This window comes from Candidatus Zixiibacteriota bacterium (assembly GCA_035380245.1).
Lineage (GTDB): Bacteria > Zixibacteria > MSB-5A5 > GN15 > FEB-12 > DAOSXA01.
In genome coordinates this window covers 57,672-100,541 of record DAOSXA010000004.1, presented here as the reverse complement: position 1 = coordinate 100,541, position 42,870 = coordinate 57,672, and the positions used below count along the sequence as shown (strand labels likewise).

The following is a 42,870-nucleotide window of genomic DNA, read 5'->3' as shown; positions in this document are numbered from 1 at the left end:
ACAGCAGGCAAAAAAAAGGCAAAACCGCCTGGTGACGAAATTCGGAGTGGTAAAACCGTCTGTTGTAGATAGTGCTGTGAAAGGCCAATAGGGAAGACCTGAATCACTCCCCCGATGGATATATATAGATTGGATATCAAGTCCGTAATCAGGAAGCTATATCGTGAATTATGTCACAAGAAGAGGACGCTAGAATTATCTCTAATTATGATGAAGTAAGTGAAATATATCACAAGTAATACCTATTGCAGGCCACTAAACATTGATAGAAGAAGCCGGTGAAAAGCTGTCTGGAACCACTGAATGAGCTCCCAGAACTCTCATCGGAGAACACCTCAGGAGGATTCAACGAGTGACTTGTATGATCATGTAACAGAGATTGGCAATGTCCACGATATGGCTGTTTTCCCATACTTGTAACAGGGACGGACCGGGAGCTGTTTGAAGTTGCCCGGAACAGCTTAGAATGTGAATGAAATCACAAACAGTGCTAGCCTGAAATCCGTTGGGCAGAGCACCGGTGAGAGATCGTTTTTTTAGTAGTGAGGTTGCCGTGCTGTTTTCAATAATGATCGAAGACTCGTTGTTCTTTATGTCAAATACAAGATATAATAGGTCGTGTAGGCGGTGGCGAAAATGCTGTTAGTGAATTATATCACAATGTATGCATGTCGTCAGATTGTGAATGGCAGCTTGATCGTGGATAGCGCCATCTAATATGGGGGTTGTCGGTAAAGCGGTTAATATGGGTAGCGTTATCGTTTATTAGGCTAAGCTCGGAGAGCTTTGGAGGTGTTGTAGTACAGGTTGTCAGATCACCTCTCGACCCATCAATAAAGAGGAGTAGTATTGTAGCTTATGAGAGTTTATTGAAGATGCTTGAAAGGGCTAGAATTGATAAGTGAAACCGGTTGAGAGCAGGAAAAGGCGACTGTTTTCCTCTTCTTGGTCGTGCCATTCCCATTCGCCCGAGAACAGGATATTGAAATTCCAATGCCGGGCAAAATTGACATCTCCCAAAAGACTCAGCCTCTGGTATGTAAAATCTGTCTGGATCGACAGGTCGTTTTCCAGTTCATACGTCTGGTTGTTGTTGCGCAGCCCCCAGAAGGCATCGGCTGAAATCAAAGTCTCGCGGCTCAATAAGTCGATTTCCACCCCTCCGCCGTATTCCCAATAATCTTCACCGCTTACCATGTCAGTTTTTTCTTCAGCGAGACGCTCCAATTCCGGCCCCAGGGAAACGGTCAGGCCGCGATGTTCAAGGCCCAGTCCCAGGCGGGTTTCAAGCCGGGTGTAGTCGTAGTTGACCGGGTCATCAGGATTGTACATCACCAGTTCCAGATTGACCTGTTGAGAGGTAAACCACCCCTGACCAAGTCCGGTTTTATTACGACCGTCCAATCCGATCCGATAATGGTCGTCCTTATGATCCGGTTGGTTGTAGTTTTTGTGCTCCAGCCGGGCCAGCAGATACAAATCACCACCGTTGTAGAAGCCGTAGTAAGCTCCCTCAAGACCGAGATTGAGGTAGGCCAGATCGGTGCTGTCAGGTACGAGACGGGACTGTATAAAGAGGTTCACATCGGCAAAGGAAAACGACTCGAACGACTTCTCCAGTCCGATAGAACCACCGACTCGCCAGTAGTTGTAAATGTAGGTAGCAGGCTGATCGAATTTAACGCCGTCGGCTTTCAAGTCCATTCGTAAGGTCAAATTTCCGTTAATCGGTTGATACAGGCGCGCCCGTCCGAAACCTTGCAGATACTCATCACCGACCTCGACATCACCTCGATAGCGGGCTTTACCTTCCAGTTCGCCTTCAAGGGTGAGACGTTGGCCATAAGCGGCGGTTTTGAAATCGGCGTTGATTCGGCTTCTGATGAAATCGGCAGACTGCTCATAAGTGGCTGTAAACTGACTCAGGCGTTCCTCGTCGGGAATGTAAGCGAGCATCAGTTTTACCTTAAAATCATCAAGATAGGTGTTGGTGAGAGACCAATTGGTCAACAGTGAATCCTCACCGGCTAAAGCGGCCGAGTCGAGAAAAAACTCCTGGGACAGGAATTCATAGCCGGTTCCCACCCGAATGTCCAACTGCCCGGCCGTTGTACGACCGGGCAGAGTCGAGATGTATAATGAAGACAGGACAACCGTCAGCAGTCCTGTGCGTTTTGCCGAGGATCCAAGAGAATCAAATCTCACCGGAATTCAGATACCTTTCCAATTGCCGGAGCGACAGTTGGGCTGCTCTCAGGGCGGCTGTGGCGGCGGTTTCATTATCCTGGTTGATCATTTCACGGGCCAGTTGCAATTGCTCGGAAACTGTCTGGATGAACTGATTGGCAGGAGCATCGTCGGTTGAAATCTGCTCACGCAATCTACTCAGTTGGGACGTGAGTCTTTCCAGGCGGGTGTTAAGATCAACTCCACCCTGGCAGTTACGAATCGCTTGTTCGGTCATGCTGCGTGCCTGCTGCATGGCCTTGAGGGCTGCGCCATAACGCGAAGCCTGTCCCAGTTCCTCAGCCTGATGTACAGCGTCTTTCGCCTGCTGCATTAACTGCTGAGCGTTTTCAGATTCACAGTTCGCGACAATGGCTTCAGCTCGTTCCATGATCTGCTTTGTCGTTTCCAGTCGGTGTTCGTAGCGGCTTTGTACGTTGCCTTGAGTCTCAGCCGCACGGAATATCTTGCGCAGGGTGCTCTCAACCTGATTGGCCATCTTCCAGGCGGCGCGAAGCTGGTTCGAGCGATAAAACTCCCAGGCTCGATCTAAATTGGTGCGAGCCGATTCAACCAGAGTTGTCAATCCCGGACCGGAATCATCATCAACGGCATCGTTTACTCGCTCCATGAGCTGCTCCACCTGCTCCAGCTTGTTGAGCACCGAGTTGCTGTTTTCTTCGGTCTGCCGAGCGGCGGCGATAGCCTGCTGTGCTCGTTCCATGGCTTTTTGAGAAAGCTGATGAGCCAGTACATAATTGCGATTCTGGTAAGATTGATGAGCCTGATCCATCAGATTCATTGCCTGCTGCAGGGCAACTTCAGCCAACGGAGAATGTGAAGATTGCACCGCCTCCTGGGCCCGCTCAATTACCTGTTGCGCCTGGTCCATCTGACTTCGGGCTCGGTCAGCCATCTGTTGATTGTTTCCCGTCTGGGCTGTAGCCACACTTGCTGATAGTATCAGGGTAATGGTCGTCAGGAATATCGTTAATTTCTTAATCATCTTCTATGCTCCTTGTCTATCTCTGGAGCGATATACATCAAGTCGTGTGCCGAAGTATTGCATGTCAGCTATAATCTCTTCTTACATAATATCTTACATGTCTTCCTTGGGCGTTTATCCTGGTCTGTTCCTCGATAGAGTGTACCGACTGGTACATAAACGTGCCCCTATCGGCTCGCTACGGCTGAATTCCGTGTATTTTCATACGGCTGTAGAGCCTTCGCCGGCTGATACGCAACAATCTGGCTGCTTCGGTTTTATTGCCGTCAGCTTGCTTGAGGGCATCCAGAATCATCTGTTTTTCGGCGTCCTCGAGTCCGGCCGATGAATCCACACTCACACCAGGATCCGAGATAAGGGGAGCTTCATCGATTTCCAGCGAGAAATCATCGGTTGCCAACGGTTCTCCTCCGGCCAAAATGGTGGCGCGCTCGATAACGTTGCGCAACTCCCGGATATTACCCGGCCAGTCGTAGGCTAACAATAGCTGTTCAACCGGTCCGTCGAGTTGATATTGACGGTAGCCAAACCGGCTTAGGAAATGCTCCGCTATCGGAATAATATCCTCCCGGCGTTCGGAGAGATCAGGCATTCGAATAGGGAAGACGTTCAGGCGATAAAACAAATCCTCACGGAAGCCGCCTTTGGTGATTTCTTCTTTGAGGTTGCGGTTGGTGGCAGCAACGACGCGGACATCGATTTTTACCGGGTCGACACCGCCGACACGGAATAACTGTCGTTCTTCGAGAACGCGCAGAAGTTTGGACTGCATGCCGGGTGAGGTTTCGCCGATTTCATCGAGGAAAATCGTACCCCCTTCAGCCAATTCGAAACGACCTCGTTTGCGAGCATCCGCTCCGGTGAAAGAGCCTTTTTCATGTCCGAACAATTCCGACTCGAGCAGGGTCTCGGTTAAGGCGGCGCAGTTTACGGCGATGAACGGTTTGTCCTTACGCGGCGACAATGAATGCAGCATCCGAGCCGCCAGTTCTTTGCCGGTGCCGCTACGTCCGGTCAAGAGGACGGTGGCATCCGATGAAGCCACCCTGGCCAGAAGAGATTTGACTTGCCGGGAAGCCTCGGAATTACCGATAAAATCACTGTAAATGTCCGCATCGGCTTCCTGAAAATGTTTAGCCAGGGCCTGGCTGTGCTGTTTTTTGACCAGATCGGTGACCGTCAGTTCCAGTTCATCGAGCGAAAACGGTTTCAACAGATAGTCGGCAGCACCCTTTTTCATGGCGGCAACGGCGGTTTCAGCGGTACCGTAGGCGGTCATCATGATCACTTCCGCTCCTGAACCTAAAGCCGCCGTAAGGATTTCCATACCGGAGATCCTGGGCATGGATAAGTCGGTAATCACGATATCAAAGCTATGTTTCTCGATCAACTCCAATGCCTTGGGTGATTCCGTACAGGTCGTGACAGTGTGCCCGGCATCTTCGAGCTGCCCGCAAATCAGCGAGGTCATTTTAGGTTCATCATCGACAACGAGAATGTTGGCCATACTTATCCGTTTCCGCGTTTCGGTAGATTCAGGGTCACTGTGGTGCCGTGATCCGGTTGGCTGTCAATATCAATACTTCCGCCCATCTGTTCAACGATTTTTCGACTCAAAAAGAGCCCGAGACCGGATCCGTGCTGCTTGGTGGTGTAAAACGGATCACCGATCAGTTTCAAGTCTTTTTTACTCAATCCCGGGCCGCGATCCGAGATTTCGAGTTTTATCCGGTCACCGTCAGTAGCTCCCGTTAGTCCGAGCCGGATCGGTTTACCGGCTTCAAGGCAGGCCTCGGCGCCGTTAATCAGCAGATTCAACAACACCTGGCGAAGCGCTCCGGGGTGACCTTGGAAGCTGATCGATTTCTCCGTTGAGGGCTCTATCCATTCAATTGTTCCGGGACCGAACTTGTCTTCGAGATGCTTCTTTACGTTGGCGATGAACGGAATCAGATCCATGGGCTCGGGCGAGCCGTCAAGAAAATCGCGATCGTCGCCACGGGCGAAATCCAAATAACCGTTGACCAGGCCGTTAAGGCGATCGACTTCCTCGACCACGAAACCGGCCTCTTCGGAATCAGTCTTTTTTCGGAGCCGTTCGGCTGAAGCGCGAATGATCATGAGCGGATTTCGTATTTCATGAGCAACCACCGCCACCATACGTCCGAGGTAGGCGTGGGTTTCGTTCATAACCAGGCGCTGCTGCATGGAATTGAGCCGTTTCTGGGTAAGGATGAAAAGCAATCCGAACAGGAGCCCGGCCACAACCGAGATTATCGTTGAATACCAGAGGTTGCGTCGCAGGTCGGAGAGGGCATCGAAATAGTCGACATTGGCCTCGACTCCCAATACCGCCGCGACCGTGCCGTCCGGATCGAACAAGGGCGCGAAGGCAGTTTTAAGGTAGAGCTTACCGGTACGATAGGAGGGAGTGGTGAGAGCTCGGGGATGGTCGGCAAAAAAGACGCTGTCGATATAAGGTCCGTTAAGCGGCGCGAGAAAATAGACACTGTCGGCATCAAAGGCCGTCGAGACAAGCACTCGATAACCAGGATCCAGGACGAACAACTCCGAGAGGGAATCAGCCTGTCGGGCCGATTCGAGCAGGTCGAGTGTCCGAGTGTATGCCGTAAAATCATCGTCGATCAGCGTCCCGATCTGTTCCGGGGACAACTGGGCCGCCGCCGTACCGGCCACCGCCTGCAGGCGGCGCGACAACTGTTGGTCAAGAAGCTGTTCGGTGCGGTCATAGAACAGCCACCAGGCCAGGTTGACGGCGATAATCAGCAGGATGGTGAATCCGGCTGCGACGAGCATGGTGCGGGAGTTTCGCATACATCGCTATTATCGGAGCCCGGACCGTTTCAGTCAAATTTTTATCGCCGGGAGAACGGGGCTTAATAATAGGGCTGCTACAGTAGGCAAAAAAGAAATGATCCCTATGCCCGGAGTGTTTGTAACTCTCTAAGAAAGGACTTAACCCGGTTTCCAAAGCCTCTGGAAATATCTGTTTTTATGTCAGCCGGATTGATCAGCTTTTGCGTTTTGACATCAATCGAAGTCGATTTTGATGTCCTGTTTGTCCGTTTCGGCTACCTGGAACAACTCCTTTGACGTATACCCGAGCATGCGAGCGATGAACATATCCGGAATCTGTTCGATGCGGATGTTAAAGGTATTGACGCTGTCGTTGTAGAATTCACGGCGATCGGCGATTTGATTCTCCAACTCGCTGATTCGACTTTGAAACTGAATGAAATTCTGATTAGCCTTCAATTCGGGATAATTTTCCGCAACGGCAAACAGCGACTTCAGCGCTCCGGTCATCATATTCGAGGCCTGGGCTTTGTCGGCCACCGACCCGGCGTTGAGGAAGGCGGTGCGGGCCTCCGTCACTTCCTTAAGCACCCGTTCCTCGTATTTCATGTATCCCTTGACCGTATCGAGCAGCTTTGACAACTCGTCATGCCGCTGCTTGAGGAGAACGTCGATATTACTCCAGGCCTTCTTGATATTGTTCTTCAGCCGAACGAGACTGTTGTAAATGCCGATAAACCAACCGATGAAAATCGCCGCGACGGCAATCAGACCTACTATTAAAACCGTGCCCATATTTCCGCCTTCCTCACAATGAGTTCGTTGCTTTCAGGATCATATAGACTCCGACCAAAAAGAAAATCATGCCGGCAATGACGGCAATCCAGAATTTCTTCAGAAGCTCCTTCACGATCCGCTTTTCCTCGTGATCCGAAAGAATGAATATCTTTTCGTTCTTCCCTTTTTTGATGATGATGTTGTTCGGAGCCTCGCTTTCGTTGGCGGCAGTTCCGATCAGGAACAGGTTATCGCCCGGATCGATGTAGTATTCGATATAGCGTCGATCTCCCGGATGAGCGGACCAGGCGTGCGACTGGCTCGACACCTGGGTCAACTGCGAACGGTCAAGGTCAGCCAGAGCGTCGAATTTGTCGGCGTCGAAATCTTTTAACGCTTTGATCAGGTTTATCAGTGATTTAAGTGAACCGCTGAACATCTTACCGCTTTGGTAGTACCGTCTCGATTTGGAAAGCTCTGCCTCGACTCCCGTTGGATCGACCAGTACCTCACCGGTCTCATCGACAGCCAGAAAACGTGCTCCCTTCTGGCCGCTTCCAACCGATTTCCAGGTGTATGTCGATTTGTTTTTGCCCGATTCCTTGCGGTATTCTTCAATCTCGTATTTGTAAAAAAGACAATCCACGCCGGAGAAGGGAGCTTTGATGAACTGTTCCAGATAAGCGGCCACCTTGCCGTGGATTTCCACCAGGCCCATGGCGATAGCCCGCACCTTGGAACGTGGTGTGTCTTTGATGATGCGGTATTGGCGCAGTGTCGTGAACCCGAGTAAAATAATACCGGCTCCGACAGCCGCAAAAATAATGGCCACCCAAAGATCTTTATTCTCTGCACCCATAATTTTGATCTCCCTCTATGCTTAGTGTCGTCTCTTAATACGACGGGATAATAAATCAATTCGAAGAAAATGACTCGGTCGGTATCGAACAACTAATAACTGCCCGATCCGGATCGGTCCGGCCCTGGTTGTTTGATTGACAAAAAAGGACTTCTGAGCTATTTTATCATAGACAATCGAGCGCGATTATTGGCCAACGCTCAGGCGTTGATCGCGCTGTATACTTCAACGGTTCCTGCTGACTGGTAATGTCGTTAAGAATGGAGAGAAAACGTCGACAAAACAACCGGGAGTAAGCAGGGCTGATATCCGTACGTTTCGCAATGCTTCAATCACCGTTCGACACAGAGGATGACCAACCATGAAGAGAGTGCTACTGCTGTTCGTTGCCCTGATATCCCTGACACCGCTGGTACAGGCGGATGATCTTTATTTTATCGAAGTCGGCAGCGCCGAAGATGCCGCCGCGCTGAATGCTACCGGAGCCACCCCGCTGGCTCGTCTCAGTAGCGGTTATCTCGTTCTGACCGACGATAAGTCCTCGGTTCTTCTCGACCGTTCCGGTCTTAAGAGCGACCATGTCGCTTCCGGGGTGACGGTCGATCAACTGGCCCTTGACAACCGTCTCGATCGCGCCAATGTCGATCGTTATCCGCTCCTGTTCGAGGCCGGCAACTTTCGACTCTACCGCGTCGATCTCGATAATCCCTCGATTCAGGCCGAGCAACCGCAACTTAGCAGAATTCACCCCGGCAGTATCAAAATCGAATACCGTCCGGAAGCGATGCCTTATCTCGACAAATTGGCGATGGATTCTCGCGATATCAGTCTGGATTCATTGATCAGTTTGATCAGTCAGGATTCACTTTATTCCTATTTGCATCGTTTACAGGCTTTCTATCGCCGTTATGCCGGAACCGACTCCAATAAAGTAAGCCGCGACTGGATAGCCGGTAAACTGACCGATTTCGGTTATGACTCGATCGTGATAGATACTTTCATGACGTCGATCTCCGGTGCTCAGACCGAGTGTTACAACGTGGTGGCGATCAAGACGGGGAGCCGTTTCCCGGATCACGAGGTGATTATCGGTGCTCATCGCGATGCCGTGATCTCCTCTCCGGGAGCCGACGACAACGGTTCCGGTACGGTTGGTGTCATGGAGATGGCTCGCGTGCTCTATGATCTCGAAACCGACATGACGATCAAGTTCATCCTTTTCGATGCCGAAGAAGAGGGACTTCTCGGTTCATATCACTATGCCGAGGAAGCGGCGGCTCGGGAAGATAATATCGTGTACATGTTCAACATGGATATGATCGCCAACATCGACAATGATTCCGATGTGACCGTTTACCACGGCGATGAAACAGGACTTTCGGTTCTTTTCAATCAACTGTCCGATTCGTTGGTAGGCATCACCGGTCATCTTGCCGGCAACATTGCCGCTTCCGATCATTATCCGTTCAGCCAGGAGGGGTGGACGGTTACTTTCCCTATCGAGTATATCTTCTCGGATTATTACCATACCTCGCATGACAGTACGGTTTATTGCAATTTCGACTATTTGAAGCGGATTGTTCAAGCCGGTCTGGCAACCTGCTACACCGTATCGCAGACTCTCGGTCCGCTCCCGGCGGTGCAATTCGAATATCCCGAGGGCCTTCCAGAGATCGTTCCTCCCGAGCAAAGTTACAGCTTTGCCGTCAACGTGGGATCACTCTACGACGGCATCCCTGTCAGCGGCAGTGGGCAGATTTATTATTCCGTCGACGGTTCTTCCTACACCAGCGCTTACATGACCGAGACGGCGCCGAATGAGTATCTTGCCGAACTGCCGGCAGCATCGTGCTACAGCTCGATCCGTTATTATTTCAGCGCCGAAGAATTGAACGAGGGGATTTATTACGACGGTAGTTCTTCGGACCCCTACGTGACTTTCGTTGCCACGGCTCAGGTCACGGCGTTTTCTGACGGATTCGAAACGGATCTGGGCTGGACTACCACCGGCCTCTGGGAGCGCGGTGCTCCGACCGGCGGCGGAGGGCAATACGGTAATCCCGACCCATCGTCAGCCTACGAGGGCTTAAGCGTTATGGGGTACAACCTCGACGGCGACTACGAAAACAGCCTGTCGGAACGACATCTTACTTCACCGACCATAGACTGCTCCGGACTGGTCGGCACCAAGCTCCGTTTTTATCGCTGGCTCGGAGTCGAGCAGTCCTCGTACGATCATGCTTATCTTCGTATAAGCACCAACGGAACCAGTTGGACGCAGTTATGGACCAACGAGGAAACCATATCGGACGACGAATGGGTGCTTCAGGAATTCGATATTTCTGCTTATGCCGACGAGCAGGCGAACGTCTACATCCGCTTCACTATGGGAACGACTGACGCTTCCTGGCAATACTGCGGTTGGAATATCGACAATCTCGAAGTATTCGCTTATGAGTGTGAGGATGTAATCCCGCACATCACTACCGAAACGCTGCCCGATTGGACCGTGGGACAGGCATACTCATTCCTGCTCGAATCCAGCGGGGGAACCGGCGCTGTCAGTTTCAGCGACAAGTACGGTGATCTCTCCGGCTCCGGGCTGACGCTTGATCCCTCCGGTTTACTTACGGGTACACCGAGCACTGCCGGTGCGGTGTCGTTTACGGCCATGGTTACTGATGAAGCCAGCCAGACCGATGAGAAGCTGCTCGGGTGCACGATCAACTCGGCTGTTCTTATCACCAGTACTTCTCTGCCGGAATGGACCGAGGGCGTGGCTTATTCTCAGACGTTGACCGCCGCCGGCGGTACCGGGTCGCTGACCTGGACCGACCGCAATAATAATCTGCCGGTTTACGGGCTGACGCTTTCTGCCGGCGGCAGTATCACCGGTTCACCTTCATCATCAGGCACGGTCAACTTCGTTGCCACCGTTTCCGATTCCACCGGTTCCGCCGACGATCAGCAACTTTCCATTACGATCAACTCGGTTCCCGGTGTGACGACGACAACCCTTCCCGGCGGAAGAGAAGGGGAGGCTTACGGTGAGACCTTGCTTGCCGACGGCGGTACCGGGGAACTGGTTTTCTCGGATAAAAACGGTGACCTCAGCGGCACCGGTTTGTCTCTTGATGCGTCCGGTCTGTTGTCCGGTACGCCGATCGTTGCCGGTGATATCACCTTTACCGCGCTGGTGACCGATGCGGTCGGTGCGACCGGGGAAAGCGGTTTGACGGTTTCGATTGCCGCCGCTTATCTTTGCGGCGATGCCAACAACGACGGGACCGGCCCCGATATCTCCGATCTCGTATTTTATGTCAGTTGGATGTTCGCCGGAGGTCCGGCTCCGGAGAATCTCAATTCATTCGATGTCAACAACGACGGCACTGCCGGAGATATTGCCGATTTGGTTTATCTGGTGACATTCATGTTCCAGGGTGGTCCCGATCTCCAATGCCCATAGGGGCCCTTGGTCATTTGTAACTACTTCAACGAGAAGCGGAGCGACTTCGGTCGCTCCGCTCTTGCTTGTCCGTGTCCTGAATTTTCCCTCACCCGGCCTCGAATCATTCACAAAAGCAAGACAAATTCAGGTTGCCTTGTGTACTTTCGCGCCCTAGTTTATTGGAAACAAAACGATAATAAGGACACCCCAAGATGCGTTCAACAGGACTTATATTTGTCGTTGCGGCAATTGTGCTGCTTGGCTCGGTCGCGTTCAGCGACAGTCTCGAGGAAGCTCTCGAAAAGGCTGGTGATAATCGCGCCGAACTGGAACAGGTGCTGGATCATTACCGTTCACTCGGTGACTCACTCAAACTCGAAGCAGCTGAGTTTCTCATTTCCAATATGGATGGCCATTGCTATGTCACTTACTACCTCCATGATACCTCCGGAACCGAGGTCGATCTCGATCCGCTGACTTTTCCGACCTACGACAGTCTCGAAGCCTATTGCAATACGATCGAATCCAAACGCGGCGAACTGGACTATGCCCGCAAAGAAAAATTCGACGACCTGGAGCAAATCAAGGCGGATTTTCTGATCGAGCATATCGACCTGGCCTTCAAAGCCTGGCGCAACCGACCCTGGGCAAGCACTTATTCCTGGGAGATATTTCGTGATTTCGTGCTGCCTTATCGCGGCAGTAACGAACCGCTCGAATCATGGCGGCCGCCGTTCATGAAAATGTTCGATACTCTTGCCTCGGCCATGCAGGATTCAACCGATCCGGTCGAGGCGGCCGCGCTCATTAACAACGATATTCGTTCCTGGTTCAAGTTCGACCCGCGTTACTATTTTCACCCGACCGATCAGGGTTTGTCGGAGATGATGGAGAGCAAGTTAGGCCGCTGTGAGGATATGACCAATTTGACTATTTTCGCTCTACGTGCCAACGGCATCCCGGTCACCTCCGATTACACCCCGCATTGGGCCACCACCGGCAACAACCATGCCTGGAATGCCATTGTGCTGCCGAGCGGTGAGGTGGTTCCGTTCATGGGAGCCGAGGCCAACCCCGGCGAGTATAACCTTGCCCATAAACTGGCCAAGGCATACCGAAAAATGTACGCCGCGCAGCCGGAGGATCTGGTATTCGTTGACCAGCCACAAGAAGAACTCCCGCGTTGGCTGGCCGGCAAAAACTATAAAGATGTCACGGCGGATTACGTTGAGGCACGCCAGGTAATCGTATCGTTTCCCGAGCCGGTTCCGGACTCGGTCGGTATTGCCTACCTTTGTGTTTTTAACTCAGGTTCCTGGCGGCCGATCGACTGGGCCCGGATTGAACGTCTGACTGACGCCACGGTTGCCGTATTCAAGGATGTCGGCCCCGATGTTATCCTGCTCCCGGTGCTCTATCTCAACGAGGAAGTTGTACCCGCCGGTCCGCCGCTGGTGCCGCATTCGGCCGGTATCGATATGTTCATTGCCGATACCGATTCGCTGACGACCGTGACGCTCAAAAATATCACCGAACGGAGCTGGGTGGCCTCAACGCGCGGCGCCGAAGAGAAACCGCTCGAGGACTCGGTCGAATACGAGTTGTTCTATTGGCAGGATGACTGGCAGCCGTTGGGAACTCAGACCGCTTATGAGGGCCGGGTGCAGTTCGACAATGTTCCGGAGGGGGCATTGCTCTGGCTCAGAAAAAAGGAATCCGACAAGTCGGAACGGATATTCACTATTGACCGTACTACCGGCCGCCAGGTGTGGTGGTAGTAGGACGGGGAGAGGCAGTCGCAGAATCATGACCGGAAAAAATTATGACTCGGCCGAGTTTCAAAACGACAACCGCCTGAAGCTCGATCTGACCTATATCGTCAACGCCCTGGAGAACGAGCCGTTCATCTCGTGCGATGAACTCGACCGTCTCGCACCGCGAGTTATCGAGCAACATCGCAAACTCAACGATGCCGAGGGGGATTGTCTGGATAAAGACACCCCGATGCTCGGCTGGCTGTCTCTTCCCGAAGAACTCACCGACGGTCATCTTGACGCCGTGCAAGAGGCGGCCGATGAACTGGCCGGTAAGGTCGATGTTTTCCTGTCGCTCGGTATCGGTGGCTCTTACCTGGGGATCGAGGCCACGATCAAAGCTCTCGGTCATACTTATGCCAACCAACTGCCTCGCTCGAAACGAAACAACCGACCGGAGATATATTTCCTCGGGCAGAATGTCGATCCCGACATGTTCGTTGACACTCTCAACTTAATCGAGGGCAAACGGATCGGCGTAAACGTCATCTCCAAATCGGGCACCACCACCGAGACCGCTATCGCTTTTAGGATTGTTCGTAAGCTGTTGGAAGAATCACTCGGCGATCGCGCCTCCGAATTCATTATCGCCACCACCGATCGCGTCAAAGGTGCGCTGCGGAAGCTGAGCGAACAAAAAGGCTATCGGACTTTCGTTGTCCCGGACAATGTCGGCGGCCGTTTTTCGGTGCTGACCGATGTCGGTCTGCTCGGCCTGGCGGTTGCCGGAGTCGATATCCGGGAGTTCGTGGCCGGTTTCCGGGCTATGAAACAACGCACCGACACCGATGAATTCTGGGCTAATCCGGCCATGCTCCATGCCGCCGTGCGGCATCTGTCTTTCGAGAAGGGAAAGCGGATCGAGGTAGTGGCCACGAACTCGACCGCTCTTTATCAGCTCACACGCTGGATGGAACAACTTTTCCCTGAAAGCGAGGGGCATCGGGGGTACGGTCTGTGGGTTTCGCCGTCGATGTACTCCGAGAAACTTCACGCCAACGGCCAGATGGTTCAACAGGGACCGCGCCTCATGATCGAAACGTTCCTCCGTCTTCGCGATCCCGAACAACAAGAAGCTATTCCATCCGATCCCGAGGATGCCGACGGCCTCGAATATCTCTGCCGGGCCGGTCTCGATATGAATGCCGTCAACCAACTTGTGATCGACGGCCCCGCTTACGCTCATTTCCTCGGTGGGGTGCCGAACATGACCATCGAGATCCCGCGCCGCAACGCTTTCAATTTCGGGCAGTTCTATTTCCTGATGGAACGGTCGGTGGCTTTGTCCGGATATCTGGCCGGGCATAATCCGTTCATCCAGCCGGGAGTCGAGGATTATAAACGCGCCATGTTCGCCCTGGCCGGAAAACCGGGGTTCGAACAACAGGGAGAGAAGGTCCGCGAGGCGATTGCCAACATGGATCATGTTATCGTCGATTGATCGGAGCCGTCACGAAACTGCTTGACGTGTGTATCAGAACAGGTATATTGCTTTCACTAGGAGGTTTCCGATCGATCCTACTTCTATTGAAGCCGAATTACTATTTTATAGACCTGTCATATTGAGTCATTTCTAAAGGATTAATCGTACCTTGTGCTATTTTAACAGGAGGTAAGTTATGTCCTTTAAGCACTTTCTTCGATCATCGCTGTGTGTAACGGCTGTCGCGGCTGTTCTTTGGTTGTTCCTGTCTGTTCCGGTTGCGGCACAATTCACTGAGTTGATTATTGATGTCGGCGATACTAACGCTGTCTCAGGTCAGTTGGGTGTTCGCATTCCGGTTTATATGTCCAATTTTACCGACACTGTTGTGGGATTCGATCTCTGGATTCAGATGGATCGCCCCGATATTGCCCAGTTTGCCTTGACTGATGTGGCTGTCGTTGACACGAACTACTGGCAATGCTCCGTATGGTATGGAGATTCCTGTGGCGACTCGATTCTCGTTGACGACACGACCTACTGGCAATGTCTGGATTGGCAGGAGGAACTCTGTGTCGACTCGGTTATGGTTCCTGAGGATTCAAATTGGGATTTTATACATACCGGTGAATGGGATTGGTACACTATTGACACCAATGTCGTTATGGGAGGAGCGATCGATACCGCCGGAACCCTTATTAGCGGTTGGGAATTAGTTTCGACTCAATCTCTGGGTGCTTATGGGTTTGATCTGAAAATAGTTGGCTTGGCTGATCTGTTCCCTCCGCCGGTAACACCCGGCATATATGTGCAAGAAGGCGGAGTGCTCTTTTATTTGGTCCTGAATGTTTTTGATATCCCCGATACCCTGACCGAGCGCACGGTCACTCTCAGAATACTAGATACTCCCAGCAATATCTGTTTCACCGACAACCTTGGTAATTGTATTGGGATAATGCCGGAGCAGGTGGTCGACAGCAACTGCTTCGTTTGTAACGCCTGGTCGGGTGATGATTGTCTTGACTGGATGCAGACGATATGGTATCCGGGTGGTATCGGATGTGATTCTATCGCGGTTGATACTTCCTATGTGCCTGTTGTCGATACGATGGCTTTAATCATCCGTAATGGTTCTCTTTCAATTGATGTAGAGGGCATATACGGTGATTTCAATGATGACGGCTCAGTTCTGGACATCTCCGATCTGGTCTATCTGGTATCTTATATGTTCGCAGGTGGTCCGCCTCCGTTCTATATCTGGACCGCCGATTGTGATTATAACGGGGACATTGACATAGCCGATCTGGTTTGCTGGGTTACAACCATGTTTCCGACGGAATAAAAGACTTCAGTTTCAGTAGCTCGTTGCGATTTGACCGGTGGCGGCGGCAGGCGCGTGATCAAAGGAGTCGCCGCTGTCGTGACTGAAGCCGTTAAATAACGGCGCGAAAAAAAGGGCTGTCACAGGATGTGGCAGCCCTTTCGCTTTTAACGGAATGATCGTCTAACCTAGGAACGGATAGCGATAGTCCCGAGGCGGGACGAACGTTTCTTTGATCGACCTCGGTGAGGCCCAGCGCAGCATGTTCTGAATGCCGCCGGCTTTATCGTTGGTGCCGGAGGCGCGACCGCCGCCGAACGGCTGTTGGCCGACTACCGCGCCGGTCGGTTTGTCGTTGATGTAGAAATTACCCGCGGCATGGCGAAGAGTCCGCTCCGCCAGCTCGACCGCTTTGCGATCTATCGCGAACACCGCCCCGGTCAAAGCATAAGGCGAGGTTTGATCGCACAGATGCAGCGTCTTGGCGAATTCATCATCCTCATAAACGTAAATCGTTACCACCGGGCCGAATATCTCCTCCTCCATGGTCTTGGAGTGGGGATCGGTCGTGAGGATCACGGTCGGCTCGATGAAATAACCCTTTGACTTGTCGTAATTACCGCCGGCGATTATCTCATCGCTGTCGGCCTGTTTGGCATGGTCAATGTAAGCGGAGATAGAATCGAAAGCCGCCTCGTCGATCACGGCGTTGACGAAGTTGCTATTATCCTCGGGGTCACCCATTTTCAACTCACCGACCTGCTTCAACAGCGTAGTCTTGACCTGAGGCCAGATCGACTTGGGAATATAACAACGTGAGGCCGCCGAGCATTTCTGTCCCTGGAACTCGAACGAACCGCGTGTGATCGCCGTGGCTACCTCGTCCGGCACGGCCGAGCTGTGCGCGAAAATGAAATCCTTGCCGCCGGTCTCACCGACGATACGCGGATAGGCCCGATAGTTGGCGATATTCTCACCGACCACTTTCCACATGTTCTGGAACACCGCCGTCGAGCCGGTGAAATGAATTCCGGCCAGATGCTTGTTCTTGAGCACGGTGTCGCCGATAGCCGAACCACGCGCGAATATCATGTTGATCACGCCGGCCGGAAGACCCGCTTCGCAGAGAATCTTCATCACGAAATGTGAGGTGTAACAGGCAGTCGAGGCCGGTTTCCAGACTGCCACGTTGCCGAGCATGGCCGGTGCGGTGGGCAGATTGCCGTTGATCGAGACGAAGTTAAACGGTGTCACGGCAAAGACGAAACCTTCCAGCGGCCGATGGTCCATCCGGTCCCAGATACCTCGGACCGATTCCGGCTGCACCTCGTAAATCTGCTGCATGTAGAAGGCGTTGAAGCGCCAGAAGTCGGCCAGTTCGCAGATCGCGTCGATTTCAGCCTGGAAGGCGTTTTTCGAATGCGCCAGCATAGTCGCGGCGTTAACGATGTACCGGTACGGACCGGTCAGCAGATCGGCTGCTTTGAGAAAGATCGCGGCGCGATGTTGCCAGGGAACCTGTTCCCAAGCTTTCTGGGCTTCGACGGCCGAGTCCACGGCCTGCTTCACTTCATCCGCGGAGCCCTGGTAGTATGAACCGAGCTTCAGGGAATGATTGTGCGGGGCGGTGATATCGATCCTGGTTCCGGTCGTGACTTCTTTGCCCCCGATAACCATCGGGATATCGATCGGGTTTTCTTTCAGCGTTTTGAGCGCCTGCTGCAGAGCAGTATGCTCCGGTGAGCCGGGGATATAGCTTAATACCGGCTCATTTTGGGGAATCGGTACGCGGAAATTACTCATCTTGAACCTCTGCATCGTTGGACGATGCGTCTTTATTGGGATTGATCCCGTTATATATTCCAGAATTATCTATTCATGGAGCGACCGTACCACTCCAATTCGTCGGGCATAATAACAGTTATACCGGCCCGAGGCAAGTAACCCCCTCCCTTTTTCGATCCAACTGCCGTCATTACCGAGAGGCCGATGTCCCTGTCGGACCCATGGCGCTCCCCCATAGGAGATTGTTGAAAAAGCTCGGCATGAATCTAATCGCCCGGGAGACAAGCCCCCGGGCTGCGATAGAGTGCCTTAACCTCGCGTAGCGGGCGACTTTGTATGGCCCGAGGTGCGGCCCATGTTCAGTAAAAAAAACCGAGTTGGAGATTCTTTTTTTTGCCCGGATGATGCAACAACCGCACAAGTTTCACGTCCTTAGTATAGAGAGTTGACTGCCGTACAGAATAATTCCATTTTCATGCTTCTGTTAAGGCGAGCTACTTCAACCGCCAAGACATAACTATCGGTTTTCGGAGATGAATCTGTCTGCGAAACCGGAAATCCCTGAAGAACCATTCGAAGGACGAATGCCTTGCCATGATGTGCATATTCAAAACATTAGTGTTGACGGGATTACTCCTGGTATGGTTTTACCAGGATGCTCACGCTTATCTTGATCCCTCTACCGGCAGCTTCGTTTTTCAGTCGATAGTGGCCGGTCTTCTCGGTGCGGCGTATGTAATCAAGTCGTACTGGAAGGATCTTCGTTCCAGGTTCAATCATGCCCGAACCGCAGCGCACCGTACGGACACCGACCGGACCTGATCCGGCTGAGCCTTCATCGTTCCGTGATCCTGCCGGTCAGGTATTCCGTCGGCAAGGCCGGATTCTTCGTCGTATCAACCGGAGTTATCGCTCGCATTATGACCTGTTGATGGAGTCCGGGCTGTATCAATCCCTGATCTCGGATAACCGGCTTGTTGAGCATAAGTCAGTCGAGATTGATGAAATACTGCCCGAACAGGTCTATCGCGTTATCGAACCCGAGCCGGTTCCGTTCATTTCTTATCCCTACGAGTGGAGTTTCAGTCAGCTCAAAGATGCCGCTTTGCTGACGCTCAACATCCAGCGAACAGCACTCCAATTCGGTATGTCGCTTAAGGATGCCTCCGCCTTCAACGTCCAGTTTATCAACGGTGTTCCGGTGTTGATCGACACCCTGTCTTTCGAATGCTATGAAGAAAAAGAACCCTGGGTAGCTTACAGCCAGTTCTGTCGTCATTTTCTCGCGCCGCTGGCGCTAATGAGCTTTCTTGATCCTCGTCTCATTACCCTGCTGCGGAGTAATATCGACGGCCTCCCGCTCGATTTGGCCGTGTCGATGTTGCCGTTGCGAGCGCGAATGAAGCCCTCACTTTTAACTCACCTCGTGCTGCACAGCCGTTCACAACAGCGCTACACCGGGAGGGACCTTACGGGAAAAAGCGTCAAATTCAGCCGAAATGCCATGCTGGGTTTGATAGACTCCCTCGAATCCGCGGTCACTGGGCTTGTGCCCGGTCAGACGCGCGGTGTATGGACCGATTATTACGCTGTCGATGGTTACGCCGCGGAGGCAACGGCCCATAAAAAGCAACTGGTTCGACAGGTGCTCGATCAGGTTAAGCCGCACTCCGTCTGGGATCTGGGGGCCAACGACGGTCGTTATTCCGCTCTCGCGGCTGAACAGGGGATTCAAACGATAGCTTTCGATCTCGATCCTCAGGCGGTCGACAAAGCGTATCGCCAATGCCACACTAACGGCTGTCGTACCTTGCTGCCGCTGGTGCTCGATTTGACCAATCCCAGTCCCGGTCTCGGCTGGGACAATCGTGAACGTCAGTCGCTTCGTGAACGCGGCCCCGCCGACCTGATTATGGCTCTGGCCCTGGTGCATCATCTGGCTATCGGCAACAACCTGCCGCTGGATTGGATCGCCGAGTCTTTTTCCCGGCTCGGACATTGGCTGCTGATCGAGTTCGTTCCTAAATCGGATCCACAGGTGCAAAGATTGCTGACTTCACGCGTGGACATCTTTACCGATTACAACCGGACCGGATTCGAGAAAGCGTTCGCACACTATTATCTGATTCGTGAATCGAACCGTATTTGCAACACCCAACGCATCATGTACTTGTTGGAACGGAGGTAATGACCGGTGCTGTCGCAGCGGGTGATTCATCCCTTTCTCTTCGGTCTCTGGCCGATTCTCTTTTTGACCGCGCAGAATATGGGGGAGATGGCTCTCTCGCGCACCCTGTCGCCGCTTTTGGGAGTTACGGGTGTGATACTGATAATGACAGTCGTCTTTCGTGCGCTCCGAATCGAACCGCACCGGCTCGGTATGGGGTTGTCGGCGCTGGTCCTGGCGTTTTTCAGCTTCGGATATCTGGTCTGCCTGTTGCCCGAGCGCTTTTGGTTTCTGTCGGCTCCCGTTTTGGCCGGAGGGCTGTTATCCGCAGGGCTGGGCTTGTTATGGCTCTATCTGTGGCGTTCTCGCCGTTCGTTCGTACCGGTCACCGGAGCGCTCAATTTAGCCGCGGTGGTTCTGGTCGTCTGGCAGGTGGCAGCTATTGGTTGGTCAATGTTGTCGCGCTCTGAAGTAACTCTACTGACATCCCCCATAGCCGCGACCTCACAGAACCATGAGCGTCCCGATATCTACTACATCATTCCCGATGGCTACGGCCGGTCCGATATCCTGTCCGATATTTATGATTACGACAACACGGATTTTATCGCATTTTTGCGGAGTCAGGGCTTTTATGTGGCCGATTCCGCCTGCTCCAACTACTGCCAGACGCTGCTTTCCATGACTTCGTCGTTGAACCTGGACTATTTGCAAAGCCTTTTTAACCTGTGGCGGCTTGAGCGTGATCGCACCGAGTTGCTCGAGCGTTTTCCTAAAAACCGTCTGTTCGAATTCCTGCGGGAGCAGGGGTACGAAATTTGGTCGTTCCAGACCGGCACGGAGTACACCGATCTGCCTTCGGCCGACCGCTTTCTGCATCCGAACCAATCGGTTAACGAGTTCGAGAATTTGCTCTTGTCTACGACGCCGCTGCCGTATCTTTTCCCGAACCGCTACTCGCAGTACGACCTGCATCGCCGACGGATAGAATTCACCCTGAAGAGCCTCGCCGACTGTCGTCCCGGCCCGCGTCCCAAATTGGTGTTTGCTCACTTCATTGCCCCGCATCCCCCGTTCGTTTACGACCGGACGGGGAAGAAGATTGAGCCGGAGCGTCCCTTCAACCTGGCCGACTGCTCCGCGTTCGAACTTTTTGGCGGGGCGGGCGAGGAATACGTGGTTGGCTATCGCGACCAGATCGAATACATCACCGGGTGCTTGCAGACGACCATCGCCTCGCTCCTGGCGAATTACGGCGAACGGCCGCCGGTGGTGCTGGTGCAGGGGGACCACGGACCCGGCAGCCGCACCCAGTTTAATCTGTCGAAGCTGACCGATTTGAACGAGCGGCTGTCGATTCTGAACGCGTTGTTGATCCCCGGCGTCGACTCGGCGGTTTTGCGTCCCTCTTTGTCGCCGGTCAACTCGTTCCGCCTGGTCTGTAATTGCTACTTTGGGACCGACTATCCGCTGTTGCCGGATTCGGTCTTCTGGTCCCCGTTCAGTTATCCGTATGATTTCGAAAACGTGACGGACAAGGTGAGATAGAGATACCCTGTCCACGGGTGGGGTATCTGAAAGCTTCGGACAAAGGTGCCCCACCCCTCGGGTGGGAAATTCGAATTATAATGCCGTAGCTCAGGTCCGTCTTTGAACCTGCGCATTCAAGTAGACAGGTATTGTCGAAACTTCGCTTCGCGAATCCCACCCGAGGGGTGGAGCACAGGATTTCGACACCTGATACCCGCCGCGTCTACGTAGCGCAGGATCCCCGCGATCCTGCGCTATAATCACTGCTTCGAAACCAACGACCCGTTTCACGCCTTTCCCGCGAAAGGGACTGCTGAAAAAGCCATACGCCCAAACAATCGTCAGAACACGTCTGTAATGCGGGCGACACAAGGCCGCCCGCTACGCGAGGTTAGGGGCTCTTTAACGCGTAGCGGCGGGGCTTGTCTCCGCCGCGATAGAGGTTTTTCAACACTCCTTTCGGATGAACTCCCATCACTCTCCCGATACCTCAATACGCGTACACGGTTACTCGAATAAAAGACTCCTCGTTGCACTCGTAGTCGGTCATCTCCACCCAGTAATACCCCGGATCGTTGTAGGTCCGATAGCTAAACCCGTTCAGGAAGAGGCAAGTATTCTCGCCCGTTATCTCGAATGTCATGTCTAAGTCGGTCCATTTGATGGTCGGAATGGCAGCAACCTGAAGGCTGTACTCCCGCTTGGTCGCATCGCCCGAGGCCGGATCGATCCAATCCGTCTGGACGCCGACCAGACTCTGGGACTGTACGTTGATTTCAATCTCTGCCCGGCCGCTGTCGTTCACCGGATTGGCGTAGATCGCGGTATCCCAGACTGCCGTAAACACGTTACCGGTGAAACTTCCTTTAATATAGGAACCGGCGTTAAAATACAGATCGGTCCAGTACTCGGTGTCATCATGACCTTCCTGGTGCTGAAGCAACTTGGCATTTACACAGCCGCCGATATGGAAATAGACGAATTGACTCAAGTCGAACGTACTGACTTCCAACTCGCCCAGATCGAGCGCTACGTGAGTGGGTCCGTCGGGATCGATGTATATCTGGATATCATGCGATGCGCCGTTGTATTCCACCCGCAGATAGGAACTGTCGGGGAATACCTCGATATAGGACGTCTGCCCCTGGTTGTCGGTATAGCCGTTCTCGGTGCGCGTGAAGTATTCGGTCGAGCCGACCTTGCAGACGCATTTGACATCGGCGTTGACCACCGGGTCGCCGTTCTCGTTAACGATCTTCGCCTTGGCCAGATAATGCCAGCCCACTCGTTCCAGCACCACCGGATACTTGGCCGCCTGCCCAGTGCTCGCCAGATATTCCTTCACGTGGTCGCGTAGTTGGTCGACATTGACGGCGCCGCGATCAATAATCCCGAACAGGTCGGGGAAGCCGGCTCCCACGACCGGAAAATCACGCTGAACCGAAGTGTTCTCCACGTCCCTGATGGTCGTGGCGGTCGAATTCAGCCGCGCCAGGAGACAGGCGGCGAATCCTTCGAGGCTTGGATAATCGGTCAGTTCCGGGTCTTTGCCGCGCAGGAACAGGCCGGGCTCGGTAACATCGGCCGAATTGACGTTCCCGATCAGGAAATACTGCGCAAAGTAGGCCATATCTTCGGCGATGGTCGTTCTCAAGTAATGCGAATCACCCACACCGTGATTGTCAGGAGCGGAATTCTCGATCTGAAGATAGACGGCGTCGCCCACCAGCACATGGTTCATGTAATGACCCACCTCGTGAGCGATGGTATTAGCGCTGGCGCCGGGAATGAGACCGATCATCGGGGTGGTCGAGTTCCCCACGACAATGCGCCGGGTGAAGCCAATGTAGTAATTATCGTCGGCATAAAAAGTCGGCGTCAGTCGGCTGTTGACCTCACTGATTGCGGCGGTCTTAATCGATGCCGGCAGGGAATCGAGATAATGCCAGATAAACTCGTTGGCCTGTGTCTTAATCGCTTCCAGCTTTACGGCATCACTGCTGCCGGAGGGTATTTTTGATATCCAATGATAAGTGAAACCGTCATGGTCGGCGGCTGAAGTTGACTGCCGCCCGGTAAGAGAAATGACCGGCAGGAGCAATTCGAATACGGCCTCATCGTCGGTTGAGCCCGTCTCGGCCAGCGCGCGCCAGTCGTCCTCGTCGCGATCATCACGGCTGCCGTACGATGTCCCGTAGCCCATCAGCAGCACGCAATAGGCATCTTCTTTCGGAATATGAACCATGACACGATTGGCGCCGCTGTAGCTGATGCTAAAACCCTCACCGGCATAAGGAGCTGTCGGGCCGGAGGTGATCGGGGCCACGGTCAGGCTGCCGTATCCGCCTTCGGGAAATTCGAAGTCAAAGCCGCTGATGCTGTCCCGGACCGTTATCGGTGAGCTACTCTCCACATCGTACTCGGACGGATCACCGGTTTTGAAATCCTTAGTTATGACGGGATTGCTTGATTTGTCGCTGTCGCCACAGGCGGACATAATAAGAATAGTCGCTGTTATCAGGGTCAGCGCAATGGTCATTAGTCTCATGTCAAGGTATCCTCTTCAGCAGGTAAGTACATACAATTGTTTTCCATGATATATTGATCTAGCCTTTAAGGCAAGCCTGTAAGGCATCACAACTTGGAATCCCCTAAAAAAGCAGGATGTTGCAAAAATAAAATGACCCCAACGGGAGTCGAACCCGTGTTTGCGCCGTGAAAGGGCGCCGTCCTAGGCCACTGGACGATGGGGTCATTGTTATGTGCGTTCGAATGGTTCGAACGCCGCCTATTATACGGATTATCGAGATTTAGTCAAGAAAATAAAGAGGTCGGAGTAATTACTCCCCACCCATCGAACCTATTGCGACAAATCCCAGCACCAGTAAAACCACGAAAGCCAGCGCCAAGAGGTTGAAATACTTGTCGATAAAATCCTGAATCCGGTCGCCGTAGCGTTTGTAAAGCAACCCGATAATCCCCCCCACCACGAAGAATCTGAGCGAGCGACTAATGGCCGAGGCGACCAGGAACGGGATAAAAGCCATTTCGAAGAAACCGGCTGCGATCGTAAATACTTTGTAGGGGATCGGTGTAAAGCCCGCAATCCCAACCGCCCAGGCGCCTACGTGCATGCCCATCACCTGTTTTTCGTTAAACCAGTAACGAGCGGTGTCGAGCAACTGCTGCGGATCGGTGCCGGAGATGGAGGCGGTGATATTAAGCATCCATTCACCGATCAAATCGAACGCCAGTAATCCAATCAAATACCCGATCACGCCGCCGATAATCGAGCCGATAGAACAAACCAGCGCGAATCGTTTCCAGCGGGTATGAGACCCCATGCAGAGAGCGATCAGCAGGGCATCGGGCGGAACGGGGAAGAAGGATGCCTCCGCTAACGATAAAAGAAACAGCGCCGGAAGGCCGTAGCGACTCTTACCCCAGCTCAGCACCCAGTCGTAAAGACTGCGTAACCAGCGCATCGGGGCGTTGAAAAAACTTCTCATGAACGGCCGTTGCCTTTCCCGTTGGCGCCGTTGTCGTTGCTTTTGTTGATTCGTTCCAGTTTGAGTCGCGCCACCCGGCGATGCTCCAATACCAGCACGGTGATGTTCATGTCGGCGATAACTATCGAGTCCCCTTTCTCCGGCAGACGTCCCATAGTCTCGATAATCAGTCCCGCTAAAGTATCATGGTCCGCCTCGGGCAGACGGCAGTGCATTAACTCATTGATTGCTCCCGGCCAGACCGAGCCGTCGGCATAGGCAACGTTGTCGGAATGTTTGACCAACTCGGGCGGGTCTTTGTCGTCCTCGTCCTGTATTTCACCCACCAGTTCCTCGATAATATCCTGCAGGCAGACTATTCCGGCCGTGCCTCCGAATTCATCCAGGACGATCGCGACTCGCCCTTTATGTCTTCGGAATTTGGACAGCAGCGCCGAAAGAGGCATCGATTCCGGCACGAAGGTTGGCTTGCGGATCAGATCGGCCATTACGATAGCCGATGTGTTGAGCTCCTGCTCCAGCAGGTCTTTGGCATACAAAATACCGACAACGTTGTCGATCGTGTCCTGATAAACCGGATAGCGGCTATAGCCGTTTTCGACCACTTTCCGCAACATCTGGGCCGGTTCGAGGGCGATGTCGATCCCGACCACATCGGTACGGGGGGTCATGGCGCGGCTGACCGGTGAGTCGGCGAAATCGAACACCGATTTTATCAGTCGTTCCTCGGTCTCATCGAACACACCCTTTTCGCGTCCTTCGAAGATCATCAGGTTGATTTCGTCTTCGGATACCGCAGAGCGTGCCGGATTGTGTTTCACCCCGAGAATCTTGAGAATGAAATTGGATACGGCGCTGAGCAGTCGGGCAAAAATCAGGCTGATCTGGGTAAAAATCGTGATCGGTCGGGCGATCCAGCGGGCATAACGCTCGGGATTGGAAAGTGCGATATATTTCGGCACCAGTTCCCCGAGTGTCACGGTCGAGACCGTTATCAGGATTGTTACGATCACCACCGAAAGCGATTTGGCCGCACCTGCTACGGCCGGGATCGAACTGACGGTGAGTATTTTCCGGAGCCATTCCACGATTGTAGCGCCGCCCGTTACACCGGCCAGCGTTCCGACCAGAGTAATGCCTATTTGAATCGTGGCCAGGAATTCATCCGGTTTGCGGTTGAGTTTCTCGGCCGCTTCGGCCCCGGGACGGCCGTCTTCCGCCTGTTGCCGAAGCCGCGAGCGCCGACTGGCAATGATGGAAAACTCCGACATGGCAAAGAAGCCGTTGGCGCAGATCAACAACAGGATCGCTACGATCTGAATCAAGGGAGCGTTGTCCATCAGGGCCTCACTCCCTTGATTCGTTCAGGAAAGTCTGAGGGGTCGTCCGATAAGTTATCTGACATAGCTCTGGTACGGGGCCTCCTTGGCCAGTTCTTGAAGTCTCTCAATGCGTTTTTCGAGCGGCGGGTGGGTCGAGAACCAGGAAGCAATACCGCGTCCCGAGAGTGGATTGACGATCATAAGATTCGCCGTTGCCCGGTTACCCGCGAAAGCTCGTCGGTTGGGGGAACGATGAAGTTTTTCCAGAGCCGAGGCGAGCGCGAGCGGTTTGCCGGTCATAAGACCGCTGACGCGGTCGGCTTTGTATTCCCGCTGTCGCGAGATAGCCATCTGGATAACCATCGCCATGAGTGGCGCTACGATAGCTGCGGCTAAAAGACCGATCGCGCCGCCGTTGCGTTCATCGCTCCGGCCGTAGCCGCCGAATATCGCTCCCCAGCGGGCGATGCTCGCCAGGATGCCGATAGCGCCGGCGAAAGTTGCTGCGATCGTGCCTATTAGCATATCTTTATTGAGGATATGAGCCACTTCGTGACCAATCACACCCTCAAGCTCTTCTTCATTCAGAATCTCCAGCATACCCTCGGTAACAGCGACCGCGGCATGGTTCATGTTACGTCCGGTGGCAAAGGCATTTGGAGCCTTGCTCGGTACGATACAAACTTTCGGCATCGGTATCATCGCTGTCGTGGTTACTCGTTTCACTACTCGATACAGGCGCGGGTGTTCCTGCTCCTGGATTTCTCGAGCTCGGTAGAGTTTTAGTACAACCTTGTCGGAATACCAATAGCTGAAGAAATTCATCACCATAGCGAAAACCAGGGCGATAACCATACCGCTCCGGCCGCCTACGACATAGCCCACAGCCACGAACAGGGCCATCAGGGCGATCATCATTATGGCGACTTTAAGGCTGTTCATATCCTTCTCCGTTGAGACAAATCTAACCTTCCCGCACGGGCCGGGTCAATTGTTTTTCCTACAGGTAATATCGAGATAACAGCCAATAAGTTCCCTGCAAGAAAGACCCGGTTGCGTATTTTTCGCAACCGGGTCAATATCGACTCGATGGACAGTCTTAACGTGTCCGTTTTTTCCGGGTGCGGCCGAACGACATATTCTCGTTCGAGAAATCATCGAGCGGTTTGGGCTCATCCATCACCGCCACGTTGGTCTCTCCGTTGTCATTGTCGTCGGATGTTTCCTCGCCGTTTCGGATATTACCGCGATTGCGTCGGGGACGTCCGTACTGGATATCCGGTTCGTCGTCATCCTCAGTGTCTACTTCCTCATCGGATGCAGACCGAGGTTCTTCATCGATCTTCGCTTCGGTTACCGGTTCCTGTGCCGACCGATCGGGTTCTTCCGCTTTCTCAGCTTTAATCTCGTTCTCGGATTCTTCCGCCGTCGGTTGCTTCGGCAGTTTCGATTCCGGTTTTTCCCGTTCCGTCTCGGTTGTTTCCGTTACTGATTCGGAAACGAGCTCCGTCGTTGGTTTTTCCGGATTCTCATCCGAGACGTAGTCGATCTGTACCGCTCTGGAAGAAATAGCCTCGATTTCAGCTTTTTCCTCGGCAGCTTCCTGCTCCCGCTGTTCGATTTTCGCCGTCACGCGTTCTGCCGCTTTGAGAGCAGCTCGGCTTAATTCTTCGGCCTGCTTCATTGCCGCTAACTGAGCCGCCACCTTGGCTCGCTCGCGTTGAACCGTCCGGTTGGCGATATCATCCGGCTCCACATCCTTGTCTTCTTTTGACGGTTTGGGGCTCTCAGCCGCTATCGGCTTTGTTTCGGCGCGTCGACCGGGATTACTTCGTCCCGATTTTGATCTCGGCTCCGGGCTGGATTCTTTGGACTTACCCTCATCTTTAGGATTTTCCTGTTGCTCCGGCTTGCCTACCCGACCATGGTGGCTCCGTTTCCGACCGTAATGGATCGGAGCGGCGGGGGAATCCTGTTTTTCGTTCTTTGGTGTGGATTCCTTCTCGGTGTCGACGGTTGTCATCGGCGCTGCGGGCGATTCCAGCTCCGGTTGACGTGCGGCTGATTCCGCTCTTATTGCAAACGGTGACTGGCCAGACCGCTCCTGAGGCCGACGTCCCGGGCGGTCGGTGCGGTCGCGGCTTTCATCCATTTTCTGCGGTCGCCCACTGCGTTCTTCACGTTCACTTTGGCGATCCCGGCTCCGTCGATCGAAATCACCGGATCGTCCGCGGCTGCTCCGGCGATCGTCGCGATTACCATCATCGCGTCGACTCCGAGGATCGCGGTCGGTACGGCTGTCGCGAGCACTGCGTCGATCACGAGAATCGCGACTGTCGCGGTTGTCCCGTGAATAACTGCGACGGTCATCGCGTCCGCGTGACTGTGAATAGTCCTCCCGGCTTCTTCGAGTATCGATACGTTCGCCGAGTTGTTTGGCAATTACCGCGGCGCCGATAGAATCGGACAGAATGCTCATTAAGGCACTGCCGCGAACGGTCAACCATTGCAGCGGTAAAAGCAATCCCAAAACCGCCAGACCACGGTCGGGGAGTCCGATTGCCGTAGCTGTCAACACCGCTCCGACCATGGCCATTATCGGCATCCCGGCCGTTAGGAACGATATCCCCAACGCTGCGACCAGAATGAACAAATAGTTACCGAACGAAAGCGAGAATTCAGCCGCCTGGGCAGCGAAAATCACCGCCATTACCGAGAACATCGCTGCACCGTCGAAATTCAGACAACTGCCCATTGGCAGGGCCATTGAAGCCGCTCGATGGCTGATCGCGTTACGATCGACAACACAACTATAAGTGATCGGCAGGGTAGCCGCTGAAGAACCGCTCGAAAGGGCGCCGCTGATCGCCGGTAAAAGATTGTGGTAATACTCGAAAACGTTCTTGCCGCCAAAGAAATGCAGGATGAGCGGCAGGATAACAAAAATATGCAGAGCCAGGCCGACCGTGAAGGCGATCAGAAAATATCCGAGTTCGGCTATATTGGCCAGCGATTCGGTTCCCGAGGACATTGTTGACGCAGTTACGAAAAACAAACCCACCGGGGTGGCCCAGATCACCAGGCGGAAAAGACGCAGCAGGGCTTCGTTGATGCCCCGGAAGGTATCCGCCACGGAACGCTGGCGCGAACCCATCGTAGCCAGGACCATTCCGAATATCATGGACAGGATGATGATCCCGAGATATTGCCCCCGGGCAGCCGTGCCCCAGTCGGTCGGGAACAGTGACTGCAGCGCAACCCCGATCATATTGGCTGAGTTGGCGGTCTGCATCGAATGGATCTGTGAGTCAACGACACCTTGATAACCGGCCAGGGCAAATCCCGGCGACATGATCGAAACGACCAGAATCCCCAGTATCGTTGCCAACAGAGTAGTGCCGATGAAATACCCTAACGTCAGCGCCAGGGCTTTACCGGCTTTTTGTGTGTTCCGTAATGCCGCCAGCCCCGTGACTACCGAAGCTACGACCAACGGAATAACCAGAAGTCTCAATCCCCCTAAGAACAGCTCCCCAACGTAGAGAAATGCGGCCCAGCCGCTGATGTCCGGCCAGAGATACCCGACCAGGCCACCCAAGATAACGCCCAACGGCGCGCTCCAAACGATAGCATTTGGTACTTTGAAGTTCATCTAAGATACAACCAATAATGTGACTCAATCCGGCGGTACCGGTCCCGGCTATTGACGTACAGAATTGAGTCATCCGTTAATCCTTTGTCTGTCAACGTGCAGACACTTATGCTTCGCGGCTGACCGGGACAAAGAGACGCCCTGGCGCTAGTGGCCGCCAAAAGATAAAAAGGCGCATTGATGTCGCACTACGACACCCGCCGCAAAAGCATTCCTATTACAGCACAACCATTAATAATAGTCCAGCTTAGTATCAATTGCAACATCTTTCTCCGCTTTTTATAGTTAAGTTGTTTTAACCCAAAGAAATAGGGCGCCAAATTGGGCGCCCTACAAATCAAGAATATCTCCAATCGGATCATTGGTCGTTCGGACATGGTTCTGGTGCCGTACCGCCGTTGAACATGAACTCAACCAGCATTACCACGTCACTGATGTCAATTTCTCCCGAGCAGTTCAAGTCGGCAGCCATCAGATCCTTCGGTCGCCTGCCTTGCTGGAATGTGAACGCGGCTAGTCCAACCAGGTCGGAAATGTCAACAACGCCATCGGCGGTTACATCACCCGGAACACGACCGAGCAAAACCACCGGGCCGCTGTAGGTAATCTCATCGCCGGTAAGCCAGTTGCCGGTCAGCGAATAGGTAGTGTCGATAACACCGGTGAAATAACCGAACGCATGAATGAAACTCGCCATGTTGAATTGCAGATCCAGCACTTCACCCTCGAAGTCCGGAATGCCGGAGACATATTCCGTTGCTTCGGGCAGGAAGGTTCCGTTCAGGATGAACGAGCCCGCATTAATCTCGGAAACCGGTGCGCCGTCTGAGATATCGCCCAGGTAAACGTGCAGCGTCATCGGTTCTACGGCATTGGCGTAGAAAATTGGAAGAACGCCTGGTTCCATCAATACCTTTACTCCGGCGCAGCCTTCGTCAAGGGCTCCAATCAAGGTGTCACACGCATTGCCGTCCGGCAGACAGAACGAATAGCCGCGCAAACTGAAGTTGCGGTTTTCGGGATCGCAGAATTGCGGGTCGGCCGAGAGGTTACCGGAAGTTGTGATGTCGTCCTCGGTTGCGCCCGGCCACATAACTCCGCTGTTGCCGTAGAAATCGTTGCAACTGAGCCGCTGTCCCGGATCGGTCGAAGTGGTCTGAATCATTACCTCGGCGGTGTTGGCGACCACGATCGACTTGTCCATATAGAAGCTGAGGGGATGGGCGGCATAGATCACCGCACCCAACTCCGCGGTGTTGTTGACGAACGTACAGTTGTGAATATCAACGCTGTAGCCGTGGACCGCGCCGCCTGCATCAGCCTGATTGCCGGCGAATACGGAGTTGGTAATCTGGACGGCCTGTGATACATTGTAGACAGCTCCTCCCCCGGAGGCAGTATTGTCGAAAAACCGGCAACTGTCGACCTGACCCCAGACAATCCTGAGCGCCGCGCCGCTGTCGGCAACATTTTCCGTAAAGGTACAATTGCGGATATTGGCCATCCCGGCGTAAATGCCTCCCCCCACCGGTCCGAGACCGTCGCGCGTAGTTTGTCCGTGAATGATCGTCAAGCCGAGCAGACGCGTCATCAGAGTGGAAACGTCACCCAAAATGAAGCCGCGTCCCAGTCCTTCAGCATCAACCACGACATCCGCGGGATCGCCCGTTTCGCCGATCACCGGCACTGCTTTGTCAACCGTAATGTCGTGTTCGTAGTAAATACCGGGGGCAACCACGACCGTATCGGTGTAGACAGCTTCATCCACGGCCGCCTGGATGGTTGGATATTGGGCGGGAACTTCCCGCCGCAAACCCGAAACGATGGTAATACTATAGTTGAACACCGAAGCGTACAGCTTTGTCCCCGTCGATCCGTTCGGATTCCAGTAGAGCCGTTCAAGCTGGAAGCGATGAATCTCTCCCGGCATCCACGGTTCATGAGAAAACGGTTTGTCCGGCAGGCTCAGGGCATAGGTCAGGCCATTGTCGGAACCCAGGAAGACCGTATCGATGACGGTTGTTCCAGTTGTCGGATCCCACACTTCATCCACGAACACAGTCAGGCCGTCGGCGATGTCGAACTCAGCGAACTCGGAATAACCCGAATCGGTTTGCATTTTGAGTCGGAAGCCCTGAAAATCGTATCCGCTCGGTCCCACCGGGGCTTCACTCCAGGCCAACTCCATGCTGTTTTCGTCATAGTCAAATTCAACCAGGAACGGATCGTCGATAGGCGGTTCGCTTGACTCGAAGTCGTTTTCGTAAACCTGCTGAACTTCGGTCGTGGCGGCTTTCACCAGGTTGATTGAGGTCAACCGGTCCGACCCGCGTGCTACTATCATAGCGGTATAGACTTCAGTGCTGTCACCCGGACTGAACGAGATCGGTCCCGCGCCAAGCATCATCCTTCGATCAGCCGGATCGAAGTCCAGATCGCCGGTTCCGGCTACCGGATCGCCGCTCGCCACGTACCTCAACTCCTGGCCGTTATATATGTAAGGGGAACCGTCGGCAAGCAAACCCTGCATGTAGTTATATGACTCTTCTGCAGAGTTAGGATCAGTTCCATTGATATACTTATTGAACGACGTTATGCCGATGTTGATATAACCCGGCCAGGTTCTTCCCCACATACGCACGGTATCATCCATGTTTCCGGTATATATCATCGGGGATTGCAACATCTGGAAACCAATGCAGGGGGGAGTGCTCCCGTAATGGTTGGCATCATTGTTGTCGGCGTTATAACAAAAACCTAGTTGAAGCAGGGTGTCGCAACCAACCAGATCGTCGGTGTATTCGCCAAGGTCCGGATCGGTCCAGAGCGAAAAATAGAAATCGCTTATATCCTGATCACCTTTATTGACCAGCACCCACCGGTGGAAAATCACCGAGTTCAGGGCATTGTCCGTTTCGAAGGTGAATGTGGTATGCCTGATTTCCACTCCGAGCGGAGCGGTTTCACCGGCATTGTTCAAATGCTCAGACGGATTGGCATCGTTAAACACCGACCAGGTGAGCTGATTGCCGATCATAGCCGGATTGCCAAGACTGTCAACCGGTGCTCCCTGTGCTACCGGCCAGTTGTTGTAGTCATCGTTTGGATTATCAGCCAAAGAGTCGGAGTAGAGCTTATAGGTGTGGAACTCAGGTGAATCGGGCATATAAGTGCCGCCGCTCATCGGCCCCGGGACGTACTCATCGTTGTATTCGGCGATAGCAAGACGGGTATCTCCGGCGATTTTACCGCCAAGCCATATACCTGCGGCATAGAGAACATAGTTACTCAGGCTTCCGTCTTCTATGCTGCCGATGTCCACGTAGGGGTAGAAGGTACCGGCGTCATATCCGAAAACATCATCCAAGTCACGGCCGAAACTGCCGTGGTTGGTAACGAACATCAGTATGTTGTTGCCGTCGATGTACGTAGTATTGTCCAGATCACGGCTGTCGACCGGTGCTTCGGCATACGATCGAGCCAGGATCGCTGACGATAGCAACAGTAATGCTGTAATTAAGAGTAGTCCTTTGGGGATATTTTTCACCGCACACCTCCGATTTGTTCAGGTAAGAACGAAGAGAAGATTTATCATAAAATAGTGGAATCGATTGATCTGTCAAGGTGCAATCAGCAGTTGACGCGGCCTCTGCCCCCCGTTTACTTGGGTGTGAAGCGTACTAAACAATAAGGAATACCTATGGCAGCAACTTCCCCGGCCGCATCATCGCATGAGAACCTTTTAACCCAACTGGGTTCGTTGAGTCGACCGTTCTGGATGGTCAACGTTATGGAAATGCTCGAACGCCTGGCCTACTACGGTGTTCGTGTCGTTATCCCGATCTACATCGCCCAGGCCGATGAGATTGGAGGTTTGCATTTTTCCCAGATTGATAAGGGGATCATCTTTTTCTGGTGGGCAATTTTTCAGTCGATTACGCCCATGTTCTCGGGCGGTTTCGCCGACCGCTACGGTTACAAGAAAACCATCGCGGCTTCGGTGTTTATCAAGGCTCTCGGATACATTCTGATGGCCACGCAGCGTGAATTCTGGCCGTTCTTCATCGGTTGCTGTACCCTGGCACTCGGCACCGCTATTTTCAAACCGGGTGTTCAGGGGACTATGTGTCAAACCCTGACCAAGAAGAACTCCTCAGTCGGTTGGGGAACATTCTATATGCTGGTCAACATCGGCGGCTTTCTCGGCCCGCCTCTGGCCCATTACCTGTACGGGTGGTCGTGGCCGGTGGTATTCTATGGCTGTGCTGTTATCGTGTCGCTCAACCTGTTTATGCTCTTTACCTACAAGGACCCGGAGCCGGGAGGAGAACAAGTAGGGAATCCCTTTCAAGTCTTCTGGGTCACGCTCAAGAACATCTTCGACCTGCGGTTGTTTTGGTTCATCCTGATCATGTCCGGTTTCTGGCTCATGTTCATGCAGTTGTTTGACATGTTGCCGAACTTCATCGTCGACTGGACCAACTCCTCGGGTCTGGTTAAAACTCTGGGTTTGCCGGAATGGATGCTTCATGCCAACTCGCCCCGCGCCCCGCAGATTTCACAGGAATGGCTCATCAATGCCAACGCCGGCCTGATCGTTATTGCCGTTATTTTCGTCTCTTATTTGGTGCGCCGTATGCGAAGAGTAACTTCGATTTTCTGGGGCATTGTTATCTCCTCGGTCGGTCTGGTCATGGCCGGTTTTACTACCGCCGGGCTGTTTTGCCTGCTCGGCATCCTGACCTTCTCGGTCGGTGAGATGATGTCCTCCCCTAAAATGAATGAGTATCTCGGCGTCATCGCTCCGGAGGGGAAGAAGGGGCTGTACATGGGCTACGCCAACATCCCGCAGGGGATAGGCTGGGCGGTCGGATCGCTTTTTGCCGGGCATGTCTACGATAATTACGGCGACAAGGCCAACCTTGCCCTGGACTACCTGTCGAAAAATTACAACATCACCGATGTCGCCCGGCCGGAGGCGATGAACAAGCTGGTTGAGCTGACCGGCACCTCGCACCAGCAGGTGACGGATGTACTCTGGGCCGCCTACAAGCCGTACGAGTTATGGTATCAGTTTGCGGCGATAGGTATTGCATCAGCGATCGGTATGTACCTCTACAGCCGCTGGGTGCGGAAATTCGAGGCCCCGGACGTGTAGCATAGCGCGGACGAACATTGAAGGAAGCGATCTTTAGTAGGTCCGGTTGCTTGCAACCTGACACTGTGGCACGTCTCTCTCCGAGACGTGCCAAAGAATCGTGATACGGGGCAGACGAGTCTGCCGCCCACGGACAAGCAAAGGGCAGGTCCGTCTTCGAACCTGCCCTGAGATAAGGGATTAAACAATTCACCTAGGTCGGGAGTCTGAATATAGGTTCTACCTGCATGAAGGGAGGAGTACCTTTGAGTACCGTCAGATATATCTTCATCCTGTTCTTAATTGCCCTTGCTGCCGTCGCCAACGCCGAACGCGATGAACACTACTACGGTGATTGTTCGCAAGCTAATAATCCTCCACATACCAAAGAAAACGTTCCTCAACTTGGTCCCGGGAACGTACGAAATCGAGCGACACTGCTGCGTGAGTATATGGTACAAGACGAACGTCAAAGTGTCGGACTGGTCTGTGTCCAGGTTCTGGACGAGTGTGACATGTATGAATTGTTCTCCGCTCATGTAACAGTTGATCAGAACAATAAAGAGCAGTTCGATGGCCCAGCGGCTTTTATCTGGAAAGGACGATGGATTCCAGTTGGTGAAATTAGCTTGACCGTAAGCGTTGATGGTATAGAAGAGGCGTGGCAAGGCTCGTTCTCAGTCAGAAAAGATTCTAAGGTGGTTGTAGTCCTTGTATGGAACCGTGAATCTGATACCGCCTTCTGGCAGTCAGAAGTCGAGGAAGGATCAATCCCCTGGCTGCAGGATGGTAAGATACATGGGAAGGTGCTGGACTTGGCGACTGGCCAGGGTATCGAAAACACTGCTGTCTCGATGCGATATCTTACTCTTAGTGAACTGATCCAAAGAGGTCATAAGAAACACTTCAGCCCCTACTCGGTAGACGTCCTGTTGCCCCCGCCGTGTAGTACGCTTACGGATGAAAGAGGGCGATTCTCGTTTATAACACCGATGGATGCGGATTGGTACGAAATCAGAGTGACCCCCCCAGACGGGCCGGTATATGCCTACGACGTGAACAAGTCGCATAAACGGGAGCAAAAGGACTTCCGCTTCTACTACTGGCAAGATACAGCAATTTCGCCGGACGAATCTTTGGAATGTCTTGTCGTTAGGATCTATCGAAACAACCTCGGGAGGAAAGGTATAATAACAGAGGATTATTACACTGTACCGGTTAATCGGGGACAACTCCTCAGCCCGGCCGACCGTTGGAGCTTCCGGCACGGCCCGGGTCCTGTATTGGTCGAAAGCTTCTCCGACCAGCCGGCATGGCGTGACTTCGCGAGATTTATCGGCGCACGTTACGACATTCTCGGCCGCACCGAATTGTTTCACGACATAGCGAGGCTTCCAGACACTGTATGTGCTCCTTTCGGACACGGTCACACTTGGGCGACGTTCGAGGTGCAGTCCCTTCAGGATGGGGTATTCGCATCATCAGCCCAATCCTCCAGATCAGACACGACAAATAAACTTCAGCTTCCCCCATCGGCAAAAGTCATCATGCCTGAAATTACGATTCCGCCCATGTACTACATAGATACCCTACCTAAGGGCATCATCTATGTTAAGATCACTGACCCCTCCACAGTGAATGTGCTGGATTCGACAGATGTGAGTATCGTAGGCGACAACTTCAACAAGTCTGCCCAATGGAACCCGATGGTGAAGCCGATCCCGCAAGGGCGCTACACTGTGACGGTATCGAGACCGCATTACAATACTGTCGTCTGGGAGAACGTCGATCTGGCAAAAGACAGTATACTCGCCTTTGATGTAAAGATGAGCACGGGACATGACACTGCCAGGTGTGATCAATATGACAAGCGGATCAGAAGGCTTCCCTTTCCGGAACCGGGCATTATTGGACAAGTTTACGATGGAGCCAAAGATAAACCAGTTTCGGGAGCAAAAATAATTCTACAGAACACCGGAAACCGAGTCAAAACGGACAAGGAAGGCCGTTTCCGATTGCCCTGCTCGCTGATGGGAGACTCACTCATCCTGCACGTCTGGCGACGGGGATATGATTCGGTGGCGTTTATTGTAAACAAGATACGAGCCAATTCACTCAAACCGGTTGAGATCACTCTGCGCTCCCGCCGTACGGACGAAAATACTTCGCCTGGAACTAGCTCCAAGGCCGCTACGTTTCTCATAAGAAACTACTCATGGGGTGGGTCGTCATTCGTTCCGCCACATGAGACCACAGAGAACATCCGTATCTACCACGTCGTGCCCGGTGAGATGTTCCGGGTGACCGTTTTTTTCGGTGGGCCCACCCATGCCTTCCGTTTCTTGGAATTTATAGATCAGGATCGTGCTCTGGTTCAGGTTGGCGGCGGACTGCAGATACGCGGCCTCGGGAAGACCAACCTCGTTGTAGTCGGCAGGGACCAGACAGCCGTTACCACAACATCATTTGACACCGGCGGGGTTTTTTACATCAGCATACTACACTGATCCGAATCGCCACTGACGTGTCGCACAAGCATACGGCACGTCTCTCTCCGAGACGTGCCAAGGAATCGTGATACGGGGCAGACGAGGACGTCTGCCGCCCACGGACAAGCAAAGGGCAGGTCCGTCTTCGAACCTGCCCTGAGATAATCAAAATTAAACGTTCTCCCTACGGTGCCATGCCGTCCCAACCGGTCAGGCGAGCCATCAGCCACCAGAAAGCCTTCCCCTTGCGATAGCAGTTGAAGCAATGTGAATGTGCACAACTGCAGGTTTCGCAGGAGAACGACTCACACCAGTCGTAGCACCAGTTACAGGCATCGGTTTCATCGGGGTAGTAAGTGCCGTTCGGGTCATAGCTCTCGATGTCGGCGAAGTCGAATAATATCTTGTTGTTCGCCTCGCAATAGGCGCGGATCTGATTGTTGCGGGCATATAGATTGCCGTCCACGCCGGTGCCGTCGAGGTGCCCGGTCATATAGACGAACGTTACATTCGGATAAGCTAGTTCAAGAGCGTTCATCGCGTTCAGATAGACGTTAATTCCGTTCTCGCTGTTCTCCGAGGCTCCGCCGCACCAGGACCACATAACCATGTTGCATTCGCTGTGGCTGTCCAAATAAGACCGCGTCGGCAGCACCCAGGAAGTATCGCTGTCATAGCCGAGATCATCGCTGTACTCCTGTATGTACGGCTGGTGAAAAATAGTATCCTCGGAATATAGCAGGTCAAGACCGGTCATAACCTGCCCGCCGTGAGAGGTGTGGCCGTAAAAGACATGCCAGGTCGAACGAGCCTCGCGGACAACCGTGTCGGGAATCAAAGCGAAGTCATCGGCGCTGAGATGGTTGGACAGATAGGTTGTGTCGTGCCGGGCGGTATCGGCCGGATTGGTGCTGGAGGAGGGATTGTCGTCATCGTCACCACAGCCGACAGGCCAGATTGCCAGCAACGCCAGACCGCAAAAGGCTAAACAGAGAATCTTATTGGTGTTCATGGACATACTCCTCTCAGGGCGTTGGGGACAGTGCTGCTTCTGTTACAATTATCGGCAGGCAGACCGGTCGTACCTTAGATCGATCTCAAGAAATTAGAGTGTTTTGCGATGACTCGAGAAATGTCTACGAAGTCGTCTTAACCGCAGCCTTACCGTACTGACGCCAGGACAGTCGAATTACTCCCACCGAAAGCACCAGCAACACAATATCAGTCGCAATGAGAATAAATTTGCCGTCCGGGATATATTCATAAAACAGCTTATAGATCAGGGCTGCGATGGTCGTTACGAGCATCACCACCGCCGGTATCAATGTAAACCAGCTCTTGCGTCCGGCCCGATGTAACCAGACCGATACCGCGATCAAAGTAATGGCCGCCAGTAATTGGTTGGTTGATCCGAACACCGGCCAGATGGCTTTGTAGCCGCCGCTGTAGGCAATGGAAAACATCAACACAACCGCCAGTCCGGAGTTGAACCAGAACGTCTTCATGAACCAGGGTGTTTCGTCAAACAGGTTGTTCCACAACTCCTCGAACAGGTAGCGATTGAGGCGCACGGCCGAATCGAGCGTCGTTATCAGGAAACCCTCGACGATTAAAATCCCCATCACCGATCCAAACGCCATCGAAATGCCTAATGTGTTGTGCATCAGATGCCCCATCGAGAGCGCAAATGCCAAAATCGGATTGCCGCTTGCTCCCTCAGGCCAGGCAATCGCGATGTATTCGCTAAAATCCAGCGATGACCCAATAACGACCAGTACCAGTACCGCCAGGAGGCTTTCGAGAAGCATCCCGCCGTAGCCGACCGTCAGAGCCTGTGATTCTTTGGCCAGTTGCTTCGATGAAGTCCCGCCGGAAACCAGGGCATGAAATCCCGAAATCGCTCCACAGGCGATGGTGATAAACAGGAACGGCCAGACCGGTCCCATTTTGGCTGAACCGACTGCTATATTCGACACCGGCGCATTGACGGTCAATCCGTTGAATCCGCCGATTACTACCCCCAGGATCATTGCTATCATACCGGCGTAGAGAATCTGGACGTTCACGAAATCGCGTGGTTGTAAAATCAGCCACACGGGAGCTTCACACGAGAAAAAGGTGTAAATCGAGATGACGATCATCCAGACCACCGGGGCCAGCGAAAGCGGCATTCTGAAACCGGCCCAGATCGACACGATACAAATCGCGGCCGCGAACAAAAACGCCACCGGCGTGGGCAGGTTCTTTTTTGTAACCAGAAAACCCAGCAGGGGAGCGAGAGCCGTGATGACGATCACCGACGATGAGGCGATACCGCCGATAATTCCGAACGTCTGGCCGTCCTTGACCATCGTGCGCAGCATCGTTTGCGACTGATCCAGGCCGAGGCTGTCGAGCGGGTAGAGCGAAGTCAAAGAAACTGCCGTCAACGACAGGAACGCTGCTGTAACCAGAACGATCAACATGATCGTGAAGATAATGAAGAGAGTAAAACCCGAAGGTCCCAGTGATTTTCGTGCGATTTCAGCCATGCTCGAACCGCGTTCGCGAATAGACGAAAACAGCGCCGAGAAGTCATGCACCGCGCCGAAAAATATCGCTCCCAGCACTACCCACAACCAGGCCGGACCGACACCGTAGAGAATACCCAGGGTTGGTCCGACAATCGGGCCTGCGCCGGCGATGGTCGAATAATGATGGGCGAACAGCACCGATGGTCGTGTTGGGACAAAATCCTTGCCGTCGTTGATTTCGACCGCCGGTGTCGGACGGTCGTCTTTTTCGCCGAAAGATCTCGCTATGAATTTGCCGTAGAAGCGGAAAGCGAGGGCATAAGCGATTAAAGCCAGAAGAAAATAGACGAGTACATTCATCGAAGACCCCATATCCCGTTGATTGTCCTCGACAATCTATGCCTCGATCATGACCGCCGAAAGGTTTTTTTCAACACGCCCGAAAGCGGGAACACATCTTCATTTTTTTCGGTGCCCACCCCTCGGGTGGGAAGTGGGCGGCAGATGTCCGGTGCCCCACCCCTCGGGTGGGAAGTTTGCAAACGTTAACAGGAGTCGAAACTTCGCTTCGCGATCCGCCTTCGGCGGACAGGAGTTTCGACCTACAATTTGTATCGATTTTTGTGCCCACCCCTCGGGTGGGAAGTGGGCGGCAGATGTCCTCATCTGCCCCATATCATTATTATTCGGCACGTCTCGGGGAGACGTGCCCTACAATGTCAGGTTGCAAGCGACCTGACCTAACCTGATTGCCGGGGCGACATGAGACGCTAAAATATCTGGTAGGAGACCTCCTTATCAACGTTCCTGCCGGTGAGTCTCATATTTTGCGATAAAATGCGTCTTGTATCAGGTCCGGATGGTCGGAAGGCTTGCGGCGCGGATTGGAATTGAGTATTTTAGACCAGCAATTCAGAAACGCTACAACTTGCGGAGAGAGTCATGTCTGCGAATAAAATTCCCCCGGCACCCACTTGGGACCTCGATTCCATATTCCCCGGTGGCAGTACTTCACCCGAATTCAAGAAACACCGCGAGAAAACCGACCGCTCACTCAAGCGAGCTGAGAAGCTATTCTCCGATCTGCCGGACCTTAAAAACCAGGACGCCGTCACGCGTTGGGCCGATATGATCGAGTTGCTTCAGTCACTCGAGGAGAATATCCAACTGATCGAGGCCCTGGCCGGCTGTCTTGTTTGTCAAAACGTCGATGATACCCCGGCTCATGCCATTGCGGCCGAAGGCGATGTGTTCGCTACGCGCTGGAAGAAACTGCTTTCACAACTCGAAGCGGTATCTTTACGTCAGAGCGACACCAACTGGAAAAAACTCATGACCGAGCCGCGTATGAGCGGAATCGTTTTCTATCTCGATGAACTGCGTACTATCGCTCGCTCGAAGCTGCCGCTCGAACAGGAACAATTGGCGCTCGATCTTGCCGTGGACGGTCTCCATGCCTGGAACCGGCTTTACGACAAAACGGCCGGCGACATAAAAGTGGATTTCAAGGTCGGCAAGAAGACCGAGAAAATTTCCATGGGGCAAATCGCCACCAAGATGTCCGATGCCGACCGCGCCGTGCGGCAGCAGGCGTTCGAGAAAATGTACGAAGGCTGGAAGCCCTACATTAACCAGACGGCCATGATGCTGAACGCTATTGCCGGCTTCCGGCTGACGCTGCACACCAAACGCGGCTGGGAGTCACCGCTGGTCGAGGCTCTTCAAATAGGCCGTTTGAAGAAAAAGACACTCGATACCATGTGGCGGGTGGTGGCTGAGGTAACGCCGCAACTCAAGCCATACATAGATGCCAAGAAGCGACTCCTCGGAATCGATAAATTCTCCTGGTACGACCAGTTCGCACCCTGCGGTAAAGCCGACAAGCTCTACAGCTTCGAAGATGCCGGCAACCTGATTGTCGATCACGCCCGAGGCTTCTCGGACGACATGGCGGATTTTTTCCGCATGGCTCTGGACAAGCGCTGGGTCGAGGCTGAGAACCGTCCCGGTAAAGCCGGCGGCGGCTGGTGTGCCGGTATGGGACCGGTCAAGGAGTCGCGTATTTTCATGACCTATTCCGGGACGTTCGAGAATTTACTCACCCTCTCGCACGAACTGGGACACGCTTATCATCATCATGTTCTGAAAGATCACCCGGCTTTCGCGGGCGGCTATCCCATGTGTCTGGCCGAAACCGCCTCGATCTTTTCCGAGACGCTCACTATGGATGCCGCTCTGAAACAGACCACCGAGCCGATGGAAAGAATCCTGTTGATCGAACAGAAGCTCCAGGCCGCCTATACCATGTTCTGTGATTTGCACTGCCGTTATCTCTTCGAGCGGGACCTTTACGAAGCCCGCCGCGAGGGGGTATCCGGTCCCGATAAGCTGAGTGAGATAATGACCTCGGCTCAGGAGCGGGCTTTTGGTTCACTGCTCGACAAGGACGGTTACCATCCGCAGTTCTGGGCCACCAAGCTGCACTTCTATTTGTCCGGTCTGCCTTATTACAATTTCCCGTACACGTTCGGTTTCCTTTTCGCAGGCGGCGTCTACGACCGGGCCCACAAGGAAGGCGCGGCGTTCGCCGATAAATACCGGGCGCTCCTGGCCGACACCGGCAGCATGACCTGCGAACAACTGGCTCGCAAACATCTCGGGGTTGACCTGACTCGCGAGGATTTCTGGCTCGATGCCTGCCGTCGCGCCGTGGCCGATGTCGATGAATTCGTGAAGCTGGTTAAGGAAATCAGCTAAGAGGTATGTCCTCAAGCGACATTAAGAACGACTCCACCGGTCTCTGGAAAGATGAAGTCAACCGGAGACTGGTGGAGCGATTCGCCGATGAGATCGCCGCTGTTTATAGCAAATTCTCTCGAGACAGTTTTATAGATGAGGTATTCGATAAGTCGTTTCAGACACTCGAACTCAAACAGCGTATTGATCGCATTGCCAATTGTCTGGGCTCTCGTCTCCCGCTCGATTTCAAACAAACGGCTGCGATTATTGTCAAACTGGCTCCAAAACTCCGAGGTTTCGGGAATTGGATTCTCACCCGTGTGGTCGAGGAAAGGG

Annotated in this window: 26 protein-coding genes and 1 tRNA gene (1 of these 27 cut by a window edge); 11 read left to right on the top strand and 16 right to left on the bottom strand. The window is 53.3% G+C overall.

The annotated features are described in order from the left end of the window. Nucleotides 1-888 precede the first annotated feature (888 nt). The 6 genes from PLF13_13785 to PLF13_13760 form a co-directional block, all read right to left on the bottom strand. Complete coding sequence (locus tag PLF13_13785; GenBank protein ID HOP08345.1) at nucleotides 889-2,205, bottom strand: hypothetical protein; 1,317 nt, start codon at nucleotides 2,203-2,205, stop codon at nucleotides 889-891. Next, a complete protein-coding gene (locus tag PLF13_13780; GenBank protein HOP08344.1) occupies nucleotides 2,195-3,232 on the bottom strand; it encodes a hypothetical protein in 1,038 nt (345 codons plus the stop codon). Before PLF13_13780 ends, PLF13_13785 begins: the two co-directional genes overlap by 11 nt. Nucleotides 3,233-3,410: 178 nt before the next feature. Then, entirely contained in the window at nucleotides 3,411-4,739 is a 1,329-nt protein-coding gene (locus PLF13_13775; GenBank protein ID HOP08343.1) for a sigma-54 dependent transcriptional regulator, read from the bottom strand. Between the two features lie 2 nt (nucleotides 4,740-4,741). After that, nucleotides 4,742-6,067 carry an ATP-binding protein gene (locus PLF13_13770; protein ID HOP08342.1) on the bottom strand — a complete coding sequence of 442 codons (1,326 nt, stop codon included), beginning with the start codon at nucleotides 6,065-6,067 and terminating at the stop codon, nucleotides 4,742-4,744. Nucleotides 6,068-6,283: 216 nt separating this feature from the next. Continuing rightward, nucleotides 6,284-6,844, bottom strand: a complete 561-nt coding sequence (locus PLF13_13765; GenBank protein HOP08341.1) for a LemA family protein — start codon at nucleotides 6,842-6,844, stop codon at nucleotides 6,284-6,286. Between the two features lie 13 nt (nucleotides 6,845-6,857). Then, nucleotides 6,858-7,685, bottom strand: coding sequence for a GIDE domain-containing protein (locus PLF13_13760; GenBank protein HOP08340.1), 828 nt, complete (start codon nucleotides 7,683-7,685; stop codon nucleotides 6,858-6,860). Between the two features lie 361 nt (nucleotides 7,686-8,046). Between PLF13_13760 and PLF13_13755 the strand changes: the two genes are divergently transcribed. From PLF13_13755 to PLF13_13740, 4 genes are all read left to right on the top strand, one after another. Beyond that, nucleotides 8,047-11,151, top strand: coding sequence for a M28 family peptidase (locus PLF13_13755; GenBank protein HOP08339.1), 3,105 nt, complete (start codon nucleotides 8,047-8,049; stop codon nucleotides 11,149-11,151). Nucleotides 11,152-11,345: 194 nt separating this feature from the next. Further along, nucleotides 11,346-12,911 carry a transglutaminase-like domain-containing protein gene (locus PLF13_13750; protein ID HOP08338.1) on the top strand — a complete coding sequence of 522 codons (1,566 nt, stop codon included), beginning with the start codon at nucleotides 11,346-11,348 and terminating at the stop codon, nucleotides 12,909-12,911. A 28-nt stretch (nucleotides 12,912-12,939) separates the two neighbouring features. Next, nucleotides 12,940-14,388: a glucose-6-phosphate isomerase gene (locus PLF13_13745; GenBank protein HOP08337.1), complete on the top strand. Its 1,449-nt coding sequence runs from the start codon at nucleotides 12,940-12,942 to the stop codon at nucleotides 14,386-14,388. Nucleotides 14,389-14,566: 178 nt separating this feature from the next. Then, nucleotides 14,567-15,712 (top strand): hypothetical protein, encoded by a 1,146-nt coding sequence (locus tag PLF13_13740; protein ID HOP08336.1) that lies wholly within the window; start codon nucleotides 14,567-14,569, stop codon nucleotides 15,710-15,712. A 162-nt stretch (nucleotides 15,713-15,874) separates the two neighbouring features. Here the strand turns inward: PLF13_13740 and pruA are convergent, their stop codons facing one another. Beyond that, on the bottom strand, nucleotides 15,875-17,494 hold the full coding sequence (gene pruA, locus PLF13_13735) for an L-glutamate gamma-semialdehyde dehydrogenase (GenBank protein ID HOP08335.1): 1,620 nt from the start codon (nucleotides 17,492-17,494) through the stop codon (nucleotides 15,875-15,877). A gap of 576 nt (nucleotides 17,495-18,070) precedes the next feature. Here pruA and PLF13_13730 point away from each other — a divergent pair. From PLF13_13730 to PLF13_13720, 3 genes are read left to right on the top strand one after another with little or no spacing between them, the layout of a single operon-like run. Continuing rightward, nucleotides 18,071-18,298, top strand: coding sequence for a hypothetical protein (locus tag PLF13_13730; GenBank protein HOP08334.1), 228 nt, complete (start codon nucleotides 18,071-18,073; stop codon nucleotides 18,296-18,298). Next, entirely contained in the window at nucleotides 18,255-19,664 is a 1,410-nt protein-coding gene (locus PLF13_13725; GenBank protein ID HOP08333.1) for a class I SAM-dependent methyltransferase, read from the top strand. The genes PLF13_13730 and PLF13_13725 overlap by 44 nt, the downstream gene beginning before the upstream one ends. 6 nt (nucleotides 19,665-19,670) lie before the next feature. Further along, the gene (locus PLF13_13720; GenBank protein HOP08332.1) at nucleotides 19,671-21,191 is read left to right on the top strand and encodes a sulfatase-like hydrolase/transferase; all 1,521 of its coding nucleotides are present in this window, start codon (nucleotides 19,671-19,673) and stop codon (nucleotides 21,189-21,191) included. Between the two features lie 472 nt (nucleotides 21,192-21,663). Here PLF13_13720 and PLF13_13715 read toward each other — a convergent pair whose 3' ends face one another. From PLF13_13715 to PLF13_13685, 7 genes are all read right to left on the bottom strand, one after another. Then, entirely contained in the window at nucleotides 21,664-23,721 is a 2,058-nt protein-coding gene (locus PLF13_13715; protein ID HOP08331.1) for a hypothetical protein, read from the bottom strand. Nucleotides 23,722-23,854: 133 nt separating this feature from the next. After that, a tRNA-Glu gene (locus PLF13_13710) sits at nucleotides 23,855-23,927 on the bottom strand. An 86-nt stretch (nucleotides 23,928-24,013) separates the two neighbouring features. Further along, nucleotides 24,014-24,682 carry a VTT domain-containing protein gene (locus PLF13_13705; GenBank protein ID HOP08330.1) on the bottom strand — a complete coding sequence of 223 codons (669 nt, stop codon included), beginning with the start codon at nucleotides 24,680-24,682 and terminating at the stop codon, nucleotides 24,014-24,016. Further along, a complete protein-coding gene (locus tag PLF13_13700) occupies nucleotides 24,679-26,022 on the bottom strand; it encodes a hemolysin family protein (GenBank protein ID HOP08329.1) in 1,344 nt (447 codons plus the stop codon). The genes PLF13_13705 and PLF13_13700 overlap by 4 nt, the downstream gene beginning before the upstream one ends. A gap of 54 nt (nucleotides 26,023-26,076) precedes the next feature. Continuing rightward, nucleotides 26,077-26,946, bottom strand: a complete 870-nt coding sequence (locus tag PLF13_13695; GenBank protein HOP08328.1) for a zinc metalloprotease HtpX — start codon at nucleotides 26,944-26,946, stop codon at nucleotides 26,077-26,079. A gap of 157 nt (nucleotides 26,947-27,103) precedes the next feature. Further along, entirely contained in the window at nucleotides 27,104-29,614 is a 2,511-nt protein-coding gene (locus PLF13_13690) for a cation:dicarboxylase symporter family transporter (protein HOP08327.1), read from the bottom strand. A gap of 400 nt (nucleotides 29,615-30,014) precedes the next feature. Next, nucleotides 30,015-33,158, bottom strand: a complete 3,144-nt coding sequence (locus PLF13_13685; protein ID HOP08326.1) for a hypothetical protein — start codon at nucleotides 33,156-33,158, stop codon at nucleotides 30,015-30,017. A gap of 198 nt (nucleotides 33,159-33,356) precedes the next feature. Between PLF13_13685 and PLF13_13680 the strand changes: the two genes are divergently transcribed. Together PLF13_13680 and PLF13_13675 are read left to right on the top strand one after the other, a co-directional pair. Further along, a complete protein-coding gene (locus PLF13_13680; GenBank protein ID HOP08325.1) occupies nucleotides 33,357-34,814 on the top strand; it encodes an MFS transporter in 1,458 nt (485 codons plus the stop codon). 245 nt (nucleotides 34,815-35,059) lie between these two features. Further along, nucleotides 35,060-37,300, top strand: coding sequence for a carboxypeptidase-like regulatory domain-containing protein (locus PLF13_13675; protein ID HOP08324.1), 2,241 nt, complete (start codon nucleotides 35,060-35,062; stop codon nucleotides 37,298-37,300). A gap of 166 nt (nucleotides 37,301-37,466) precedes the next feature. Here PLF13_13675 and PLF13_13670 read toward each other — a convergent pair whose 3' ends face one another. Continuing rightward, on the bottom strand, nucleotides 37,467-38,294 hold the full coding sequence (locus PLF13_13670) for a hypothetical protein (protein ID HOP08323.1): 828 nt from the start codon (nucleotides 38,292-38,294) through the stop codon (nucleotides 37,467-37,469). 124 nt (nucleotides 38,295-38,418) lie between these two features. After that, nucleotides 38,419-40,155, bottom strand: a complete 1,737-nt coding sequence (locus PLF13_13665; protein ID HOP08322.1) for a carbon starvation CstA family protein — start codon at nucleotides 40,153-40,155, stop codon at nucleotides 38,419-38,421. 582 nt (nucleotides 40,156-40,737) lie between these two features. Here PLF13_13665 and PLF13_13660 point away from each other — a divergent pair. Both PLF13_13660 and PLF13_13655 read left to right on the top strand, forming a co-directional pair. After that, nucleotides 40,738-42,552 carry a M3 family oligoendopeptidase gene (locus PLF13_13660; protein ID HOP08321.1) on the top strand — a complete coding sequence of 605 codons (1,815 nt, stop codon included), beginning with the start codon at nucleotides 40,738-40,740 and terminating at the stop codon, nucleotides 42,550-42,552. A gap of 5 nt (nucleotides 42,553-42,557) precedes the next feature. Then, nucleotides 42,558-42,870 carry the 5' end (the start) of a DNA alkylation repair protein gene (locus tag PLF13_13655; protein ID HOP08320.1) on the top strand. Its footprint extends 812 nt past the window's final position, so 313 of the gene's 1,125 nt are visible here — the first part of the coding sequence; its start codon is at nucleotides 42,558-42,560; the stop codon falls past the right edge of the window.

What these genes read in the sequence shown, in the direction of transcription:
- PLF13_13780 (HOP08344.1), bottom strand. Translation starts at nt 3,232, where the DNA reads ATGATTAAGAAATTAACGATATTCCTGACGACCATTACCCTGATACTA.
- PLF13_13775 (HOP08343.1), bottom strand. Translation starts at nt 4,739, where the DNA reads ATGGCCAACATTCTCGTTGTCGATGATGAACCTAAAATGACCTCGCTG.
- PLF13_13770 (HOP08342.1), bottom strand. Translation starts at nt 6,067, where the DNA reads ATGCGAAACTCCCGCACCATGCTCGTCGCAGCCGGATTCACCATCCTG.
- PLF13_13765 (HOP08341.1), bottom strand. Translation starts at nt 6,844, where the DNA reads ATGGGCACGGTTTTAATAGTAGGTCTGATTGCCGTCGCGGCGATTTTC.
- PLF13_13760 (HOP08340.1), bottom strand. Translation starts at nt 7,685, where the DNA reads ATGGGTGCAGAGAATAAAGATCTTTGGGTGGCCATTATTTTTGCGGCT.
- PLF13_13755 (HOP08339.1), top strand. Translation starts at nt 8,047, where the DNA reads ATGAAGAGAGTGCTACTGCTGTTCGTTGCCCTGATATCCCTGACACCG.
- PLF13_13750 (HOP08338.1), top strand. Translation starts at nt 11,346, where the DNA reads ATGCGTTCAACAGGACTTATATTTGTCGTTGCGGCAATTGTGCTGCTT.
- PLF13_13745 (HOP08337.1), top strand. Translation starts at nt 12,940, where the DNA reads ATGACCGGAAAAAATTATGACTCGGCCGAGTTTCAAAACGACAACCGC.
- PLF13_13740 (HOP08336.1), top strand. Translation starts at nt 14,567, where the DNA reads ATGTCCTTTAAGCACTTTCTTCGATCATCGCTGTGTGTAACGGCTGTC.
- pruA (HOP08335.1), bottom strand. Translation starts at nt 17,494, where the DNA reads ATGAGTAATTTCCGCGTACCGATTCCCCAAAATGAGCCGGTATTAAGC.
- PLF13_13730 (HOP08334.1), top strand. Translation starts at nt 18,071, where the DNA reads ATGATGTGCATATTCAAAACATTAGTGTTGACGGGATTACTCCTGGTA.
- PLF13_13725 (HOP08333.1), top strand. Translation starts at nt 18,255, where the DNA reads ATGCCCGAACCGCAGCGCACCGTACGGACACCGACCGGACCTGATCCG.
- PLF13_13715 (HOP08331.1), bottom strand. Translation starts at nt 23,721, where the DNA reads ATGAGACTAATGACCATTGCGCTGACCCTGATAACAGCGACTATTCTT.
- PLF13_13705 (HOP08330.1), bottom strand. Translation starts at nt 24,682, where the DNA reads ATGAGAAGTTTTTTCAACGCCCCGATGCGCTGGTTACGCAGTCTTTAC.
- PLF13_13700 (HOP08329.1), bottom strand. Translation starts at nt 26,022, where the DNA reads ATGGACAACGCTCCCTTGATTCAGATCGTAGCGATCCTGTTGTTGATC.
- PLF13_13695 (HOP08328.1), bottom strand. Translation starts at nt 26,946, where the DNA reads ATGAACAGCCTTAAAGTCGCCATAATGATGATCGCCCTGATGGCCCTG.
- PLF13_13680 (HOP08325.1), top strand. Translation starts at nt 33,357, where the DNA reads ATGGCAGCAACTTCCCCGGCCGCATCATCGCATGAGAACCTTTTAACC.
- PLF13_13670 (HOP08323.1), bottom strand. Translation starts at nt 38,294, where the DNA reads ATGAACACCAATAAGATTCTCTGTTTAGCCTTTTGCGGTCTGGCGTTG.
- PLF13_13665 (HOP08322.1), bottom strand. Translation starts at nt 40,155, where the DNA reads ATGAATGTACTCGTCTATTTTCTTCTGGCTTTAATCGCTTATGCCCTC.
- PLF13_13660 (HOP08321.1), top strand. Translation starts at nt 40,738, where the DNA reads ATGTCTGCGAATAAAATTCCCCCGGCACCCACTTGGGACCTCGATTCC.